This is a genomic window from Methylobacter marinus A45 (assembly GCF_000383855.1).
In the GTDB taxonomy this organism is placed as follows: Bacteria; Pseudomonadota; Gammaproteobacteria; order Methylococcales; family Methylomonadaceae; genus Methylobacter; species Methylobacter marinus.
The window spans coordinates 4,891,185-4,948,855 of sequence record NZ_KB912877.1 but is presented as its reverse complement, the minus strand read 5'-3'; the positions used below and the strand labels follow the sequence as shown (position 1 = coordinate 4,948,855).

Below are 57,671 nucleotides of genomic sequence, written 5' to 3'. Positions count from 1 at the left end.
TATCGCCGATAGGAAAGCCGCCGGCCAGTGCCCGGTAAAGGCTGATGCGAAAATCGATCAGCTGCTGCTGCGCGCTCAAGCGGCTGCGTTCCAGGCCTTGCTGGCTCAGCAGGGCCGATAATACGCGCAGGAAATCCATGGCGCCGTAACTGTAACGTAAACGGATTTGTTCGGTGGCCTTGCGTGAGAGCTCGACCTGATTGTCAAGACGTTCGATCAGCCGGTGTTGCTGCTGTTCCTGAATAAGCGCATCCTCCACTTCCTGAACCGACTGGAGCAGGGCGGTTGCGTAATCATCCAGGGCTTCGGCCGAGACGGCCCGGTTACGTTCAACTTCGGCGGTACGGCGTCCGCCGTCGATTAACGGCATGACCAGATTGCCGGCGATGGTCGCCATCCAGTTGTTAAACAGCGATTGCAGGTCCGGCGCGGAGGTGTTCACGCTCGCGGACAGGCTGAGTTTGGGGAAACGGTCGGCAATGGCCGAGGCAATGCGTTGGTCGGCCGCTTGCACGAGGAAATAGGCCCGGCGTACATCCGGCCGCCGCTGCATCAACGCGGCGCTTAAGCCGGTGTCGGGGATAGGCGGCAGCGCGGGAAAACTGTCCTGGGGAGGAATCTCGACCGTGCCGGGCGCTTTACCGATCAGTACCGCCAGGGCATTTTCCAGGACCTTGATGTTGGCGACGACGGTATGTCTGTCGCCGATCACGGATTCCAGCAGCTGGTTTTGCTGGAAGACATCGGCGGCTGTCGCCTGGCCGCTGCGAAACCGCGTGATGACGAGATCGGCATTGTCGCGGTTGATTTGTATTTGGCGCTCCAGCAGTCGGAGTTGATTGCGCTGTTCGATCAGGCGGTACCAGGTGCTGGCAATTTCGGCGGTCAGCGAAATCGCGATGCTGTCTACATCTTCCCGGGCGGCGTTGGCATCGAGCTCCGCGGCATGAATATTGGCGCGGATGCGGCCCCAAAGATCCAGTTCATAGCTGGCCGCCAGGCCGAAAAGATAGTTATTGGTGGATAGGCGTGTATCGGATCTTTCCGAAGCGCTGAATTCGCCGTTTAGCTGCGGAATGAGTTCGGCGCCGTTTATTTTTGCGATCGCTCTGAACTGTTCAAGGCGGTTGAAGACGGCCGACAGCGTGAAGTTTTCGCTCAGCGCCTGATCGATGAGCCGGTTCAGGGCGGCATCATTAAAAGCCAGCCACCACTTTTCGGGCAAGGGCGTTTGTCCGCTGGCTGAAAACGTGTCCGGCAGACTGACCGGCGCAGGCACGTCTTTGACTGCGACAGAGCAGGAAAGGGTTGTCATGACCAACAAGGATGCCAGCAATCTTGCAGGGCTGACGGAAGCGGCCGGTTTTCGTCCGCCTGGCATTTTTTCTTTTTGGATGGGGTGTTTTATCATTGATTAAGGTTTGTGCTTGTCAAACGCGGCCTTGTTGTTTTGGGCTCCGACTATAGCGGTAAATAGCTCAAACAATATGCAGCAATTGTGCAAACAATAAGGAAGTTTTAAACGCCGGTTCTTGCAGGCCGGTGATAACGGCAGTCATGCCTGTGGCCTGCGCTTGTTGGCGTCGCGAAGAGCGGCAATGCCTGCCAGCGAAAAACGCACGACATGGTCGGCAAATGCGTCTGCATCTTTCAAATCCATGACATAGCGGCGGTTTTCCTCGTTGAACCTGATATGCTTGACCGTTAACAGATGGAAGCATTGCCCGACGATACTGGCATGGCAAAACTGGATCTGTCTGGCGGTCGCATCAGGCCCTAATAATTCACCAATCAGCTCATTTAACGCCTGGCGTTCCGGATTGATTTCCTGCGCCATTATTTGTTGCAGCAGGCTGGTCTGTTGCGCCATTTCCCTGTGCACGATGGCAAAAAAATGCGAATCGGGATCGGCGATGCGCGCGATCAATGATTTGATGCGGCCGGCCAGGCGGACCTCGGCCGGCGTGTCGGCAGCAAGGCCGTCGTCGGACGGATGGGCTTTCAGGTCCTCCTGAAAGGCATGGCGCCAGGCTTCAAGATAGAGGTTTTCCTTGTCGTGGAAGTGATAATTGACCGAAGCGATATTGGTTTGGGCCTGCTCGCATATTTCCGCAATCGTGGCGTCCTGATAACCTTTCTCGGCAAAGATGCGGCTGGCCGCGACCAGCAGGCGCTGGCGCGTTTTTAACGGCTGTTTTACAGGATCGGGCATGAGAGAAAAGATAGATTTCTAATAACGATTTCAAATGGTCGTTTGAAATATACATGAAACCGGCGTTAAGTAAAAATTTAATGCTGAATATAAGTCACTGATGTTACGCATGAGTGGTTTCATCCCGTTTGCCGCGCCGAGCACCGCAGCTTTCGCCGAGAATAGCCCGAAGGGGCGCTTCAGGGATGAAGCGCGTTGCCAAAGGGACAGGAGTCCCTTTTGGCAACCCTCGGCGAAAGCGAGGAGCACAGGATGCAAGCGGCAACCGGGCGGCCTTTTCTTTGGTTACTTTCTTTTGGCCGCGCAAAAGAAAGTAACTCGCCTTCGGGTGCGATAAACCCGATTAAATAAAACCGTCGCGCTAGCGACACCTTAAATTAAATCGATCTAACTTCAACTGACTGTGTAACATCAGTAAGTCATTAAAAATTCAGCTAGGCTTATAGAGGTGAGGCCGGAGAGAATGGTTTAAGCGACAAGGGTAAACAGCCAGCCGTTCCGCAACACCGGTTATTAATCGTGCCATATGCAGTATAATTCGCCGGACTTTTATGGATGGGCTTCCGTTGTTGAATTTCGTCACGCAACATGCTGCCGGAACCGGTTTTTATCTTTATTGTTTTTTGATCAATTGAATTTATGTGTATCGATGGATTTGTTCTCGTTAAAGAGAGACTGGATGAAAGAGACTTTTTGAAAAGAAACAGGTTTCGCTGCTGTATGGATTCGACCACGTATCGGGGCAACTGATGGATGTCGCTTCCCTGATCGGCTTTCTGCTCGGCGTGGGCATTATCGTTGCCGCCATATCCACCAGCAGCGATATCATGTTATTTGTCGATCTGCCGTCTATACTGATTGTGATCGGCGGAACCTTTGGCACCTCATTGATGCGGATTCCCATTACGGATTTTTTTCGCTCGTTTCATGTGGTGGCGAAAGCTTTCTTTAATAAAAAAGAAAACCCTCTGGATTTAATTGAAGATGCGGTGCGCCTTTCCAATATAGCAAGAAAAAACGGCTTGCTGGCGTTGGAAGATGAAGATATTTCCAATGCTTTTTTGAAAAAGGGGATCAATTTATGTGTCGACGGCCACGATCCTGTTTTCGTCAGGAAGATGCTCGCTCAGGAAATCAATCAAATGATTGCCCGCAATGAAGTCGGCCAATACATGTGGAAAGGGGTTGCCGATCTGGCGCCGGCCATGGGCATGATCGGTACCTTGATCGGTTTGGTGCAGATGTTGGCCAATATGTCCGATCCGTCCAGCATCGGGCCCGCCATGGCGGTGGCGCTGTTAACGACGCTGTACGGTGCCATGATCGCCAACTGTTTCGCATTGCCTATCGTCGATAAACTGTCGACCGTACTGTTATATGAGAGAACCAACATGGAGCTGATTCTTGAAACCATTAATAGCATCCAGGAAGGCATGAATCCAAAAATACTGGAAGCGTTATTGATGTCGTATATTTCCGATAAAGACCGCAAAAAGGACGGAGAGTAATGCAACATGGCTGATCAACGTCGTTCCAAGTGTCGGCCTGGCGCACCGGCCTGGTTGGCGACATTTGCCGATCTTTGCACGTTGCTGCTGTGCTTTTTTGTATTGCTGCTTTCATCGGCTACCCAGGATATCAGGAAATTCAAGCAGATAGCCGGTTCCATGAAAAGCGCGTTTGGCGTGCAGAACGAAGTCTTCCAGACCGATACGCCCATGGGCACCAGCGTTATTGAGCAGAACTTTTCGCCGTCACTGGCGGACCCCGCCATGCTGGACGAAGCCAGACAGGCAATGCCCGAGCAAACGCTAACCCGGGATACTGATATTGAAGCGCTTAAAAAACAGGTTATGGCAGCCAAGCTGGCTGAAATTGAAGATGAAGCGGAAAGAATCAGGGAACTGTTGAAAGAGGAGATTCGCCAAGGTCTGGTATCGGTAGAAGCCAACGGCTTAAAAATCGTCATGCGGATTCAGGAAAAGGGCTCGTTTCCCTCCGGCAGCGCCGAGCTTCAGGGCGGATTTGCCGCCGTCATGGATAAAATCACCGCCGCCGCCGCGAAAGCAAACGGCCTGGTGCAGATTTCCGGGCATACCGATGATGTGCCGATTACCAACAGCAGCTACCGCTCCAATTGGGAATTGGCGTCATCGCGCGCGGTGACGGTGGCGCTGCACATGCTCCATAACAACGGTATCGACAAAGAGCGTGTGGTTGTACAAGGTTATGCGGATACTCAACCGTTGGTGCCCAATACATCCGAAGAAAACCGGGCCAGAAACAGACGCGTGGAAGTTGTCATCGTTGAGACGGACCCCACTTTGGACTTGGAACGAAAAAAGCTGGCTGGCGCCGATTCGTTAGTCGACACGGACAAAATAAATTAAAGGCTATCAAGGTAGGGGACATGACGGGTTCTAAAGAGAAACGGCGATTTTTTCGCATTGATGATGAAGTTGATCTGTTCTACAGGAAAATCGATCAACACGAGGCGGCGGGAGCGGGGCCGGCCGAAAATAATGTCTTGACGCATTACTCGCTGTCCGCTGCCCTGGAAATGCTGTCGCAGGAATCGACCGTGCTTTTGCGCCGGCTGGAAAAGAGCCAGCCTGACGTCGTCAATTATTTGAAATTGATCGATCGTAAAATTGGCCTGCTGGCGCAGGCCATCATCACGCAGGATAGCGCCTTTAGAGAAAAAAATGCGCGTAACGTAAACCTCAGCGCGGCCGGCCTGGCTTTTGAAAGTGAAGAAGCGCTTAAGCCCGGTGAGTTTCTGGAAATCAAAATGTGGCTGGTCTCCTGCATGGCCATGATCGTGACCTACGGCAAGGTGATTTACTGCAATGAACAGCCTGCCGCTGACGGCCGGTATCCCTATAGAATCGGCGTTGATTATATCGGCATGGAAGAGCAGGACCGAGAATTGTTGATCAAGCATGTGGTCAAAAGGCAATTGCAGCAGATCCGTGATAAAAAAGAAGCGGGTCATCAGTCATGACAAAGAGGTATCGAACATTTTGGCTTTTAACATAAATCAACGGTCGTTCGGGGGCTAGCGACGTGGTCATTTCCGAAACACAAAAAAAGCTCCTGGCTATTTTGGCAGACGGCCAATTTCATTCCGGAACCGAACTGGCCGACACCATGCGGCTCAGCCGGGCAGCGATATGGAAGCAATTGAACCATCTGGCCGAACTGGGCCTGCAACACTCAGCGGTCCGGGGCAGGGGCTATCGGCTGGATAAACCGCTTGAGCTGCTGGCTCATGCCGAAATCGAGGCAGTCCTGAGCGAGCGGGTCCGCGCCTTGATCTCATCGCTCGAGATCCATGACCGGATCCATTCCACGAACAGTTATCTGGTGGAACGCGCCCGGCAAGACGCGCGCTCGGGCGCGGTTTGCTTCGCGGAACATCAGAGCGCGGGCAAGGGCAGGCGCGGGCGGCAGTGGGTGTCGCCCTACGGCAGCAATATTTACCTGTCGATCCTATGGCGCTTTCAGCAGGGGCCGGCCGCTATCTCCGGCTTGAGCCTGGCTATCGGCGTCGCGGTCATGCGGGCTTTAAAACAGCATGATGTCGAGGATATCGGTCTGAAATGGCCTAATGACATCTACAGCCAGGGTAAAAAACTGGGCGGCATTCTGGTTGAGGTTTCAGGCGAAACCGATGGCCCGTGTTCGGCGGTGATCGGCCTGGGGCTGAATTTGTTCTTGCCGGAAGCCGAAACAGAAAATATTGATCAGGCATGGACCGATCTGAGCAAGGTGACCGGCCGCCACCGGTTATCCAGGAACAGGCTGGCCGGTTTGCTGCTGGAGCATCTGTTGCCGGTTATCGCGGATTTCGAAGGCGCCGGCATTCAAGCCTACGTCGATGAGTGGCGCGCTTATGACAGTCTGAAAGGCAAAGCGGCGACACTGTTTATCGGCACGCAGCCATTCGACGGTATTGTTGAAGGCATCAATGATGACGGCACGCTGTTGATCAAGCGGTCTGACGGCAGCCTTCAGGCGTTCGCTTCCGGGGAAGTCAGTTTTAGCGGTTCGTCGCAATGAATTTATTGATCGATATAGGCAATACCCGGCTGAAGTGGGGCGCGGCCGAAGACCATCGGCTCATTGCCGGGCAGCCGCTCGTTCACGATCAGGTGACGCAGCATGCGCTGGTCGAGCTCTGGCAGCATCTTGTTCCGCCGCGACATATCGCCGTCGCCTGTGTCAGTGCCGGGCATCTGTTCGAGCAGGTCCGGTCGGCGGCGCTTGAACTTTGGCCGGGCGTGGACGTCCGGTCCGTCAAATCCCAGGCGCAGGCATTCGGCGTGCGGAATGCCTATGCACAACCGGAGAAGCTCGGTGTTGACCGCTGGTTATCGCTGGTGGCGGCCCGGCACGATTATACGGGGCCTGCCTGCGTGATCGATTGCGGCACGGCAATAACCGTGGATGTGCTCGATGCCCGCGGCAGACATCAGGGCGGCCTGATCAGCCCCGGATTGCTGCTGATGAAAAAATCGCTCTCCCAGGGCACCGAACAACTTCAATTCAGTGAAGCTAACCATGCATTCGGATTGGCAACAGGGACCGAAGCCGCAATCCATAGCGGCACGTTGTCGGCTGCGGTCGGATTGATAGAGCATGTGGTGGCCGGGTTGCCGGAAAATGCGCGAGTGATTTTGACGGGCGGCGATGCCGAACTCATCGCCGAACAGCTGGTTTTCAAGCCCATCATCGATACCGATATCGTGTTGCGTGGGCTGTCCATCGTTTTGAAGGGTAGTGTGTGAAGATCTTATTGTTTTTAGTGGCGTTGGCCAATGTCGGTCTGTTCATGTGGGAATACAAACAGGGCGCTTTCGCTCCTTCGATTGTCAGCGCCGAGCAGCAAATTTCACCGGATCAGGAACGGATTCTATTGGTCAGCGAGCTGAAAGAGCCGCCTCGGCCCCAGGCAGCCGAACCAAAACCGGAGCCTGCGGCGGCGGCGCCGACGATAACCGCCGAGGCCGAGCCCGTATTGCCTGAAGGTTTGGAGCAGCATGACGATCGGTTGCCGGCGGCGGAGCCTGATTCGCCCGCCACGGAAAAGCCGCGGATCGAGCCGACTCCGTTGGCTGACATTGGCCCCGCGCTTCCGGCCGGGCAGAACAAAAAGGAACCAGCCGCCAATGCCCCTGCTCCGCTTGGAAAGGTGACTGCAAGCCAGCCCGCGCCTGAAGCCAAACCCGCTCAGTTAGCGATTGCGGCGGCCGAGAAACCCCGGAACAGCGACAAGGCAATAGAGCCGGTGAGTTGTTATGAAGTCGGTCCTTTCGTCAATGGTAATGCCTATCAGCTTTGGAAAAACGAGCTAAACGTGGCCAGGAAGGCGATTGAACCGTTAACCCGGGATGGCGAGGTGATCAATGATTACCTGGTTTATTACCCGGCGCCGGAAACCATGCAGGAGGCTGAGGCCAACGTGAAAATGCTCAGGGAAAAAGGTGTCCAGGATCTCTGGCTGTTTCGCAAGGGTGATGACAAGGGGCTGATTTCGTTAGGCATATTCAAAAATGAAAGCCGGGCCTCGATACTCAGGAGCCAGTTGCTTGCCAAGGGCATTCAGGTCGAAGTCAGGCCCCGATACATCATTAAGCCTCGAAAATATGCCCGGATTAAAGGCAACGGCAAGGTGTTGGAGCGCTTGAATGTCATGCGGCAAACTTACCCGGCCATTGCCGTCAGGCAAATGGAGCAATGCGAATGATCAGGTGTGTAGAGGTAATAAAGTTTGAATACTAAGTAATGAGCATGGAATAAATCAGAAAATTGTAGGTGCGAATTCATTCGCACTGCGCGGATACCCTCTAGGGCACAAGTACCCATAGGGCATAAATAAATCCGCGCTTACACCGGAAAATCCTCCGACTCCTTGAGGAAGTTATTTTATACCCATTCCTAAGCTGTTTTCAGATTGCTCAGGAAACTCGGCTGTATAAAACATGGGGCCAGAGAAATCTAAAGCTTTTGTGCTACTCATTGTGGATTTTGATGAAACCCACCACTGATTCCGGTCGAAAACCAATCAGGTTTCCCGATTTGAAAACAGCCATCAATTCCGATACGAATCCGGTTAGATATTGAACCGCCCGAGTTTGACCAATCAGAGGCATTCAAGAATTTCAAGGGAATAGCAGGTAAAAGTCAGAAAGCAGCCGTTCAACGTAGAAAGTAACCGCACTAATCGGCTTTTCGCGGAGGTCCTGTTGACTGCCGGGTTGGGCCTGGCTTGGCTGGACATTGCCGTATTTAGCCGACAAGAGAGCCATAGACACCAATAAAAACCCCAAGAACTGCCAGCAGTAGAAGTACCCAACTACCGTCTTGTTGATACTCGCGATACTTGAGCAGAACGGTAACAAATTCGGAAGAGACAAATGTATTTGGTGTGAGTAGCGCGTTGAAATGGCTATACCTGTTTTGCGCAACGAGCGCAGCGATTGCCATAGCAGCGCCACTCCACAATAAACTCATCTTCAGAGCGTCCCCTTCTAGCTTGAGGGTACATATAAATACCAGTAGAAGTGAAGAGATGGCGATAAGCAAGAAAAAAAACGGTTTGCCAAAGTGCACTTTTTACCTTCGGCTCGTGCTCGCTCATACCGTTTCCTTCTAGGCCCAACGCTTCGCATCGCCGGCAGCAAAAAGCACAGCGACGAGGAACGGGGAGCGCCGCTTTTTGCTGTCCGAGTGAATGCGATTGTTAGCCATAACCATCATTTGCCCCTATTTCGCCTTAGCTCTGAGTTGCAGAGCAACCTTGTCTCCTCTTTTCGCAGGGTGCCTTAACGCATGGCGGATAACCCATTTAACTTCCTTGGAGGCAATGCTGAGCCAGCTCTCACATAGTTCAAGGACTAAGTCGGGATGGTCTTTCGCGATATCCCCTAGACTATTTGCAACGCTGCGACGCACATAGATGCTTTGATCGTTTTTTAGCGATTCTAATATTGGGAGTATTGGAGAGGGATCTTCCACAAAAGCAGGAATTCGTGGAGCCCATGGAAGCCGGGGGCGAGACCCTTCGGAACAGAGGCGCCGAACATGAGGATCTGGATCGGAAATCCATTCTTCCAACCGTGACAGCGTACGCTCCTGATACATCATTAGAAATGGCCGAATGGAAAACTCGGACGTATAACGTTTTGTGAGTTCATACTGCGCCTTCATCGAGATATCGAAAGGGTCGTCGCCTCCGTTGTATTCCTTATCCAGGCCATATGTAGAAATAAAACAGCTATGAGGCTGATAAAACAATACCGCGAGACCAAGCCCTTCTGTTGCAGCATTCGGCGGGGTGAGCGAAGCGAGAATGACTTCAACAGCCTTTTCGTACTTTTCCGGCAAATGGTTTCGAAGCGCTCGGGCAATATGCGTGCCTCTCTCCATAAACTCCATGGAATCCAGGTTGTCCAATGCGCATTTTCGAAATTCATCCGCGCGGAATTCTGAATAAACATATGCGATATTGTTCGCTAAGCAGTCGACGGCCTCCAAACCCAATACATTTTTCAAGGGTACCCCTTTCTGTATTGATTGGGGTGCGTCAGGAATGCATAGCATGTGAGTTCTCCGTAATGGCTAACGTAGAGGTGAAGGGCGCGACGATAGGAGTGTCTCACTCGATCGCAATGTTATGCCTTGCCTAATAAGATTGCATATTCCAGGTGCCGCTTGGTACAGGCATGAATAGTGTGACAGTCCATTGAATATTTTGGTCGAGGTGCAACCAGGAATCGCTGACTTCAAGTACTCAGCCATCAGCGGTGGAGACCAGTTGTCCTCGGCACCGTGCCAAATATAAGTATTGACGGATATCTCAGTGAGCGTCGTTTTCCATGGCCGCACATAATGCCCAATATCTCTTGCGTAGCCTTGGACGTGGCCAATAAAGCAGGCCTTCAATACTTTAGTGATGCCAGCGCGAAATTCACGGTCGGCAGCCAATGCCTTATCTTCGCCAGCGGCGCTGGTGAACAACAAGTGAAATAAGGCATTGGGAGAAAGCCATGCGAGCAATCCTTGCCAGTAAGACAACAAAACGAACAAGGCAGGTACCACTTTTGCCAACTTAAAAACTTGCTTGCCAGCCATGGTTTCAAGATGATCGCCAGCCTCTAGCGGCGCAGCCGCAGAAACCAAATGCAAACTTCCGACCCCATTGGTCATGTAACGGAAGGTCTGTAGCGCAATAAATGCACCGATTGAAAATCCAACAACATCCACTTGTTTTCCGGAGGCTATTCTTGAAATTTCCGCAGCCAGAAGTTTGAAATACGCTTCCCCATTGATGGACGGATCGGCCGAAAACCGGTCTAAACAAATAAACGTCAGGCCGTGATTTTTTCCTTCCAGATCGAAAATGCTACATTCTTCCGGCGCTCCAGGCGCGCCATGAAAATAGACTACTATGTGTCCATTGTCGGAGCCGAACCGACTAAATTTCAAAGGTTTCTCCATCTTATGCATAACGTAATATATGACATCAGGCGTCCAATAACCCAATAATGCATTTGTCGTATAACTCCAGTTGTTTATTCTTAATCAATAATAGTTGGGGTCAGAGTAAATTTAAATCCTCTCTTTCCACCAATCGACAAGGCAGTCCGCTTTTTTGGTTGGCCGGTCAGTTTCTAGATTTGCGCTTTAAACCGTTCATTCCCTGATTATATGATTTAGGCACTTGTTTCTGCCCTTTTCCGGCGACTCCACAGCTTACGGCCGCCCCAGACAACAAGGGCAAGCACGATGACCCAGGGAATCAAAAAGGCAAGGCTAGTAATTGCAATAGAAATCCCTTTTGACAAATTGCGGCCAAAGTCTGAAATTGCGAAACCGATCGGCCTCCAGAAGCCTCGATGTTCAACCGAGTGGATATACACATTGAGGATTTCTGTCTCCACACGCTGAACAAGATGGGCATGCGTACCCCCACTGGCCTCAAGTTCGCTCTGGACTTGCGCCAGCTCTCGATTGACCTTGATGAGAGCATCGATATCATTGCCGGCGCGGCCACGAAGCGCTTCAAGCATTGATCGGTAGTCCTTGAGCATAGCCAGTTTCTTTTCGGCATCCGCAATTGGAGCTTCCAGGTCTTCAGCGGTGGTCGATTGATTCGTAACTTCGGCCTGTTTGCTTAGCGTAGCAACAATCTTCCTGATTCCGTTTGGCTTGGCGCGGAATTTCAGTGAAGCCGACGCTGCCCGTCCTGAGCTGACGCGAGACTCCAAAATGGTGCAAAGCTCGTCGGCAGCTCCACGACAGGCGGCCTGCGCCGCTTCGAAGGCCTCGGCAACCTTCTGTTCCTCCGTGTCTACCGACAGTGAGTGTTCATAAGCCAAAAACGAGGATGCTTTTCCCGCTGGTGCCTGCGTAATGGATGGGGCCAGTGCCATCGCTGTTGATTCTTCATTCTCGGCACACCCGGTTACAACCATCAGGATCAACAAGGGGAGCAATAGATGTTTCATGAGGTCTCCAAAGTGCTTAACGATTTGCGTAACCGGCGGCAGAACGCGGGGCTTAGGGTGGTTTTCCGGCGCCCGTGCTTGTTGACGCGATTGTTCGGTTTCATGGGCTTGGCACCATTGTTTTCAGGTAATGGTTGATATCGGCCGCCGCATCCTCGGCTTGCCCTCGGACATACTCATGCTCGTGCTTCAACGCTGCCGATACGATTGGAAGGACTCGCTCCAAGTCGAGCCTACGGCATGTACGAGCGAGATGTCCAAAACCGAGAATGGCGTTACCGCGTACATTGAAATGCGGATGATTCGAGAGGCCAATGCAGACCTCTTGCGCCCACTCACAATCAGGAGGGGCCAGAGATACCACGATAGGGACGTACAGCAACTCTTCCGGAATGCCATGCGCTATCACGGCCTCAACATCTTCAATTTCCCAGCCATCTATGAAAGGACCCATCCGCGAAACCGAACAAGTAATTTAAATAGTTTTTTGTATATCATCCCTGATTAACTCAACCTGGGCAATAAAACTCAATAGGTACGTCAAAACCTTAACCGTATATCTTCCTGTGTCGGATGATATACGGTTTCCTTTTATCTTTATGATGGCCTGTTCAGTTATCCAGCAATAAGCAGTTGGTCAGGCAAATGGGATAGAAGAGCGATTTGGGCCGACAGCTCCTTTTCGCCTCTCTCAAAAACCGACATTCACCACTTGGGGGCCATGGTATTGGAATTGATGGCCGGGTGGGCGTGAACCAGGCCACTCAGGGTGGATTGGCAACAGCTTGTCCGGTTTTGTCCATGCCAGCGGGGCAGGGCATGGCTTCATCCTTGGCGAATGTTCAAGCTTTATTATTCATTAAGGATAAGTCGAAAAATGACTTTCCTGAAGTTTGACAAGTAAAAACTGTGGGGGCGACTTTAGTCGCCAGGGGCGAATGAATTCGCCCCTGCATAACTTCTACACATTAGGTTGTAAAACCACCGGTTTGTTGGACGCATAACTCAGGCAGATATACAGGAAGAACTGGACGCCGAAAATCAGGTTGGCCATAAGTAAATGAATGGGTTGAGCCACCGGCGGCATGCCCAGTCTGTCCAGGGTGATGCCGGCGATGATGGCGGTCGCAATCAGTCCGATCAGCGCGAAACCGGTGCGCATCAGGATGCTGTTTCTGTCGACTGACCGGTAAATTTTCCAGACCAGCCAGAGGTTGGTAAATAAAATGATCGATGAAAATGACCGATGAACATAGAAAATGATCGGAAAGTCCTCGCGCCAGTATTGGCGGTCGATATAGGCGTGTTCATGCATGATGAAGTCCACCGTTTCGCGCACCTGGGTGCCCATGGCGACTTGTATCAAAGTCATGGCCATGGCCGCGATCAAGACTGTCTTGAATTTGTCGGGCAGTCCGTGCGTGTCAATCCGGCCGATAAAATCGCGTTGCGACCGGGCAATCGTATAAATAAGCAAGGCCACTATAAACAAAGCCAGCAGCATATGCAGCGTGATCATGATGGGCTTCAGATTGCTGGCGACCACGGTCGAACCCAGCCAGCCCTGGAAGCCGACCAGGAAAAAAGCGCTTAACGATAAATAAAAGACGGTCTTGTCGGTTTTCAGGTAAATGCGCGATGACCAGGCGGTCAGGAAGATCAGGAATCCAATCGTCACACCGACCAGCCGGTTGGTGTATTCGGTCCAGGTTTTTACCGGGTTGAATTGCGTGTTTTCATAGCCGCGTTCGGCATAGATTTCATGGTAATTGGCCGGCAGCTGGGATTCGTCGGTAGGCGGCACCCATTGCCCGAAGCAGGTCGGCCAGTCGGGGCACCCCATGCCCGCGCCGGAGGCTCTTACGATGCCGCCCACGAGAATGACAAAGTAGACGGCGAAAATGGTTAAGGTGCCCAGGCGGCGGAAACGTAAGGCGGCTTGTGTATTCATCATGGTTCTATCAGGGTACAGCTGTTTATGAAAGCATGCTCTTTGCTAATTCAATTTCATCTGAAATGCTTTCAATTTCCAGCATTTCAGCATCGGTTGCAAGACCGAGCTTGCCGAAAGCGGGAACCGTAGAGTAATCAATCCGGCATGCCGGATGATCGGTTCCCGTGATGCTCTGTAGGAAAGCGACCTGCACGATATCGACATAATCCGCTTTAGGGCCTGAATCGTATTGAAAGTTGACATACTCCGAGGCTACAGGTTTTAAATCGTGCGGAAAATTCCAGCTTTCCATGATCATTTTGCCGACGGCAGGATGGGCCTTTTCCAGCAGTTTTTCCAGCAGTGTCGGGCTTTCCCTAAATTGGGGGATGTTCTCGACCAGCATCAGGATAGGCAGTTTGCCGATTTGATGTATCAAGCCCGCCAGCATCGCCTCATCGGCATTGAGATGCGGCGCGAATATCGTCAGCGCCCGACTGATGGACGAGACGTTGACACTTTCCTCCCAGGTCTTGCGGAAATGATGTTCCAGAACCTGGGTCGTCGGGCAAAACATCTGCTGCATGACCAGGCTGGTCACCAATGTCCGTATGGTTAAATTACCCAGCCGGGCGACAGCCATCTGGATATTGTTGATTTCAACGGCGCCGCGATAGAGAGGGCTGTTGGCGACGCGGATCAGGCGTGCGGAAAGTGCCGCGTCGGTGACTATCATATCGGCCAGCTCCCGAGCTGATGCGTCTCCTTGGGAAACCGCATCTCTGACTTTTAAAGCAATCTCGGGCAATGTAGGCAAAACCAGACGGTTGGCATCAAGTTCCTCCTGAACATAATCGAGGAAACCTTGAACAGTAGAAAATTGCATGCGTGGTGAACCTTTATTAAAGGGATGAATTATAGCGTTAATAATGTAACTTTGTCCTGATCGCGGTTTTTTAACGCAAGGCGATAATCATTCGTGTCAGACACCTGCAGCACGATGAGCATTTTACAAACATTTTGCCAAGATTGCGCCATGAGAACCGTGCCGATGCTTTGCTCCGTACCGGTACTGTTATCGATGATGGCGGTATTGGCTTCGGGCGCGGCTGATGAGGCGCATTCGGCCAGAAACATTTCCCGCTTGGTTTTACCCAGATAATGCGTTCGGGCCACGATTTCCTGGCCGGTATAGCAGCCCTTGTTAAAACTGATGCCGCCCAATTTATCAAGATTGAGCATTTGCGGAATGAATTCTTCCGAGGTTTCGGGAGTCAGCCATGGCAAGCCTGACAGGATGTCGAGATAACGCCATTGAGCCGAATCCTGAGGCTGAAAACCTTGAGTGCCGACCCGGGTCCGCCAAAGCGCCTGGGCCGTTTCCGGTTCCGAAATCACCAGGCAGCGGTTTTGTTTGGTTGAAAGATTGATAAAGACCGCATCTTGCTGGACGGTGGCGAATAACGGTTCCGGCAAGGCGGGTCCGCTTGTCTGTCCGGCAGGATAGCCGAGGCCGATCAGGCATAATTCATTCGAGCTGTCGGTCAACTGTACGTCGGATCGCAGAACATACATCCGCAACCGTTTTTTAACCGGTTCCAGTAGCGTCGCCGGTAAAATCAACAGGAACGCGTCGGCTTTTTTAACCAGCAAAAAAGTCGTAATGACCCGGCCTTTCGGATTGCAAAAGGCGCCTAGACTGCTTTGGGTTTCGCTGATATCGCTGATATTGCAGGTGATCTGTCCCTGCAGGAATTTGGCCGCATCCTTTCCGGTAACGGTCAGCACCGCCAGGTCGGAGACGGCAAAAATTTGTTTGTCGCTGTCGGACGATATAGAGGGAAAAACAATGTCGCCATCATTGTTGAATGCCGCCTGTTCGGCGCTTAAAAAGGTTTTCCAGTTCGGGTTCATAAATACGATCAATTAAGGGTTTGAGGGCGGGCGCCGATTATAGCGCGGTTTAGACAAAGACAATAAATCAGCCGGTTCAACAGGCTGTCACGATTGAAATAGGTATTATTTTGTATTGGCTTAGCGAGCGATGACAAGGTATTATCAACCCTCACTATGGCTTAATTGTGACGTGTTATGGACCAACAGAAAAGTAACAGACCTCTTTCACCTCATCTGCAAGTTTACAAGTTGCCTTTAAATGCAGTTGCCTCCATCGCTCACCGCATTACCGGGGTCATATTGTCGATAGGGCTACTGCTGTTTGCCGGCAGTCTGCTGGCCCTCGCTTCAGGGGCTGAGGCCTATGCCGTGATGCAGAATATCCTTCACCATGCCCTGGGCACTTTAGTGCTATGGCTTTTCATTTTTGCCTTGTTCTTTCATTTATGCCACGGCGTCCGCCATCTGATCTGGGATGCGGGCAGCGGGTTCGAGCGGGAGCACATGGACAGGAATATCTATATCGAGTTGATCGCGGCGGTCATACTGACTGTTATCAGTTTTTTCTTAATTTAACCTGGAGGTGTTATGGAGTACCGCACACCGATTGCCAAGGCCCGCGGCCTCGGGTCCGCAAAAACGGGAACCGTTCATTGGTGGATGCAGAGAGTCACGGCTGTCGCTCTTATTCCTTTGTCGCTATGGTGGCTGGCGTTTATCGGCCAGTTACTGAGATCACCTCATGCACAGACGGTGGAGTGGCTGTCCGAGCCTTTAAACGGCGTGCTCATGGTCGCCTGGATTATCGCCGTTTTTTATCATGCCGGCCTGGGATTGCAAGTAGTCATAGAAGATTACGTGCATACCGAATGGCTGAAGATTGTTTCCGTATGGGTCGTCAAACTGGCATTTTTTCTTCTGGCGCTGGCCGCTGTCTTGGCAATCCTTGCAATAAGGGGAATGGTATAAAGCATGTCGAATAATTATAAAATGATTGAGCATCGCTACGACACCCTGGTCGTCGGCGCTGGGGGTGCCGGTTTGCGCGCCACGCTGGGCATGGCTGAGAAGGGCTTGAAGACGGCCTGCATCAGCAAGGTTTTCCCGACCCGCAGCCACACCGTCGCCGCGCAGGGCGGCATCAGCGCGGCCCTGGGCAATATGGGCGAGGACGACTGGCGCTGGCATATGTACGATACCGTCAAAGGCTCCGACTGGCTCGGCGATCAGGATGCCATCGAATACATGTGCCGCGAGGCCATTCCGGCCATCCTGGAATTGGAGCATTACGGCGTGCCGTTTTCAAGAACGCCGGACGGCAGAATTTACCAGCGCGCCTTCGGCGGCATGACCACGCATTTCGGCGAAGGCACGGCCCAGCGCACATGCGCCGCCGCCGACCTGACCGGGCACGCCATCCTGCATACCCTGTATCAGCAATCGCTCAAGCATCAGGCCGAGTTTTTTGTCGAATATATCGCTCTCGATCTGATCATGGAAGACGGCGTCTGCAAAGGCGTGCTGGCCTGGAACCTGGAAGACGGCAACCTGCATCTGTTCCGGGCGCATATGACCGTGCTGGCCACGGGCGGCTATGGGCGCTGCTTTTTCTCCTGCACGTCCGCCCATACCGTGACCGGCGACGGCAGCGCGATGGTGCTGCGGGCCGGTCTGCCGCTGCAGGACATGGAGTTCGTGCAGTTTCACCCGACCGGCATTTACGGCGCGGGCTGTCTGATCACCGAAGGCGTTAGAGGCGAGGGCGGCTATCTGACCAATTCGGAAGGCGAGCGGTTTATGGAGCGTTATGCGCCCAATGCCAAGGATCTGGCCTCCCGCGATGTCGTCAGCCGTGCCATTACCCTGGAAATCAGGGAAGGACGGGGCGTAGGCAAGGACCGAGACCATGCTTATCTGCATCTCGAACATCTGGATCCGGCCATCATCAAGGAACGCCTGCCCGGCATATCCGAAACGGCCCGGATTTTTGCCGGTGTCGACGTCACCAAAGAACCGATTCCGATTTTGCCGACCGTACATTACAACATGGGCGGCATTCCGACTAATTACAAGGCCGAGGTGATCACCAAGAACGGCGATGATGCCGAAGCCGTGGTGCCGGGATTGATGGCGGTCGGCGAGGCGGCCTGCGTGTCGGTGCACGGTGCTAACAGGCTGGGTTCGAATTCATTGCTCGATCTGATCGTTTTCGGTCGCTCGGCAGCCATCCGCTGCGCCGAATTGATCGAGCCGGGAACGCCGCACGTCCCCTTGAAACAGGGCGCCTGCGATCAGGCGATCGCGCGCTTCGACCGAATCCGGCACGGTAAAGGCACGTTAAAAACGGCCGATGTGCGTTTAAATATGCAGAAAACCATGCAGGCGCATGCCTCGGTTTTCAGAACCGGTCCCGTGCTTAATGAAGGCATTGAAAAACTAAAGCAAGTCAGCGATTCGTTTGGCGATATCATGGTCAAGGATCAATCCTTGATCTGGAATACGGATCTGGTGGAAACACTGGAACTGGACAATCTGCTAAGTCTGGCGATGGTGACGATAATCGGCGCGGCGAACAGAACGGAAAGCCGAGGCGGGCACGCCCGGGAAGATTATCCCGAGCGCGATGACCAAAACTGGTTGAAGCATTCGCTGCTCTGGCTGGATAAAGGCCGGATTAAAATCGATTACCGGCCCGTGCATCTGTATACCTTGACGGATGAAGTTGAAGCCATTCCACCTAAAAAGAGGGTTTACTAATGGTCGAATTTGCCTTGCCTAAAAATTCAGTGCTTAAGAAAGGCAACTTTTTTTCAGCGCCCGAGCACGCCAGGCACATCAAACAATTTCAGGTTTACCGATGGGATCCCGAATCGGGGGAAAACCCCAGGATCGATACCTATGAAATCGATCTCGATGATTGCGGCCCCATGGTGCTCGATGCGATTATCAAGATCAAAAACGACATCGACAGCACCTTGACCTTCAGGCGTTCGTGCCGGGAAGGCATCTGCGGCTCGTGCGCGATGAACATCAACGGCAAGAATACGCTGGCCTGTATTAATGCCATTGAAGATTATCCGGGCACGATAAAAATTTTCCCGCTGCCCCATCTGGAGGTGATAAAGGATCTGGTCGGCGATATGAGTCATTTTTTTGCTCAATATGCCTCGATCAAACCATGGATCGAAACGCAAACGCCCGCGCCGGCCGACATGGAGCGGTTGCAGAGCAAAGAGGACCGCCAAAAACTCGATGGCTATTATGAATGCATTCTGTGTGCCTGCTGCTCAACCAGTTGCCCGAGTTACTGGTGGAACAGCGACCGCTTTCTCGGGCCGGCGGTTTTACTGCAGGCCTACCGCTGGCTGGCGGATAGTCGCGATGAAAACGCGGGGGAACGACTGGATGATCTGGAAGATCCCTTTAAGCTGTATCGCTGCCATACCATCATGAATTGTACCGATACCTGTCCTAAAAACCTGAACCCTGCCAAAGCGATCGCTGAAATTAAAAAAATGCTGTTAATCCGTCAACAAGGCTGATGATTCATCGGGAAAAACTGAAATGGCTCTGCCGGCGCGGAACACTAGAGCTGGATATCATGCTCGGGCGCTATCTGGACCGCGTCTATTTAACGGCGGGACAGGATGAACAAACGCTGTTTCAGGCATTGCTGAATTACAGCGATGCGGAGCTGTTAACGTTTCTGGTGGGCGAACAATTGCCTGAGGCAAAAGGAATGGCCACGCTTGTCAAAAAAATACGAGCCCTCTCTGCTACTGACGCTTAAGCATTCCGGGCGTTTAAAACGAGTGCTGATATCCATGCACGTGCTTGCGATGGGCGCCTGTCTGGCCAATGCCTTGCCGCCAGTCATCAAGGTCAGTTTGTTGACCGGCATTTGCCTGCATCTGTGGGTTGCCGTCAAGCGTTTGACTGACACGCGGCCGACAATCAAATTCACTGAGGCAGCGGGCTGGGAAATCTCGGAGGGCCAGGACTTCGAACCGGTCCGGATTTTAAATTCAACGGTGATTACCCTGTACGCGATATTTCTGCATGTCACAAGGCAGGATCAAGGCAAAAAGACTATTATTGTTTTAAGTGATGCTTTATTAGAAGATGATTATCGGCGTCTTATCGTGAAGTTGAGAACCACCGTCATAACAAGGTGAAAATATGACAGTTGCGGATGAAATTAATCTGAAGGTTTCAAGAATAAAAAATCTTCCCACACTTTCGGTTGACGGCATTAAAATCCTGCAGGCGGTCAACGATCCCGATATCAGTATTGATGAGCTTGCAACCGTGCTTTCGACTTCGCCGGTGCTTGTCGGCCGGCTGATAGGGTTGGCCAATTCAGCTTATTTCGGCCATGCGGGCAAGGTCAACGATCTCAAATTTGCAATTATACGCGTCCTCGGGTTTAATCTGGTTAAATGCCTTACGGTTGGTGTGGTTTTGAATCTGGAATTGAACACCCAGAAATGCAGTCAGTTTGACAGTGAGCGTTTCTGGATGGATGCCTTGTTGACCGCGATATTGGCTCAGCAATTCAGTCAGCTGAGTTCCGATGAGATCTGACGCCCTCCACGGCCTATACAGCCGGCTTATTGCTTAATATCGGGCTGATTACCGCGGTTTATATGTGGCCTGAAGAGTTAAACCAGGTTTTACTGAGTGCCAATACAAACGGCAGTTCGGTCTCCCGGGAAATGCTGGCCGCCATGGGGGAGCATCAGTATGAGCTCGGAAGCGTGCTGCTGGCTCATTGGCATTTGCCGCGCATCTATTCGGTTACTTTAAGGGAGTTTAAAAACACCGACTACACCGGGAGTGAAAGGCGAATGATCGACTTATTGGCGGTATGTTTCGCGACAGCCAAGAAAATGCTGTCCGGCCAACAGGACGAATTGCCTTTATTCGTCAAGCGGCTCGAAGCGTTCGGGGTTTCCGCGGCCCGGGCGCAATCGGTTATTGATGATCTTCTCGCGGCAAAAAACAATATTTATACAGCAGCGCTAGCAATCGCAGGAAAATAATAAATGAGACAAGCCCAGGGGCAATTCAGTGTATCGGATGTGATTATTGATTTATTGAACTCGTTATCCGCCATCAGGGGGCTTTCAGAATTAAACAGTCAGGCCGCTAGCGAAAAAGAACTCATTTTCAAAGCGTTATCCATCCTGATCTGTAACCAGGACATGGAGCGTTGCTCGTTTTTCATTCTCGATGAAGAACAATGCCTGGTGAACCTGACCGGCATCAGCAGCAAGGAATATTCCGGCGCGGAAAGAACGGCACGAGCGCCGTTAAAATTCAAAATGGGCCAGGGTATCATCGGCCAGGCGGCGAAAACCGGCGAATTGCAACAATGCATGAATTGCAAGGAAGATAAGCGATTTTTTCAGCAGGCCGAAGACGTGTCGCCGGGATCCGTCATCAGCGGGCCTATTTTTGCCGCCGGTGAATTGGTAGGGGTCCTGAACATCTCCCATCCCGAAGTCAATTATTTCTCGGAATGGCATATCCGGCTTCTGCATATTTATAAGAACATGATGGGTGAACTGATTGCCAACTATCGGTTACTGCAACGCATGGAGGAACAGATTGCTGTCCGGACCCGGCATCTGGAAAGGGCTCTGGAAGATGTCAGGTTGCTAAAGGAACACCATGAAAACATGTCCATGCGCGATGAATTGACCGGGCTATACAACCGCCGCTATTTTTACGCGCAAATCGAAACGGCGCTGGCCCGCTCAAGGAGCCAGCGTCAGGCGCTTTGCCTGATGGTTTTGGATCTCGATCATTTCAAGGAAATTAATGATGTTTACGGCCATGGGTTTGGCGATACTGTTCTGAAAGATGTTTCGCGGGCCATCAAAGAGGAAATTCGTGAGTCGGATATTCTGGCGCGTTTCGGTGGTGAGGAATTTGTCATGGTATTTACCAATATGAATGACAGCAAAGGTCAATTGTTCGCCGAGCGGATCAGGAAAAAAATCGAATCGCTGCGTTGTCTGTGCAAGCAGCAGCCAGTGCGGATAACCGCCAGCATCGGGCTCTATTGCCTGGCCGAAGAGCACCTGAACCAAGACGACCTGAATATCGACCTGTTAATCCATTACGCGGACAAAGCCCTGTATGCCGCGAAAGCGGCCGGTAGAAACAGAATAGTGCTGTTTACCGAAGCAGGACAGGGCAATAAATAGTTTTTTGGATTAAAGCGATAAATTGTATAATTGTCCGTTTGTTTCAGCTTGAACCTCTCGCTGTACTCCTTCTTGTATCAAATTCTATTTAAGAGAACCCTATGGCATTGTATTGCGGAATCGTTGGTTTGCCCAATGTTGGAAAATCAACCCTGTTTAACGCATTAACCCGGGCGAAGATCGCCGCCGAAAATTATCCATTCTGTACGATCGATCCTAACGTGGGCGTTGTTCCCGTACCCGACAATAGAATGGAAAAGCTGGCGGAAATTGTAAAACCCGAGCGCACGCTGCCTACGACCATCGAATTTGTGGATATCGCGGGCCTGGTTGCGGGCGCATCGAAAGGCGAGGGCTTGGGCAACCAGTTCCTGGGCAATATACGTGAAACCGACGCAATAGCTCATGTTGTGCGCTGTTTTCATGATGAAAACGTCGTCCACGTGGCCGGCAAGATCGATCCCGTTTCAGACATAGAAGTCATTAACACGGAATTGGCGCTGGCTGATATGGCCACGATAGAACGGGCGTTACAGCGCGTATCGAAAGCCGCCAAATCAGGCAACAAGGAAGAACAGGCGAAAAAACAAGTGCTGGAAAAAGTCGCGACGCATCTGGACACCGGTGAGCCCGTGCGGGCCATGGGATTAAGCGATGATGAAAAAGCGCTGATAAAAGACTTGTGCTTGCTGACGATCAAGCCCACCATGTACATCGCCAATGTCCAGGATGACGGCTTCGAGGACAATCCCCTGCTGGACAGGGTCAGGGAGTTTGCCGATAAGGAAGGAGCTGTGGTCGTACCGATTTGCGCCGCGATAGAGGCGGAAATCGCCCAGCTGGATGATGACGAAAAGAAAGAATTCCTCGATGATCTGGGTCTGGAAGAGCCGGGGTTGAACCGTGTCGTCAGGGCCGGCTACGCATTGCTGAATCTGTCCACCTATTTTACCGCCGGCGTAAAGGAAGTCCGGGCCTGGACCATTCCGACGGGCGCGACCGCGCCTCAGGCCGCCGGCGTCATCCATTCGGATTTCGAAAGAGGCTTTATTCGCGCCGAAGTGATTGCCTACGAGGACTTCATCGCCCATAAAGGCGAACAGGGCGCCAAGGATGCCGGAAAATGGCGTCTTGAAGGCAAGGACTACATTGTTAAGGATGGCGATGTGATCCATTTCAGATTCAACGTTTGACAAAACCTGAGCGGGTATTTAAAATGCCCGTTCTTTGTAAAGACCTGTCCGAAGGCGATGTAGCTCAGCCGGTTAGAGCGTGGGATTCATAACCCCAAGGTCGGTGGTTCGATCCCACCCATCGCCACCATTATCCTCGGTGATAATTTTATTGTCGTAACATCCTTGGGATGTCATCGACTTATGCAACTAAAGACCTGTCCGAAGGCGATGTAGCTCAGCCGGTTAGAGCGTGGGATTCATAACCCCAAGGTCGGTGGTTCGATCCCACCCATCGCCACCATTCAAATCCTGATGCAAGTCACCCGGTTTCTGCCGTTGTTTTTTGATTGATATAGCGCCTTGTCGGCACAATCGATCAATCCGCCGGCATCGATGCCAGGGCCAGGAATTGCCGTCGCGGTGCCAAGACTCACCGTCACAACATCGGCAATACTGGACCGTTGATGCGGTATCCTTTGCCGCATGACCGCATTGCGCAATCTTTCACCGACGATTTCAGCCCCCGCCGGGGCAGTCATGGGGAGCACGCAAATGAATTCTTCACCGCCGTATCGCGCAACAAAATCCACCGGACGGGACAGTGTTTCCTGGAACACTTGGGCAACTTGCTTTAAGCAGCAGTCGCCAAGGATGTGACCATAATGGTCGTTATAGTCCTTGAAATAATCGATATCGATTAATACGACGCTGAGAAAATTCTTCGCGCGCATCATGTTCCGCCATTCCTGATACAGAAACTCATTAAGCCGGCGCCGGTTGGCCAGGCCCGTTAATTCATCCGTTGTTGACAGACGTTCAAGCAGATCCTTGCAACGTTTAAGCTCAATCTGATTCTTTATTCTCAGCTTAATGATTTCGACATTGGTGTTCTTGCTGATCGTATCGGCGCCGCCCAGCATCAGAGACCTGGCTTCGCTTTCCTCGGTCATCAAGGCCGTCATGAATATAATCGGGATGGCTTGCGTATCAGGATCGCTTTTTAAAAGGTTGCAGGTTTGATAACCGTTGAATTCCGGGATATTGATATCAAGCAATATCAGATCCGGTTGCTCAAATTTGGCAATCTCATACCCTGATTGTCCATTAAGCGCAGTGAAGATCTTAAACTCAGGTTCCAATGAGGCCCGCAATAGATCGATGCTGACTGAACTATCGTCAATGATTAAAATACGCTCAATTTTTGTGTCGATATCGAAATTAGCGTCCGTCCCACAGTACCTTGAATTTTGCATTTGATATTCCGAGTAAAAATTACCAAAAGTTTCTTCCTGGCAAATGACCTTTGCATTTTGCTGGATAGGTCACCAGGCTCTTCCAAATATTGCCTTTTCATTAGCGTATATAGCTAATTGTGTGCCAGTTGGCAAAATTCCGCGTGCATAGGGGTTAAGGAAATGGGGTTTAAATGGTATATGGAGCTTGTTGATAATAATATTAAAAATTATAAGTTTAAATAATAAGTAAGATTTTTTCCTGCTTTCCTGAAAAACAGTCTATTCTTTATAAAAACATAAAAATATTTATACAAGGGACGGGGTGGCTGAATCTCAACGCATATTGCTAAGCTGGATAGGGAAAACCGACCTCAATGCCGCCGAAAATATCGAGGCGGCGGGCATTGGGCCTATTGCGCAGGCTGTCTTACAGCGATCCTTCGATCAGATTTATCTTTTCAGCAGCTATCCCGACAATGAAGCCCGTGGCTTTATCGATTGGCTCGGGCAACATACCGGCAGCGCGATTCAGTACCACCCCGTTGTACTGTCGAGCCCCACGCATTTTGGCGAGATCTACCAGGCGGTATCGCACTGCATTGAAAACATTCCGGCGTATCAGGATGCGAAACTGACATTTCATCTGAGTCCCGGCACGCCGGCAATGGCGGCCGTCTGGATCATTCTGGCAAAAACCCGCTTTGCCGCGGAACTGATCGAATCCTCGAAAGAGAACGGCGTCAAAACCGCCACGGTACCCTTTGAGCTCTCGGCCGAGTATATCCCCGATCTTTACAAGCGTGCCGATGCCGATATCGCCCGGCTGAGCGCCGGTTTGCCGGATGAGGCGCCGGCGTTCTCGGCGATCGTCCATCAAAGCGACGTGATGAAGCGGGTCGTCGCCAAAGCCCACCGTGTAGCGCCCCGATCCGTGCCGGTCCTGATCGAAGGCGACAGCGGCACCGGCAAGGAACTGCTGGCGCGCGCCATTCACAACACCAGCCCCAGGCGGGACAAGCCTTTCATCGCCGTCAATTGCGGCGCCATCTCGCCGGAACTGGTCGAGTCCGAATTTTTCGGCCACGAGAAAGGCGCTTTCACCGGCGCGGCCGGCAGCAGACACGGCCATTTTGAAACCGCCGACAACGGCACGCTGTTTCTCGATGAAATCGGCGAATTGCCGCTGGCCATGCAGGTCAAGCTGCTGCGGGTATTGCAGGAAGGCGAGGTGGTCAGGGTCGGCGCCAGCAGACCGGTAAAACTCAACGTGCGCATCATCGCGGCAACTCACCGCGTACTGATCGATGACGTGGCGGCGGGGCGCTTCCGGGAAGACCTGTTTTACCGACTGGCCGTCGCCATCATCAAATTGCCCGCTCTGAAAGACCGGGCCGGGGATCTGAATCTACTGATCGATTCCTTGCTGGACAGGATCAACAAGGAGAGCGTCGCGGAGCCGGCCTGGGTCAATAAGAAACTTTCTGTTTCCGCAAGAAACGTTCTGCTCAATCACGACTGGCCTGGTAATATACGCGAACTGGCCAACACCCTGACCCGGGCCGTACTCTGGTCCGAGGCGGAGATCATCGGCCAGCAGGACATCCAGGACGCGCTGCTGAAAAGGCGGCAGACCGACGCAGCGGCGGAAACCATCCTGCATCAGCCCATCGAAGAAGGCTTTGATTTACAGGCGGTTATCTCCCAAGTCGCCGAACACTATCTGCACCGTGCGCTCAAGCTGACCGGCAACAACAAAACCAGGGCTGCGGAACTGCTCAAGTTCAGCAACTACCAGACGCTCAACAACTGGATAAAAAAATACGATATAAAACTGTAATTGGCACGCTTTTCGCTAAATGCAGCTCATGGACAAAATCATCATGCAATCACTGAACTTCGAATTTATCAGGCCGCACCGGCCCGAACTGGCCGATCTGGGCGGCCTGGCCGAATACCATCTGTATGTCGATCCCGGCAGCAGCCTGGTGAAACTGCGCACGCTGGCCGAGCAGGTCGTCAAAACCATTCATCAACTGGAGCACCTGCCGAAACTGCACCGTCCGCAGTTGATCGACCTGATCAACGATGCGGCCTTTCAGGAAGTCGCCAGCAAACCGCTGATAACCAATCTCAACTACCTGCGCATCCAGGGCAATGGCCCGGCCCACGGCGAATCCGGCGATTTGCGCACGGCGATGATCGCCCTGGGCGTCGCGCAACAGGTGACGGCCTATCTGGCCTTGCGCTATTACGCCGTCGACAGGGACGAGATCCCGACCTTTCAGGAGCCGCCCGATATCAACAAACAAACGGCGGCGCTGCAACGCGACAGCCAGCATTACAAAAAGATCGCCCAGCAAAAAACCGAAGAACTGGAACGCTTGTTGGAGGAAATCGAACAGCTTCGGGCCGGCGCCAAACTACAGGAGGCCACGGCCGAAGAGCGCCAGGCTTCGGCCGCCAGCAGCCGGCAGGTCAGCGATGCGCTGGCCTGGAGCGAAGCCAAGACCCGCGCACTGATGATCGATGCGCTGCTGGCCAAAGCCGGCTGGGACATCGGCAACAGGAACCAGGTGACCCTGGAATGGGAGGTTCAACATCAACCGACCGCCAGCGGCTTGGGCAAGGCCGACTATGTGCTCTGGGGCGACGACGGCAAGCCGCTGGCCGTGATCGAGGCCAAGAAAGCCTCCGAGAAGTTGAGCCTGGGCCGCGAGCAGGCCCGCATCTATGCCGACGGACTGGAAAAAACCCATGGCCAGCGCCCGGTCATTTTCTACACCAACGGCTACGAAATCGGCCTGTGGGACGACAGGCAATACAACAGCGCGCGCACCGTTTACGGCTTCTACAGCAAGGAAAGCCTGCAATACCTGCTGTACCAGCGCTTTCACCGGCAGCCGGAACCGGAAAAATTCAACCCCGACGCCGCCATCGCCGGCCGCCCGTATCAGATAGAAGCCATCAAGGCCGTCGCCGAACGCTTTCAGAACCAGCGCCGCAAAGCCCTGCTCGTGCAGGCCACCGGCACCGGCAAGACGCGCGTGGCGATAGCGCTCGCGGAACTGCTGCTCAGGACCGGCTGGGCCAAGCGCATCCTGTTCCTGTGCGACCGCAACGAACTGCGCAAGCAGGCCGCCGACGCCTTCAAAACCTACCTGCCTTCCGAGCCGCGCTGCATCATCGGCGAAACCAAAGCCGTCGATGCCAACGCCCGCGTTTACGTGTCCACCTATCCGGCCATGATGAACCGGTTCGAGCAGTTCGACATCGGCTTTTTCGACCTGATCATCGCCGACGAATCGCACCGCTCCATCTACAACAAATACCGCGACCTGTTCATCTACTTCGACGCCCTGCAGATCGGCCTGACCGCCACGCCGGTCAAATTCATCAGCCGCAACACCTACGCGCTGTTCGAATGCGAGAACCAGGACCCGACCTTCCAGTTCAGCCTGGAGCAGGCGATCAACAACGTGCCGCCCTATCTGGTGCCGTTCAAGGTCAAGGACCTGACCACCCACTTCCTGCGCGAAGGCATCAAATGGGCCAGCCTGAGCGAAGACCAGCGCGAACAGCTCCAGGAGCAGGACGATGAGGCCGAAGCCTTCGACTACCAGGGCAAGGACATCGGCAAGGCCGTGTTCAATAAGGACACCGACCGCGTGATCCTGCAAAACCTGATGACCAACGGCATCAAGGACGATACCGGCTCGCTGGTCGGCAAGACCATCCTGTTCGCCCGCAGCCAGAAGCATGCCGAGGCCCTGCAGGAAACCTTCGCCGAACTGTACCCGCAATACGGCGATGCGGTCTGTAAGGTCATCCACAACAAAATACCGCTCGCGGAAGCGCTGATCGACGAATTCAAGCAGGGCAAGAGCAACTTCCGCATCGCCATCTCCGTCGACATGCTCGACACCGGCGTCGACGTGCCGGAAGTCGTGAATCTGGTGTTCGCCAAGCCGGTGAAATCCTGGGTCAAATTCTGGCAGATGATCGGCCGCGGCACCCGGCTGTGCGAAAACCTGTTCGGTCCCGGCAAGGACAAGCAGGCATTCCTGATTTTCGACCACTACAGCAACTTCAAGTATTTTGAAGAAGAATACGAAGAAGCCGAAATCAGCGAGAGCAAATCGGTGCTGCAGCACCTGTTCGAAGCCCGGCTGCAACTGTGCGACACCGCCGTCGCCAACAACCACCGGGACGGCTTCGATACCGCCATAGCCTTGCTCAGGCAGGACATCAACGATCTGCCGCAAAACAGCGTTCAGGTCCGCAGCGAACTCAAAACCATCCACCAGCTGCTGCAGCCCGGCGTGCTGGAAGCGTTCACGCCGGCGACCCGGCAGCTGCTGCGCAAAACCATCGCGCCGCTGATGGGCAACCGCCGGCTCAGCGACAGCGACGCCGTCAAGTTCGACCGCCTGGCCGCCGAGCTGCAGGACTGCTTCGTCAAAAAAGCCAGCTGTTTTCAGGACCGGCAGCTGGAACTGCTGGCCCGCGTGGACCGGCTCGCCATCACCATCAAAGCCGTGCGCGACAAGGACGACCTCATCAAGGCCATAAAAAAGCAAGGCTGGTGGGACAGCGCCGACTTCAACGCCCTGGAAAACCTGCGCCTGGAACTGCGCGGACTCATGAAATACCAGCAGGGCATCAACGAGCCGGGCGGGGGCGTCAAGCAAATCGACGTGATCGAACAGCGGGACGGCATCTACAGCGTCGACATCAAGCCCAATCTGACCGGCACCGAAGCTATCGCCTATAAATTCAAACTCAAGGTCATCCTGCAAGACCTGCTGGAAAGCAGCACCACCCTGCAGCAAATCCACAAAGGCCAGCCGGTCACCGATGCCGAACTGCAGCAGCTGACATCCCTGGTGCTGACCCAGAACCCCGGCGTCGATCTGGCGACCTTGCAGGCATTCTTCCCGGACACGGCCGGCAACCTGCATCTGGCCATCCGCGCGCTGATCGGCCTGGACCCGGAAAAAGTCGAGCAGAACTTCACCGCATTTCTGCACCAGCACGCGCAATTGACCGCCTTGCAGGTCCGGTTCCTGAACCTGCTGAAAAGCTACATCGCGCAGAACGGCTTCATCACCGTCGAGAAACTTTACGACGCCCCGTTTTCCAACCTGCATTCGGAAGGCATCGACGGCATCTTCAAAATCGAACAGGCCGATGAACTGTTCGCCTTGTTGAAGCCGTTTATGCTGCAGCAGCAAACGGAGCGGAATGTATAATGGACAGAATTTACGCAGCCGCAGACACGCATTTCATCGTTCCCACGCTCCGGCGTGGGAATGCCGCTGGCACCGCTCCAGCGGTGCGTGACGCCGTAGCGTCAACGGCTGGGTTCCCACGCCGGAGCGTGGGAACCATAAAAAAAGCGCCATCAACACGACTCAGATTACAAAACCACAGGCTGCACAGAGACATAAATTAGATATTTTTATCTCTGCCCGCTCTGTGTCAACCATATAAAAAATCAGGAACTCATGATAACCGGACAACTACGCAACCAAATCGACCAACTCTGGGAAAAATTCTGGACCGGCGGCATTACCAACCCCTTGACCGTCATCGAACAAATCTCCTTCCTGATGTTCGCGCGCCTGCTCGACATCCAGGAAACCAACAACGAACGCGTGGCCGCGCGCAGCAACAGGCCGTTCAAACGCCTGTTTCCGGAAGACCCGGACGGGCAGTTGCTGCGCTGGCAGAACTTCCGCCATCTGGCCGGCAAAGACATGCTCAAGCATGTCAAAACCAACGTCTTTCCGCATTTTGCCAAGGTCACGCTGGCCGATACCGATTTCGGCGAATACATGCGCGACGCCGACATGGAAATCAAAAGCGAATCCCTGCTGGTCGCGGCCGTGGAAATGATCGAAAAACTGCCGCTGACGGCCGGAGACACCAAGGGCGACCTGTACGAATACCTGCTGTCCAAGCTGACCACCGCCGGCATCAACGGCCAGTTCCGCACGCCGCGCCACATCATCGACCTGATGGTCGCCATGATCGACCTCAGGCCCGACGAAACCCTCTGCGATCCGGCCTGCGGCACCGCCGGCTTCCTGGCGCGCGGCATGGAATACCTGAATCGCACCCATACCTCGGCCGAGGCGCTGTATCAGGACGAAGAAGGCCATGACGTCTATGTCGGCGACCTGCTGGAGCCGTACCGCGACCATATCCGGCGCAACATGTTCTGGGGCTTTGATTTCGACACCACCATGCTCAGGCTGTCCAGCATGAACATGCTGCTGCACGGCGTCAGCCACGCCAACATCCATTATCAGGACAGCCTGAACAAGAACATCAACGAACACTGGCCGCGGCAGGAACAGAATTATTTCGATGTCGTGCTCGCCAATCCGCCGTTCAAGGGCAGCCTGGACGAGACCAGCACCCACCCGGAAATCCTGCGCATCGTCAAAACCAAGAAAACCGAGCTGCTGTTCATCGCCCATATTCTCCGGATGCTCAAACTCGGCGGCCGCAGCGCCACCATCGTGCCGGACGGCGTGCTGTTCGGCTCGTCCAAGGCCCACCAGACGCTGCGCCGGCACCTGCTCGACGACAACCAGCTCGAAGGTATCGTCAGCCTGCCCAGCGGCGTGTTCAAGCCCTATGCGGGCGTGTCCACGGGCATCCTGATCTTCACCAAGGGCGGCCGGACCGAGCAGGTCTGGTTTTACGACGTCAAGGCCGACGGCTACTCGCTGGACGACAAGCGCAACCCGGTTGCCGCCAACGACCTGCCGGACGTATTGCAGCAATGGCGGCAGCGGGAAAGCGCCGGCTCAAGCGACCGCACGGCCGCCTGCTTCGCCGTGCCGGCGGACGAAATCCGCGCCAACAAATACGATCTGTCGATCAACCGCTACAAGGAAGTGGTGCATGAGGAAGCGCAGTATGAGCCGCCGAAGGAGATTCTGAAGCGGTTGATGGCGTTGGAGGATGAGATTCAGCGGGAGTTGAAGGAGTTGGAGGGGATGCTTTGATTAAGCTTGGATGTAACGATTCCATACCAAATAGCTGGAAATGGTATAAAGCTCAGGATTGCATGGATGTCAGAGATGGTACACATGATTCTCCAAAGTATGTTATTGAAGGTTATCCATTAGTTACTTCCAAGAACTTAGTTAGTGGGCAAATCGATTTTTCTACTTGTAACTTAATTTCTAAAGAAGATCATGATGCTATTTCAAAACGTTCTGCAGTTGATGATGGAGATATTTTATATGCAATGATTGGGACTATAGGTAATCCCGTAATTGTTGAAAAATCTTGTGATTTTTCTATAAAAAACGTGGCGTTGTTTAAGTTTAACAATGAGAAAGTATTTAATAGATATATTTATCATTTTTTAAACAGTCCCTTGGCTGAACGGCAATTTAATAGCAATTCACGTGGTGGAACTCAAAAATTTGTATCTTTGAGTAATATTAGAGATTTACAAATCCCCCTCCCACCCCTAGCCGAACAAAAACGCATCGCCGCCATCCTCGACAAAGCCGACAGCCTGCGCCGCAAACGCCAGCAAGCCATCCAGCTCGCCGACCAATTCCTCCGCGCCGTGTTTCTGGATATGTTCGGCGATCCGGTGACGAATCCGAAGGGGTGGCAAATAAGTACCTTTGGAGAAATATTTGATGTAAGAGATGGAACACATGATTCGCCAAAGTATTTACATACAGGATATCCATTAATTACATCAAAAAATATAAAAAATGGTATGTTGGATTTAAGAGATGTCAATTATATTTCCCAAGCTGACTATGATTCTATAAATAAACGATCAAAGGTGGATGTTGGTGATGTTTTAATGCCAATGATTGGAACAATTGGAAATCCAGTTATAGTCAATTTTGAACCGAACTTCGCAATTAAAAATGTAGCTTTAATCAAAACCAACAATTCAAAAATACCACCCGAAATAGTAAAGATGCTTTTGGATGGTCCATTGCTGAAGCATGCAATTACTTCTCTTGGACGAGGGGGGACTCAAAAATTTTTAAGCCTTGGAGATATTCGGCAATTGAAATGTTTTATTCCTGATACCGAAGTGATTGATAAATTTCTGCTTATAAACAATAAGACTCAAAAGTTAGTTGGCAAATATCTTGTTCATAACAAATCTAATATTTTTGAATCACTCAGCCAAAAAGCCTTCGCCGGTGAACTTTAGTCGAGCTGAATAAGGAATAAAACCCCGAGCCGGACGGGGCATGTTGCCCCGTCCGAAATGTTTGGCACTGGTTGAATGCGGCCACTAATGGCCGTATGGCGGGTGAATCGTATGGCCGTATGGCGGATAAATCGTAGGGTGGATTTGCCTTGGCAATCCACCAACAAACGGCGCCTTGAAGCCGTCATGTTCCGCAATGTTACCGGCCTGCTGGAAATGGCGGTTTGCTGCGCGAAACCACCCTACGCGTTACGGGTTGTAGTCGAGTATCTGAATAAGGAATAAAACCACTAAAACCACAGAGAGCACAGAGGACACAGAGGTTTGGAGAAAAATGAATCCTCTGTGCACTCTGTGGTTGAAAAAAACTAATCATCGTCTTTAAAATCCTTCGCATGGCCGTATGGCGGATGAATCGTAGGGTGGATTTGCCTTGGCAATCCACCAACAAACGGAGCCTTGAAACCGTCATGTTCCGCAATGTTACCGGCCTGCTTGAAATGGCGGTTTGCTGCGCGAAACCGCCCTACGCGTTACGGGTTGTAGTCGAGTATCTGAATAAGGAATAAAACCACTAAAACCACAGAGAGCACAGAGGACACAGAGGTTTGGAGAAAAATGAATCCTCTGTGCACTCTGTGGTTGAAAAAAACTAATCATCGTCTTTAAAATCCTTCGCAGTGAACCCGCGAATTAACCATCGTAACCAGGAAAAAACCATGCAAGCCTATTATGAAATAGAGCCAAAAAACCTTCGCCGGTGAACTGTAATGTCCGTGCCACAAAGCCAAGAACATTTATCCAGCCTGCTACGCGAACTGTGCAAACTACCCAAAGAAACCGAATGGGTCGAGTTCAAGCATAGTAATGACGATCCACAGATGATCGGCGAATATATTTCCGCACTCGCTAATTCGGCGGCTTTGCTAGGCAAACAGTCAGCCTATATCGTTTGGGGCATAGCCGATGAAGATCACGCGCTTCTGGGCACAAACTTCAAGCCTTCAACAGCTCGTCATAAACAGCAGGAACTGGAAAACTGGCTGTTGCAAAAGGTTACACCGAAAATTCATTTCCAATTTCTGGAATTTGAAATAGAGGATAAACCATTTGTTATTCTGGAAATCGCCGCAGCGAACCATACGCCCGTGCAGTTTGACGGGACTGAGTATATACGCATCGGTTCCTATAAGAAAAAGCTTCGAGACCATTCTGCCAAGGAGCGTGAACTGTGGCGTACGTTTGACCGGGTGCCGTTTGAACAGCAAAGAGCGGCGGAAAACCAAAACAGCGAGCAGGTTTTAAAGCGGCTGGATTACCCGAGTTATTTTGATTTGACCAATTTACCTTTACCGGATAATCGCACAGGAATTTTAGATGCCTTAGAGGCTGACCGTTTGATCGTTAAAACTGATAACGGACATTGGCATATTTCCAATTTAGGCGCAGTATTGTTTGCCAAACAATTAAACGATTTTCCTCATTTGGCACGCAAAGCAGTGCGCGTGATTTTGTATAAAGGCAGCAGCCGTGTTGAAACTATCCGCGAGATTGGTGGCAATAAGGGTTATGCCTCGGGCTTTGAAAGATTAATTGGTTTTATAAACAATTTACTGCCAGAAAACGAGGTAATTGGTCAGGCGTTACGCAAATCGGTTCCGATGTTTCCCGAGCTTGCCATTCGCGAATTGGTCGCGAATGCGATTATTCATCAGGACTTTACGCTTTCAGGCACCGGCCCAATGATCGAGATATTTTCTGATCGCATGGAAATTACTAACCCAGGCATCCCGCTGGTGGATACGCAACGTTTCCTTGACAGTCCGCCTCGCAGCCGGAATGAAGGTCTGGCGTCGTTTCTGCGTCGTATCGGCATCTGCGAAGAGCGTGGTAGCGGCATCGACAAAGTCGTTTTCCAGACTGAGGTTTACCAGCTTCCCGCACCCGCTTTTGAAGTCACTCAGGAACATACCCGTGCGGTACTTTTTGGTCATAAAGAATTTAAAGATATGGACAAAGAAGATCGTATCCGCGCTTGTTATCAGCATTGTTGCCTCAAATATGTTAACCGTGAGCCGATGAATAACACTTCACTCAGGGAGCGTTTAGGTGTTGAAGTGAAAAACAGCGCTATGGTCAGTCGGATTATTAAACAAGCCGTAGAGGCTGCAATTATTCGCCCTTATGATCCTGATGCCGGAACCAAAGCCATGCGGTATATCCCATTCTGGGCTTAACAATTTGCTTGATTGTTGCTTGACTGAGATGCGTTCATGAAACAGATAGATATATATAATTATTTGATAATTATAAAGAATTTAGAAAAATATTTGCTTGACCGTTGCTTGACTGGAAGTGGCGTTATTACACAAATTTGAACCTCGAGCCGGACGGGGCATGTTGCCCCGTCCGAAATGTTTGGCACTGGTTGAATGCGGCCACTAAGCACAGACATCGAAGAAACGTTAGGGACGGGGTTACAAACCCCGTCCCGCTTGGTTTCAGTAATTCGCGATGCGGCTCATACAAATCAAAGGGGCTGCCTGTATCGTGCGGATGCATTGTAGGGGCGGACCTACGTGTCCGCCCTGTTTCGGGTGCATAACGGGTTATCGGAGAACCGTTGGCCAAAGGTGAACCGTTGAGCAAGGGCGAACACACAGGTTCGCCCCTACGTGTCTGTTCATTTTATGGTATCAGGGCGTCAATCCGTAGGAATTGCCAGATTAAAACGCCTGGGAATCAAGGATGGCCGTATGGCGGCTGAATCGTAGGGTGGATTTGCCTTGGCAATCCACCAACAAACGGAGCCTTGAAACCGTCATGTTCCGCAATGTTACCGGCCTGCTTGAAATGGCGGTTTGCTGCGCGAAACCGCCCTACGCGTTACGGGTTTGTAATTCGACAGTTTGTAACCATTAAATTCGAGGTAAGAAAGATGCTAAAAAGTTACGAAGCATTCTATGACAACGGTAAATTGAAATGGCTGGGTATTCCGCCGCATATTAAAAAAGCCAAAGTGATCGTCGTGGTCGAAGAGGAAGAATTTGAAGCCGCGCATGATCAATCAATCAAACAACTAAAGGGCATGGCCCCTAAACCCGCGCATGCAGTCAGCTTGGAAGATATGGATAAAGCCATTCAAGATGAAGGGGCAAAACGTTGATCGGGCTGGATACCAATGTCATCATCCGTTATATCGTTCAGGATGACGAACAACAAGCCAAATTGGCAACGGATTTGATCGAAGGCCAATGTTCCAGCGAAAATCCGGTGTTTATTAACGAAATTACGCTGTGCGAAATCGTATGGGTGCTTAAGCGCGCTTATGGTTACGAAAAAACAGTGATTATAAACATTTTAAGACAATTGCTGGTCAGTCGGGAAATCACTATTTCATCGCATTCTGAAGCATGGGCGGCATTTCATGATTATGAAAACGGCAATGCCGATTTTTCGGATTGCTTTATCGCTCAGCTAAACAAACAAAGAGGTTGTCCGTTTACGTATTCGTTCGATAAGAAAGCCTGCCAGCACGGTCTTTTTAAATTGTTGTCCTGAAAGGTTGTAAGTACCGAACAACAAAAACAGCCACCATGAATAAAACCGAACTTCCCGATAATTACCCCCAATGGCTGGCAGGGCTGAAGAGGCAAATCGCCTCGGCCCAGCAGCGTGCCGCTTTAGCCGTCAACCAGGAGTTGATCCGGCTGTACTGGCAGCTCGGCATCGACATTTTACAGCGCCAGGCCGAGCAGGGCTGGGGCAGCAAGGTGATCGAACGGCTGGCTGAGGACTTGCAGCAGGCTTTCCCGGATTTAAAAGGATTTTCGGCGCGGAATATCAAGTACATGCGCGCTTTCGCGGAAGCCTGGCCGATAACCGCGGCATCACCCTCAATTGTGCAACAGCCTGTTGCACAAATTCCCTGGGGCCATAATCTGGTGTTGCTGACCAAGCTGAAAACGCCGGAGCAGCGCCTGTGGTATGCCCGTAAAACGATAACGCATGGCTGGTCGCGCAATGTGCTGGTGCATCAGATTGAAAGCGGCCTGATGCAGCGCGAGGGCCAGGCGGTCAGCAATTTCTGCCAAAACCTGCCCGATGCGCAATCCGAACTGGCTCAGGCGATGCTGAAAGACCCTTATGTCTTCTATTTTTTTGAGCATAGGAGCAGAAGCGCGCGAGCGCGACATAGAACAGGCGCTGACGCAGCATATCACTCAGTTCCTGCTGGAGCTGGGGGCCGGCTTCGCTTATGTCGGCAGACAGGTCGAGCTGAACGTGGGCGGCGATGATTTTTATCTGGATTTATTGTTCTACCACCTGAAGTTGCGCTGCTATGTCGTCGTGGAGCTCAAAACCGGCGATTTCAAGCCGGAGCATACAGGGCAATTGAGTTTCTATTTAAGTGCGGTAGACGCCCGGATCAAAAGCGAACAGGACGCCCCCAGCATCGGTTTGCTGTTATGCAAGACCCGCAACAAGCTGGTCGCGGAATACGCTCTGCGCGACAACAACAAGCCGATCGGCGTCGCACAATACCAGCTGGCCCAGGCGCTGCCCGCCGACCTGGAAAATCAGTTGCCAAGTATTGAGCAGATCGAGCGCGAACTGGAAAAAGAGGCTTGAAACATTGGTTTTATAATCGTTTGAAAATACAAAAAGTATTCCACCGGCTGTTTATTGATGAAGTTTAGTTAAATTCAGGACAAAAGGACCGATTAATGGACAATTTAGCTTTGAGCGCTCTGCAGTTGGATTCCAGGCTCGATCACTGTACGGTTTATCAGTATCGGATTGTTTATCACAAGTTTGATGAAACCGAGGCAAGCGAAAAGCTGGCCCGGAAAGCAGCTTATGAATTATTGAAGGTTAACAATTTTGCATTGCTGACCAATCTGGGCAATAACGGCATTCTTTCCCTAAAGCCGTTATCGCAGCTCTCAGTCGATTCGCCTCACTTACAGGCAAGCCTGAAAGCGGACGGACAGCTGGAACTCGATTGTTGCAATGAGCAGCATCAGGAAGCCTTGCAAAGACTGATCAATCAGGATATTAATAAAGCCGCCTGGAACCTGAAACAGGCCAGCGAAGGCAAACTGGATTGTAGAAAAGCAACCGGCGGCCCCTTATTCACGGCCGAAGCAGGCGCTAAACAGCAATAACAGCAATAACAGAGCGACGGTTCAAAGCAACCTTGAATTAGCACAGATCATCATCCTGCGGTATCGCATCATCTCTCCATTCAAGAAAAAAACAGCTGCCTCCCAGGCAGTTGGCCAGGATGGCAATCAGATGGCTAGGGTCTAACATGAGAGCTCTATCACATTTATTTGCATCCAATTTGACGCAGAGCTTAATTTCCTTATAGTTTCCGGCCTTAAATTTTCCTTAAATTTATCTTAAAAAGACAAAGTCATCAAAAAGACGGCGTTTAAAATTGCTTGTCCAAAAAAGTGAAGACTTCACAGATATGGATAGTGTTTTGCGCCTTTATTGGCAATCATTCAGCAAGAGCAAGAAATTTAAAATTGAGTTTATGTCCGGAAAATAGTCATTGCCAGTGAACTGCCAGGCAAGGTCAGCGTTTTAAAGTCTGCGTAGCAGGTAAGCTAACGAACTGCCGTTCTTGATCACGTTGATGTGAATGAAGATGCGAGCTAGTTCTTAATACATTTTTAGCAAAGTATAAGGAAGAAGATTCGTGGAAAGGTTTATCCGTAGTCTAGTTCAGAGCTGTACCCTAACATTCGTGTTGTTCTGTTTCGCTGCTCCGGTTCAGAGTGCTCTTTCCACGGAAGTTCAGAAAGGACTATCCTGGCTGGAAACCCAGGTACAGGCCAATGGCACCCTCGCCAATGAACCAGCTTCACCGGCTACGCCCCTGCAAAACCGCGCTGAAGCGCTGTTTACCCTTAAGCTACTGGCAACCGTCCCGGCTTCATTGACTGATACCGTCTTAGCGAACGGGGAGGACAGTACCGAATACCTTGCACGGCGCGCTATCGCCGCGACCATGACGGGGCAAAATGCGGATGCCGTTATCGCACTGCTCGAAGCCAGACAGAATGCCGATGGCGGTTTCGCGGGCATTCCCGGCCATGAAAGCGCCGTGCTTGATACAGCCATGACGTTGTTGGCATTCAAGTCAGCCGGCTACACATCCTCCACCACAATCACCAACGCACTTGGATTTCTCGACCAATCCGCCAATCCCGACGGCGGTTTCGGCCTGTCCGCAAAGAACGGCAGCAGTCTTTATGTCACCAGTTACGCCCTGCAGGCACTGCAAGCGTATAGCCAGTCCTATGCCCTATCCCAACCCATCGCACGCGCCAGACAATGGCTGTTGTCGATGCAGCAATCGGGCGCTTATGCCGATACCCTGGACAATGCCATGGCTGTACTGGCCCTGGCCGATATCACACCCGACGCCGGCAGCTACAGCGGCGCCGTTAGCGCGCTCGCCGCGAGTCAGCAGGCTGACGGCAGCTGGCACAGCGATCCTTATCTGACCTCGCTGGCATTGCGGGCCTTGTTCAAGGCGTCTCAAGGCCCAGCCGTACCGACGGCCGGACAGATTGCCGGCACGGTAATCGATGCCGCCCTACAGACAGGGCTGGGCGATGTCCAGATTCAACTGCTGGAAGCCCCTGCGCTGACGAGCGTCAGCAGTCCGGATGGTAAATTCACTCTCGACAATGTCATGCCCGGCACTTACACCGTACAGATCGGCAAAGCCGGCTACGGCATGGTCAATGTCGGCAATGTCACCGTTAGCGCAGGCAGCCTGTACAATCTGGGCACTATTGCGCTATCGCCGGCGGCCAACACCGCCACGCTCAGCGGTCGAATCAGCGATGACACCGGCGCGCCTGTCGTCGGCGCAGCCATTGTCGTTACTGTAAACGGTACCGACACGACAGCTACCTCGAACGCCGCCGGCGATTACCAATTGACTGGCTTGCCGCTGGGATCGGCGGCAATAACCGTGAGCAAGTCCGGTTACGATACGGCAACCGCCAATGTGCAGTTGACCGCGGGTGCGTTGTTTACTTTCTCGCCCAGCCTGTATCCTGCCAATACGACGCCGACAACGGTAGAACTGCGGGTCAGAGTCCTGGATACTGCCAATTATCCCATCGCCGGCGCAAAATTGACCGTCGGGAGCCAGACCGCTGCCAGCGATGCCGACGGCAGGCTGATTTTGACCGGCCTAAGCGCGGGAGTCTTCTCGGCGACGCTCGATGCATCCGGCTTCACAGACGTCACGCTGAACGGCGCCTTGATCGCCGGCGTAAATAATATCGGCGATGTTCATCTGGCCGAACTCGCCACGACCTCAACCTTGTCCGGACAGGTCACGGACACCGCCAGCCAAAAGCCTATCGGCGGCGCCGTCGTACTGATGCAAGGCTCCAGCATTCAATCCGTGACCGATACTGACGGGCATTACGCGCTGTCCGGCCTGAGCGACACTGAGGTAACGCTTTATGTTTCCGCGCCCGGCTACTTCGGCCGCAACGTCAATGCAACGCTGAGCCAAGCCGGCCATTACCGGCTGGACATTGCGCTGGATAAAGCGGTCTCCACCGACATCAGCATTTCCTCGGTGACCACCAATGCTTCGGATTATGAGCCTTACAGCGAGGTCGAAGCGGTTGCGACGCTGTCCAGCACGATGTCTCAGGATGTGGATGTCACCGTGCGCGCCCTGGTGCTCGACCCGACTGGCAATATCGTGCAGGAAATCCAGGCCAGACCTGGCCTCGGGGCCGTCAATCCGCCCGATCTACCGATCACCGTGCCTGCCAACGGCGAAACGGCTGTGCCGATTGACTGGCAGGTCCTGTCGGCACAGCCCGGCACTTATACGCTGGTCGTGCGTGCCAGCGACCTGTCCGGCAAGATACTGGTCGAAAACAGCGCCGCCGTCACGGTGCTTGCGGCGACGCGAATCGGCGGCGGCATTACGCTGGACCCGCCCATCGCCCAGGCGAGCGGCGAGCAGCCGGTTCACATCACTGCCGACATAGTCAATGCCGGCAACCAGACCATTAAAGCCGGTACCGTGCAGGTCGCTGTGACGCTGGAGAATCCGGACACCAGCGGACAGGCCGTGCAGAAAACCAGCCTGAAAACGTTCCTGGAAGGCGCTCCTTTGAGCGAGCCGCGTGGAGGCGCGTTCGACGCGGCGGGCAATCTTTATGTCGCGAACGCTTCCGAGCGCAAGATCATGAAAATAGCGCCCGACGGACAGGCGGCTTTGTTCGCCGCCATTTCCACGACCACTTCCCCAGGCAAGCTTCAGGCTCTCGCATTCGACAAGACCGGCAATTTGCTGGTGCTGTCCAGCCAGAACCGTATCGTCAAAATCGCGCCGGATGAAACCCAGACCGTGATCAATACCGGACTGAACGCGCAATACGGCATTGACGTGGATGATGCGGGCAATATTTATGTGACCGGCGATAATGCCGATGGCCGGGCGCTGCTGCGCATCGATTCTTTCGGCAACCCGAGCGTGCTGGTGGCGAACGGATTGAAAACGCCGAACGGTGCGGTATTCGACAAGACCGGCACGCTCTATGTGACCAACTACGGCGATAATTCCATCGTCAAAATCGCTGCCGGCGGCAAGATCAGTCCGTTCGTGACCGGCCTGAACCGGCCTCAGGGCATCACCATGGATACGCTGGGCAACTTCTATGTCGCTAACAGCGGCGCCAATAACGTGCTGAAAATAACCCCTACCGGTGAAGTATCTGAATATGCCAGCGGCTTTGCCAATCCGTATGAATTGCGTTTCGATGCATCGGGCAATCTGTTCGTTACCAATAGCGGCGACCATACGGTAGCCAAAGTCGACAGCAGCAGAACCGTCAGCCTTTTTGCAAAGGGTATCGCGAACAAACCCCAAGGTATGGCCTACGATGCCGCCGGCAATCTCTACATTGGCAATGCCGCGGACAACACCGTTACACGGCTCGATGCCAGCGACAATGTCAGCGTGATCGGCACGGGCTTTAATAACCCGCGCGGCCTGGCGGTTTCCGATTCGGGCGATGTTTTTGTCGCCAATTATTCGGCCGGTTCGATCAGCAAAATCAGCGGCGGCATCAAATCGACGCTGGTTTCCGGTTTGAAGAATCCGTACGGAGTGGCGCTGGATTCCGCCAATAACCTGTATGTCTCGGAAAACCAGGCCAACCGGATTTCGCGCATCGATACCGACTCCGGGCAGAAACAGGTCTTTGCCGAGACACTGCTCAATGGTCCCGTGCGGATACGTACCGATGCCGCCGGGGATCAATACCTGCTGAACAAGAAATTCATTGCCCGACTGGACGGCGCCAACGGCGGCAGCATTGTTGTGGCAGGACTCAGCAACGCCACCGATTTCGCGATTGCTCCCGATGGCGGTTTTTATGTCATAGATGGCAACACCTCTCTCAAGGAAATCGATGCCGATGGCGTGCTGACAGCCACGACTGCCATCACCTCTTCTTCCGGAGGAATAGCCGTGGACGCGGCAGGCAATATCTATCTGACCGAAAACTCCAATAAACGCATCATCAGGATCGCCCCTGACGCGTCAAGTTCAGTGTTTGCGAATCTTCCCGGCTATCCACGGGAATTAGTCCCCGATGGCAATGGCGGATTCTTTGCGCGCCTGTCGTCGAGCGCGATCGTCAAGGTCGATGCATCCGGGGCAACCACAGGCTTTATCAGCGTCAGCGGCGCTACGGGTATGGCCGTGGACGCTGCCGGCAAACTTTATGTTTCGGCCGGTTCCAGCAACAGCGTCAAGGTCTTCGATACCTCGGGCAACTTGCTGAATACCATTACCGGTCCGCAGAATCCATCCGGCATAGCGCTGACCGCATCGGGACAACTGCTGGTCGTGGAGGCTACTAGTTTGAGGGTTTCCACCTATAACGAACAGGGAGCCTTCGAAACCTCGGTTTACGGATTCTCAAAACCCAAGGACTTGACCTGGACGGGTTCCGAATTGATTTTTTCGGATTCGAACAATCGTGTTTTCTCGCTGGTTTCAGGCCAAGCCCCCCGGCTCGTCGGTTCAGCCTCGGCGGACTATCTGGCGTGGCACAACGGCGCCTTATACCTGTCGTCAGGCGACAAGCTGTCGACAATGGCAGTGGATGGCGCTGTCAGCACTTTTTATGCCAATACCGGAAGCACGTCCTTATCCGGCATTGCGGTCCGACCCGACGGCGCGATCAGTATCGCCTCGCGCGATGATGGCCGGGTCATGACGCTCGATGCCGGCGCCCGCGTCATCGCCAACTACCCCGGCCTGCGCTCCCCGCAAGGCTTGATGATCGATAGCGGCGGCAACGTGTATGTCAGCAATCCCGGACTTAATAATGTGTTGCGTATCAGTCCTGATGGCAAACAGTCCGAGATATTCTCAACGGGCACCAAGTTTCGTAATCTGGTGTCGGACAGTTTCGGCCAGATCTACGCCACCGGCGGGAATTCGGTATACAGGCTGAGCTCCACAGGGACGAGCAGCAAAGTGGCCTCCGGCGGCAGCACGACCAATGGCATCGCCTTGCTGGGGCAGGATATCTATGTGACTGACGGCGGCGCAAGCGCGGTTCGCGTGGTTAACGGAACTCAACTGGACACCTACGCCTCTGGCCTGGGTAGCGGATACGGTGTGCGCGTCGGACCGGATGGCGGCGTTTACGTCGCGGTTGAAAGCGATGGTACGGTCATGCGCTATGCTGACGAAAAACTGGCGCTTTATGCGGCCGGATTGAGTTCTCCCAGATCCCTTGCCTTCGATACGACAGGCCATCTTTACGCGGGCGGAAAATCGGGCGTCATTACCCATATCGACGGTTCGGGGCAAAATACTGACCTCAGCGTAAGTGCGTCGCTTACCGGCAAGAACATTGACGGCCTGACTGTTGATGCCTCGAATACGCTTCATGCCACTATAGGCGCTAAAAATGCCATTTATAAAATCATCATGCCCGCTGCGCCGGCTGATACGCCGCCCGGCACTGTGGTGTACACGGCGGTTGCCGATGTGCCTGAACTGGCGGTTGACGGCGCCGCGATTCCGCTGGATTTCGGCCATTGGACACCGGCCTTCGGCGGCGATTTCAGCGTCAGGATCACACCCCTGCAGTCTGCCGTCGATGGCGCACTGGCCAGTTCGATTCATGTGGGGCCGCATGCCTATGGAACCATCACTGCCGACAAGTCGGAACTGGTGCCGGGACAGAACTCTGTAGCGTTGCAGGTCAACATCAAGGGCGCCGATTTCACTTCGCTCGCGAAAGTGGATACAGCCAACCTGAAGGAAGCGTTTTCGACCGGCGGTATTTTCCCCAAAGCCATGCCGGTGGATCGTTCCGGGAACGCTTACCTGCCGGTCAGCGGCGTCATCAAACGAATCGCTCCGGATGGCCAGATATCGGATTTTGTAGTCTTGCCCGGAATAGCCGGCGGCACGGCCATGGCCATCGATGCCAGGGAAAATCTCTATGTCTACACCAGCAAGTCAAAGGAGTTGATGCGTATCGCCCAGGATGGTGCTTACGAATCTTTCGCATCGCTCTCCGCGGCCCCGCTCAGCATGGCAGTGGACAGCCGGGATAACGTGCTGGTTCTGACCAGTAACGGCGTCCTGCGCTTTGCCCAGAACGGAAGCCGGGAATTTCTGGGCAGTGCCGCCGTCACCCGGGCCTACGCATTGACCATAGACGGGCACGATAATATCTATGTCCAGAATAAGAGCAATATCATCACCAAGATTGCGCCTGACGGCAGCGTTTCCACGCTGCTTGCGCCCGACCCGGTAACCGGGCAGCCGAACTTCGAATATGAAGGCATCAATATCGCCGGCGACTGCGCCGACAACGTTTTCCTGACACCGTTAAACTGGAAAGAAGTCGGGCAGTCCGGCGAGGAACACGTGCTGGTTCATATGATCGGCAAGACCGGCCTGGCCTCTCCGATACTGGACGGGAAAACTGTCAAGCCGGCTATCACGGATATGGATTTCGTGTCCTACGACCGTTTCTCCGGCAACCTGTTCATCTGGACGGATAGAGGCTATAAGGTCTACAAACTGCCCGTCACCTGCGGCGCTATCGGCGTCGACTTGCATATCGTGCTGCCGCCGGGACAGTCGGCCAGCGGTTTCAACATCGCGCCGACCTCGCAAATCATACAGCCCGACGGCTCCATCGACTATGTATGGAACCTGAAGGATGTGACCGCTTTCGGCCAGGATGTGCGCTTCGATACCCTGCTGGACGGCGTGGCTTTGGGTGACGTGCGGCCGATGGCGAAGGATGCCTTCCTGCTGTTCAAGAACACCTTCGTGCCCGGCGATATCCGCGTGCCGCTGGAAATACCCAAGCTCGCCGCGAACAACCTCGTGGCTCTGGCTGTCGCTACCGGCAAGCCCGAGTATCCGGCCTTAACCGATGTCGACATCACGACCGACCTGATCAATCCCAACAATACCGCCGTGCACGGTCTGTTGGAGCTGGATATTCTCGATGCGCAGGGTGTTTTGGTGAAGACTGTGCTGGCGCAGGATACCGTCATCCATCCCGACGTCCCGGTTTCGGTAAGCCCGATGCCGGCCTTTAATACCGGCGATACGATAGCCGGCACCTACACCGTGCATGCGGTGCTGGAAAATGCCGAAAGCGCCGTGCTGGCACAGGCATCGACTTCGTTCCGCATCGTCGCAGGCAACGACGGCGATCCTGCGCTCGATGCGTCAGTCAGTGTGGACCGGCTTGAGTACAATCCGTTCGATTCCGTCAACATCAGCGCACGGGTCCGTAACCTGGCCTCCAACTTGCTGTTTGACAACCTGACCGTGCAGGAAACGGTCAAGGATGCCGGCGGCAATAGTATGTACACCGGTAGCCAGCAGATTCCACAACTGCTCGGCGGAGCCCTGCGTGATCTGACATTTATCTATTCGCAGAACAATGCCGCGCCGGGTGTTTATACGCTGGAACAGACCGTGAGCGATGCGATGGGAACGGTGTTGAGCAGCAAAACCACCAGTTTCACCGTCAGCTCCACCGGCTTGACGGGCAGCGGCCTCAAAGGCCAGGTCAGTATTGCGTCCGAAGAAGTGCTGGCGGGCAGCAATGTCATGATCTCGGCCAAAGTTCAGAACCTGGGCAATGCCGATGTGACCGCGCTGCCGCTCACTTTATCCATCGTTGATCCTGCCACGGAAACCGTGCTTGCCGCCTGGCCCTACAGCGCCGACATTGTCCAGGGCGACAGCTTCAATACCGCTGTCTCCTGGACGGCTGCTGCGACCGGGAAAACGACCTACGTGATCGTGCTCACGGCCACGCCGGGCGGCAAGACGCTGCCGCTCGCTCAAAGCAGCTTTACCGTCGTGGATGCCATCAAGCTCGATGTCAAACAGCAGCTTTTATCCCAAAACCGTGTCTTGGTGCTGCTGTCCTGCCCGTACGGCGACGGCAGCGATCATGAACACAAGGACGGTAAAACGCGTCATGATGAACATGATCGCGAGCATGGCAAGAAACATCACGATGACCACGAACACGAAGACGGTAAAGAACGTCATGATCACCATGATCACGGCAACTGCATTGATGACCGATCAGCATTCATCGACGGCCTGCTCACTCAGCTTAACCTGCCGCATCTGATTACTGTCACGGCCGAGGACTTCCGCACTGCCTTCCGCAGCGGCCATTACAACACCTTCTGGCTGTCCGGCGGCATCGACAAGCTGCATGACCCTCTGGCCGAAGAAATTCGCGAGGCCGTCAACCGGGGCGACAGCCTGCTGATTGACGGCATGCACGATGAGCGCAATAAACTGCTGGATGAAGTCGTCGGCGTGCAATACCGCGGCAAGCTCGCGCCGGTGAATCAGCCTGTCGAGTTCACCGGCCCGTTGTTCGCCGCGGACCCTGTCGCCGCGCGCGGCCGACCTCTCAAGCTTGAGCTTGGCGACGGTACGCTCCAGGCCCGCTTCCCGGATCACCTTGACTGTGATGACTGCGATAACCGGAAGCACCACGGTCCAAAGACTGTGAATCCCGCCATCGTCAGTCACCGCTATGGCCAGGGCCGCAGCATGATCATGGCTTTTGATCTGGTCGAAACGCTGATGCAGGAACCCTCGCTGTCCGACGTCTGGCGCGCCATTATCGAGACCACCTTCGATGAGCTGCTGCCGGAATTGCCCGATACCTACACCAGCGGCGCGCTGGTGGTCACCAGAACCACGGTCGCCAACCTGGGCCATGCAGTCGGTCTGCAGGTCATCGATACCCTGCCCGCGGATGCCAGAGTGATCACGACCGAACCGGCCGCGCCGATCGACAGCACAGGCACTCAGGCCACCTGGGATTTCAGTCTCGGCATCGAGCAAAGCCAGGACCTGACCCTGTCCTGGTGGCTGTCCGGCCTCACTGGCAGTTATACCCTCGACACCCTGGTCAGCACGACTCAGGGCGGGCAGGCCATCCCCTACGGCAACTACCCGCTGACGCTGACGGTCGCCTCGGCGCTGGATCAGATGGTGACTGACGAACTCATCGCCCAGCTCAAAGCGCTGGCCTTCAGCAGCAATAAAGACAGGCAGGCCAGGAACAAGGCGCTCAAGTCCTTGCAGGACGCACTGGCCCACACCTCGTCAGGCGATTACGACGGCGCCATCGACAGCCTGATGGATGCCGTAAACCGGCTTAACGCCATCAAAAGTCAGGACACCCGTGCCTACCGGCTGGGACTGGACCGCTGGCTGCAAGGGCTTGAACAGCAATGGCGGCCAGCGCCGGCGCCCCATAAGCCCCATTAAAAAGCTGGCCGGGCTGGATGGCTGACCATCAGCCCGGCCGGTTCAAGCGGTGTCCTGATACGACCGTTGAAGCGCAGTACCCGATAGCGAATTTTATTGACCATTGTTTAATATCCCGTTCCGGAGAATGGGATAGTTTTTACATTATTTTGCCAGAGGCTCGGATGTCTATTTTGTTTAAACCCGCTAACCTACGCCTGTCTCAATCCCAGGGAAAGCAACTCGTAACGTCTTCGTTAATTCACAGTCTGCGCGGCTTCCCCGCCTTCATGCGCAGCATAGCCACTCTGGTGCTGGTCACCTTCACGCTCATGATCCTGCAGCCGACCATTGCGGCCGCGCAGGCGACAAAACACGCCAAGCCAGCATCCCCGCCCGACAACAGTGCAGAAACTCGTCTGTCCAGGACCCTGCAACGGATAGAAGACAAGCTGGCCAGAACGGAAGAGAAACTGCAAAAACACCGGGACGCCAGCGCGGAGCGCCATGAGCTCAGGCAGCTGCGGCAAACGTTGAGAAAACTCGATGTCACAGCTCGGGAAGATTTTGCACAGGTCGAGCGCCACATCCATGATCATCACTTGCCCCCGATCATCCTGGAACGCCATCAGGCCATGGTCGACCACTACCAGCAGGAACTGCAAAGCCTGACCGATGAACTGGAAGGTATCGAAACTAGCGGCGACGACAACAGCCGGCTAGCCCATACCAAAAAAGCCAGAGACCGCTTGAAAGCACAACAGAACAAGCGCAGCCAGCAGCCGTTCGACCCCAATCAACTGCCTAATGCCAGCCTGAAACCGCAACCCGACCATAAACCCAAAGAAAACAAGGCCGACTTTATCCAGGCCGGACTGACCGAAACCCCGGCCATTCAGCTGGCCGCGCTGGGCGACTTCACCTTCGACAAACTGGCCGAAGCCGGCAACCCGGCCTATCTGGCCGAAACGACCGAAATCGTCCTGACTCAGGCCATCAAGGACAAAGCGGCCGAACTCAATCACGATCCGGTCAAGATTTACCACTGGGTCAGAAATCATATCGAATGGCAGCCGACTTGGGGCGCGATCCAGAACGCCGAGCTGACCCTGTCCGCGCAACGAGGCAACGCCATGGACATCGCCAGCCTGACCATCGCCCTGCTGCGCGCCTCGAAAATCCCGGCCCGCTATGTGCACGGCACGATCGACGTGCCGGCCGTCGACTTCAAGAACTGGGCCGGCGGCTTTACCGACATTATGGCCGCGGCCGATTATGCCTCCTCCGGCGGCATCCCGATCACGACCGTCGTCAGCGGCGGCCAGATCAGCAAGATCCGTCTGGAGCATATATGGGTGGAAGCCGCGATTGATTTTCTGCCCTCGCGCGGCGCCAGAAATCTCGATGCCGACAGTTGGGTCGTCATGGATCCCAGCTACAAGCAATACGACTACAAGAAAGGCCTGGATGCGGTCGCCATCAGCGGCATCGATCCCGAGCAGATGGCGCAAAGCTTCATCGCTAGCGGCACCACTAACGAAAGCGAAGGCTGGGCCACGGGCTTTGACGCCAGCATTCTGCAAAATGCCCAGACCGAGGCGCAGCAAAAGCTGGAAGCCTATATCCAGAATAACCTGACCGATCCGACGGTCGGCGACGTCATCGGCGGCCGTCAGACCATCGTCCAGGAATACCCGATGCTTCCGTCCAGCCTGCCCAACAAGATCGTCGTGACCGGCAGCCGCTACGACAAGCTGCCCGGCCAACTGCAGCAGAAAATCACCTGGGCGTTCGGCAAGGACATTCTGGGCGATCTGATCGATCCGGTCAGCTTCCCGTTCGCAAAGGTCAACAACCAGAAAATCACGCTGTCGTTCAGGCCGGCCACCGAAGCCGACGAGCAGGCGTTGCAATCCCTGCTGCCCGAAGGCGAGATCACCGACCTCAGCCAGCTGCCGAGCACGATTCCCAGCTATCTGGTCAACGTCGTGCCGGAACTGGCCGTCAACGGCCAAATCATCAAGACCGGCGGCACTATGAAGCTGGGAGAGGAACTGCCTTTCATCACGGCCCTGAGCTTTGCCGGCCGCGGGCAGATCAACAATCCCCGAACCTATAACGTCATCGCCGGCTCCTACCTGGCCGTCAACGCCTATGCCGGCAGCGTCTCGCCGGCCCATCTGCAGGCGGTGAAAACCCAACTGGAGCAGACTAAAACCGTGCTGGAAAGCACCGACCAGGCCCAGATCGGCGCCCTGACGCGCGAAGACCTGCTGGGCGATATGTTTCACGCCGGCGGGCTCGGTTATTATGCCCAGCTGACCGCCCTGAGTTATCTGATGGGCCTGCAGAGCGGCGGCCACCAGACCCTGGCGGCCGGCATCGGCACCTTCGGCTATGAGCCGAACGTCAACTACCTGTTCGGCTTCCCGAAAAGCATCAAGCCCGGCGGCGTGGCTTTCGACATTCCGCTGGTCAGGATCAATGCGGTCGATGACGGCAATGCCGACCGGCTGAAGCAGTTCACCCTGCAAACCGGCATTCTCAGCTCGGCCCTGGAGCATGCCGTGCCGGAGCAACTGTTCGTCAACGAACAGAACCCCGGCGAGGCAATTTCAGCGGTTAGAGCCTTGCAGAAAGCCAACGCTGCTGGTCAGAAGATTTATCACATCACGCAGGCCAATAAGGCGACTATACTTGCCAATATTCACCATCACCCCGATACGATGGCCGAGATTAAAAACGCGCTCAATGCCGGCAAGGAGGTCATTACTCATACCGATGCGGTCTCGGTGCCGGGCTGGTCGGGGGCGGGCTATATCATTACCGATCCGGTGACGGGGGATGGGGCTTATAAGATTAGTGGAGGAGGGAATGGGGGTATCTTAATTTTAGTTAGCTCAGCAATTCTTCTTTTTGTTTCATTATCACCAGCTCTTACAGCCCTTTTAGTAAATCCAGTTTTATTAGTTCTATTGCTTTATTTTTCTATCCTAGGTATAGGAAAAGGATTATCGCTTATTTTTGGAGACGAGCGTTATTATTCCGCGTCAAAGTGGACTGCAAGTATTATACTCGGAGGATACACGGGCATAATTATTGGTGAATTCATAGCTGAAGCAGCAGCGGCTAACTTTGTTGCATCACTAATTGCCGGAGTGATTACGTTGTTTGTTGACAGCCTTGGTTAAAATTGTATGAAAATTTTATTACTGTTTGTCGTTGGAACCTCTATTGGGGGTGTTTTATGTTGGATTGGATATACCATTGATGATAAGTTTAATAGTTGTTTGAACATTTATAGTTCAATATACGCGGTGAATATAATATTTTTATTTAAAAAATGGAGACACAAGAACGATTAGGAGGAATTAAAGGGGAGAGATTTATTTTTACCCCAAAATAATTCTCTCCCCCTGTTGGATTGTTCAGTTCCCCTTTAACAGTTGTTTATAATTTTGGCCTTCCTCATAAAGGCTATTACAGCAAACGAATAATTGATATAAAACGAAGCATACACACTGTAGGTTCTCCTAGTAATGAAGACAGCAAAAAATTTCTGTTACAGACCGGCCTCATGCATTCCTATTTGGAAGGTTCAATTCTTGAACAAGTGATTCGAAACTGGCAGAGTACGGGATTGTCATCAGCACAAGTATTAATTGATGCCAACCAACAAAAGATTCCGATATATCACTTAACAAACGTAAACTCCGCGCAATTATTACCGCAGCTAATTAACTTGGATTCCGCTGTATTGGCTGATGTGCGGGCAGCGCTGAATGCAGGGCTAGAAGTCATTATTCCCAAGCAGCAGCCCAGTAAGGCAGTTGGAGCTTCAGGTATGGGATATATTATTTCAGATCCGGAAACAGGAGCAGGGTCATACCGTATTTCGGGAGGGCTGGATGGAGGCGAGGGCGAGGCGCCTTGTGCTGAACCTCAGCCCGAGCCTCTGGTTAATGCAGTACATGACATTGTATTAACAGCAGTGTTACTTGCTATCCTTGTCTTCATCTTTGTGGAATCAGGAGGAGTCGCGGCACCTGTAATTCCTGAGTTAATGGCAGCTTTGGGTTTAACGGCATTAACCTTTCCTGCAACTGCCGGAGAGTTTTGCACTCCAATAGCGATTGGTTATCATGCTGGAGGAGATGATTTTCATAATGATAGTTGTGCAGACTTATCTCCACCAAATCAATTTCCTGGTAGCGATATTTGCGTATCAGATGGGACAGGTTCAAGGAAATTTGATGCGATTACTGGAAGTATACTATGGGAAGCCAAAACTGATAGTCTTGATAATTGGGAGCCTAGCAAAAGAGATTTTTTTGCTATCTTGTCAGTTCTTGGGAAATGGAAAGCCACAGCAGAAAATGAGTCGCCCATTGCAAGAAACTGTAGATTTGGTTATTACTTTGTTGTTGGTGATGCGGATTTAGCGACGGCTGCAAGAGCTGATACTAGCTTATCGGCTCTTGTTGATCAGTTTAAAGTAGATACTCCGCTTTGCTTGCAACCCTGGACAGGAAAATATCCCAAGAGGTGAAAAATGTCGCAAGTATTCGGGGTACGTCATGATTTAGTGCGTATTATTGCTCCGCCATTAAAGAGTGCGGGACAAATTGAAGAAGTGTATAGGAAATTGGAAGAGTTATTTCCTGAAATTTCCCAAGGAGGAATTGCATATCCTATAGGTGAAAACACCTTAAGTGTTAGTGATAGGTCAATTTATATTAAGAATAATCTAGATAAAAAAGGGATCTCTCTTGGTGATAAACACTTAAATTTGTATTTTACCTGCAGTAATATTTCATATCCTTTAGGTACTACTGGCGTTAATTATTGTCGAATAACTCTAGGAATTAAAAGGGGAGCCATTTCTATTTCTAATCTTATTTGGCTCAAAATGATTTCGGATATTTGCGAAAAATTTGATGCCTATTGGGGGATTTCTGCAATGGGTGACGATTATTATCAATTGTGTGAAGTGCTTCAAAGAGATAGGTTTTTTAAAGAAGAGAACAACTTTATTACGGATAAAGAGAGTGCCGAACGAATTCGAGAACTTCTCGGCAAATATAACGAACTTAGCAAATTACCGAATTTAGATTTGTCAGGCCATGCTTATAGGGTTCATGATTTGCGCATTGTGCCAGAATTAGGATGGATAAATTATTGGAATCAAAGTATCTGCGAATACAATGGAATTTGTGACATTCCTTCAATAGCTGGGTGTGAAACCCAAGGGTTCAAAACTAATTCAGCAGCCTGTGTTTGGTCTTTAACTACTGAACCTTGGGAAATTAGAAAAATAACACATAGGAAATGTATAGTAGAAGCTTACAAGTCATTTCCTAAAGTGGGCCTTAGGCTCTATTGATATTTGATCAAAGGGGTCAGACTCTGAGGTATCCCCGCAAATTATCCCGCCTCCAACTTCTCGAAATAGCCGACTAACAGCGCCTGTGCCAATTCTAAATAATCGGGCGGTAATTCAAACACGACATAGGCAGGCGATGCGTCCGAGAAAAATCACCGAATAGGGAGACTTTGGGCCACTGTTAACCTTGATGTGCCGTTCGACCTCGGAGCCTTTTAGGTTGATGCCGACAATCCACAACGCGAAGACAATCAGCGCGGCGATCAGCAACAAGTTTGCCCGGCGCTCGGCTTGAATTCGGCTTTCGTCGGCCAAATCCAGGCCGTAATACGTGGCTTTGGTGTCGCGGAAGCTTTCTTCGATTTGCATGCGACTGCGATAGTGGTCCACGACCCGCACCGGTGGATAAGCCTCCAGGGACGGCGACACCACCAGCAGCCACGGCTCTTTTTCGCGTGCCGCCTGTTTGCGGCTGTAGTGAGATTTGGCGGGCCGTTTGCGCAACGTCAGGTGTTTCCGACCTTTCGGCGGCCGAAAAAAGTCACCAACTGTCCTGCCAGGGAGTTGCCCTTCACCCAATGGTTCACGCCCAATAGCTTCGGTTTGCGGGTGGCCTTGGCGTATAACGATTTTGCAGGTAGCCACGCCTCGGGATGATCGGCGAAGGCGACAAAATCCCGGTTGCGTATCCGCCCCAGCCAATGCCAGCCCAGGCGCTCCACGGCGCGGAAGAACGGCGTGCGGAAACCGGAGTCGGCCACGATAATGGGCGTGACATGCGCCGCCACCAGTTGCCGCAAGCGCTCCAGAAATTGCTGCTGCACCTGCCGATTGCCCAGCTTGGCGTGCGGATGGACTTCTTCGTACAAGGTGGGCGACCGCCCGCCCACCGGCAGCGAAGCGCGCAGCAGTTGCCGGCTCTGATCGTCGGTAGTCAAGGGCGACAAGTCGAACAGTATCAGCGGCATCGGCAGCGCCTGCAACAGCCACTGGGTCATTGCCTCGTAGAAGGCGATGCGCTCACCGCTCAGATGCGGATTGCCGATCAAGCGGTCCATGCGTTTGATTTTATGTTTCAGATGCCCCCGATCCCGGCAGCGCTCGGCCGAGGGCCGTAATCGAGACTTTCGCACCGCTTAAGCCCGCTTTGACGGCAGCCATGACGGCCTTGAAACGGCTCGCGTGAACCTCGGGAAGGTTGGGTTTTAGGAGTGAATGGAGGACTTGAACGATCATGAGAGTCTCCCGATCAGACTGGAAGAAATCCCATTCTAGCACCCTCGAGACCTTTACGGTACCTAAAAGAGAGGCATAGTGGCTTGTTTTAAAAGATAAATTTGTGGGGATGCTTCGGAGTCTGACTCCTTTGATTTGTGCCGTCGTCGCCGGTGCGGGTGTAGATTTTGCTGAGTCTGTTGGCTATGACCATCCTTTAATGATGTAACTATTTTATAGAGTCGATGGCATCAAGACCATGACATCCGGTTGGCAGTTCAGCTAAACTCATTCTCATTTTGATTCTTCCGGCAAAGTCATTTCTCTGTGACCCAAAACGCGTCAACCTTGCTTAAAACCACCCCCATAGGTGTCTTTGATTCCGGCATCGGCGGCGTTTCGGTGCTGAAGCACATCCGCCAGTTGCTGCCACATGAAGATCTGATCTACTCAGCGGATTCCAGGCATGCGCCCTTCGGCAACAAATCCCCTGAATTCATTCGCGAGCGTTCGCATGCGCTTACCCGTTTCCTGATTGGGCAGGGTACCAAAGCAATTGTAGTGGCCTGCAATACAGCGACAGCCGGCGCAATTACTAGCTTGCGCGAGCATTTCTCGCTGCCCATCATCGGCATGGAGCCGGCCGTGAAACCGGCGGCAGCCGCAAGCAAATCCGGCGTGATTGGCGTGCTGGCAACCATAGGCACGCTGAAAAGCTCCCAGTTTGTAGCACTGCTGGAAAGTTACGGCAGGAACGTGCAGGTGGTGACGCAAGCCTGTCATGGACTTGTGGAGTGTGTGGAGCGCGGCGAATTCGATAGTGATGCCACCAGGGCATTGATCGCCCGGTACCTGCAGCCGCTATTGGCTGCCGGAGCCGATACCATCGTGCTGGGCTGTACGCATTATCCGTTCTTGCGGCAGGCCATTGTCCGGCAGTTGCCGCCTGCAATCACCTTGATCGATACGGGCGAGGCGGTGGCGAGACAGGTGCAAAAGCGCTTGCAGGAAGCCGGACTGCTGAATGATGCTGCAAGGGAGCCGAAAAACAGTTTCTGGATCAACCGGGCGACGGATGCGGAATTCGAGCAGACCTTGAAAGTCATCGCGATGCTTTGGGATTCAATGCAGTGGGATGGGGGTGGCGGGAAAAGCGATTTTTACCGCTTGCCGGAAAGTCAGGAAAACGCCGGTTTGAGTATTTGATGGGCGGGCGCGGCTAGTGATGAGCCACCACTTCACCGACTTTCATAATCAAAGGGGGCAGACTCGATTGATTTTGATGGGTTTCCCGCGCAGCATCAAGCCTGGCGGCGTGGGGTCATCAATGGGGTCAAGTTCTGGTTGCGGCTGGGCAATGTCGCAAATTCTAGCGGCTGGGATCCCGTCCCGGTAATTATTGGCCAGCAGCTGATGTAGGGTATCATCCATCCTATGCAGAAATTCCGAACCTTAAACTTAAGGTTTCAATCACGTTTGGATCTCCCGGCAATCCAATAAGAGCCAAATCATTAATATGCCCAACTCCCTCTCACATGTCATAGGCTTCGACGACGCTCCGTTCTCTCGCGCACATAAAGGCGATGTGCTGCTGGTGGGTGCGGTTTACGCCGGTCTGCGGCTGGAAGCGGTGTTGAGCGGCAAGGTCAGGCGCGATGGGGTCAACGCCACGCGGACCCTCATCAAGCTGATCAGCGGCTCGCGATTTGCCGGTCACTTGCAGCTGGTGATGCTGCAGGGCATCGCCTTTGCCGGTTTTAACGTGGTCGATCTGCCGCTGTTGCACGAGACGCTCGGCCTGCCGGTGCTGGTGGTCATGCGCAGGCGTCCCGATATGCAGACGATCAGGCAAACCCTGCTGAACCATGTGCCAGGCGGCCAGCGCAAATGGCGGCTGATCGAACGGGCAGGGCCGGTGGAGCCGGTGCGACGGGTTTTTGTGCAACGGCAGGGCCTGACCCTGGCCGATGCCGACCGGACGTTGCGGCGGCTTGCGGTCAACAGCCATATCCCGGAACCGTTGCGGACGGCTCATATCATAGCCGGGGGCATCGCCTTGGGCGAAAGCCGGCACCGGCCGTGATTGGCGGACATCCTCATCCCCTTGACTATTCAATTGCGGAATTTGGAATGATGGGAAGAAGCCAGTCCGGCGCTATACGATCGGCCCCTGTTTTCCGGTTGCGCCGCCAGAGCAATCGCCGTCCGCTGGCTTTGGGTAAACGATAACAGCGGCTGGCAGTCTTTAAGCAAGGTCTCGACGATGGTGCTTGATGCGGCAGGCTGGGCAAGACGCAGAGCATTGATTTTCATGCGCTTCAATCTGTTTGAATCCTCCAGTAGCCGTGCCAGTTTGAAAGGTAGCGTGGTCAAGTCATTGCACTTAATGGCAATGCCTTCTTCCAATAGGTGATCGCTATTTCTTTCTTCTTGCCCGGGGATGGGGGAAACCACACACATGGGCAAGCCGCAGGCGATGGCTTCGGCGGTGGTCATGCCGCCGGGTTTGCCGATGAAAATATCCGCCATTTTCATCAGTTTGTGCATCTCGTCGGTATAGCCTAGCACTTTGAATCGGGTGCTTTGATGCCCGACTATCCGCAGGATGCGCTGCTTCAGTCCATCGTTGCGCCCGCAGACAACCACCGTCTGCACGTTGCTGTTCATGCCGAGCATGCGTTCTACCACCAATTCCATGGGACCTATGCCAAAAGCTCCTGCCGACAGCAGCAGAACCGGCTGTTCAGGGTTCAGCCCGGCTCGCAGCCGCTCTTCCTTGCGGTTGATTGGATGCTGAAACACAGGATCTATGGGGATGCCCGATACCGTGATTCGATCGCCGGGTATCCCGAGCATTTCAAGATGGACTCTGGTTTCATCGATAGCGACAAAATAGCGATGGGATGAGCCCGATAACCATTTGGCATGAAGATCGAAATCCGTTATCACAGTCGAGAGATGAGCCTGCAGTTGTCGGGTCGCCATCAGGTGCGAAATAATGTTGGCAGGCATGAAATGGGTGCAGACGGCGATGTGAGGGGAGAAGTCCCGGATAAAGCGCACGAGTGGCCTGGTATTCAGCCGGTCTAGCGTCTGCCGTATTCGGTTTGTGCGCCAGGGGTCGTCGCTGGTTTTATACCACCAGCCGAGGAAATCCGGCGCGGATCTCACCAGCGATGTGTAAATACCGGAATGAATATCCTGGAACAGCTTGTTAGTGTATTGCAGTGCATCAAGGTTGATAATCTCCGCAACCCGGCCGTCAGCGGCAAAGGATTTCTCCAAAGCTTCAGCCGCTTTGATGTGGCCTGTTCCTATACCCGCCGACATAATCAACACTCTTTTTTTCATTAATAGTTAACGAACCTGTCTGAGTTGTCTGAAACCGGGATAAAACCGCCTTACGGCCGTGTCAGTTGCCGGATTCCAGATGTTTATAGTCAGTGAGTATTGGCCATGATCGAGCATCAGGGTGCCGCAACTCATTCATACTGAATAGGAAGCTTTTTGCATCATCCGTTGCCGATATCGTATCCGTCGCTTTGACTTAAATTGCAGGAGCGTGAATGTTATGGCTCCCGCAACTGACTTGTCTTTCCGTCCATCCCCGGCGTTGCCTACAGGGTGTAGGTAAGGGGCGGAAGCTTTGCGCAACAGTTGCACAGCTTGCCATGCGCCTGTTTGCGCGTCTTGCAAATGAACAGAAATCCTGCCTCGATCGCGGGTCTTGTTTCATTCCCGTTCCTTAGCGTTGTATTTCATGCTGACTTCGGAGCGATAGCCACAAACACTTTACTCAGACGCGGATTCAATCCGGTTTGTTCCAGGCCTTGAGGTCAGCGGCCTGCCCGGAGCCGTCGGG

Annotated in this window: 46 protein-coding genes and 2 tRNA genes (1 of these 48 only partly in view); 35 read left to right on the top strand and 13 right to left on the bottom strand. The window is 53.1% G+C overall.

Annotated features, from left to right (window positions below):
• Together METMA_RS25525 and METMA_RS0123360 are read right to left on the bottom strand one after the other, a co-directional pair.
• Positions 1–1,315, bottom strand: partial view of an efflux transporter outer membrane subunit gene (locus tag METMA_RS25525; protein WP_020161552.1) — the 5' portion only. The gene continues 47 nt to the left of window position 1, outside the view; only the first 1,315 of its 1,362 coding nucleotides appear in the window; its start codon is at positions 1,313–1,315; the stop codon falls past the left edge of the window.
• A gap of 240 nt (positions 1,316–1,555) precedes the next feature.
• Complete coding sequence (locus tag METMA_RS0123360) at positions 1,556–2,212, bottom strand: CerR family C-terminal domain-containing protein (protein ID WP_020161550.1); 657 nt, start codon at positions 2,210–2,212, stop codon at positions 1,556–1,558.
• Between the two features lie 749 nt (positions 2,213–2,961).
• Here METMA_RS0123360 and METMA_RS0123350 point away from each other — a divergent pair.
• The 6 genes from METMA_RS0123350 to METMA_RS26045 all read left to right on the top strand — a co-directional run bounded on the left by METMA_RS0123350 (position 2,962) and on the right by METMA_RS26045 (position 7,961).
• Positions 2,962–3,720: a MotA/TolQ/ExbB proton channel family protein gene (locus tag METMA_RS0123350; protein ID WP_020161549.1), complete on the top strand. Its 759-nt coding sequence runs from the start codon at positions 2,962–2,964 to the stop codon at positions 3,718–3,720.
• 6 nt (positions 3,721–3,726) lie between these two features.
• Complete coding sequence (locus METMA_RS0123345) at positions 3,727–4,602, top strand: MotB family protein (protein ID WP_051114381.1); 876 nt, start codon at positions 3,727–3,729, stop codon at positions 4,600–4,602.
• A gap of 20 nt (positions 4,603–4,622) precedes the next feature.
• Positions 4,623–5,216 carry a PilZ domain-containing protein gene (locus METMA_RS0123340; protein ID WP_020161547.1) on the top strand — a complete coding sequence of 198 codons (594 nt, stop codon included), beginning with the start codon at positions 4,623–4,625 and terminating at the stop codon, positions 5,214–5,216.
• A gap of 62 nt (positions 5,217–5,278) precedes the next feature.
• A complete protein-coding gene (gene birA, locus METMA_RS0123335; RefSeq protein WP_020161546.1) occupies positions 5,279–6,274 on the top strand; it encodes a bifunctional biotin--[acetyl-CoA-carboxylase] ligase/biotin operon repressor BirA in 996 nt (331 codons plus the stop codon).
• On the top strand, positions 6,271–7,002 hold the full coding sequence (locus METMA_RS0123330) for a type III pantothenate kinase (RefSeq protein ID WP_020161545.1): 732 nt from the start codon (positions 6,271–6,273) through the stop codon (positions 7,000–7,002). Before birA ends, METMA_RS0123330 begins: the two co-directional genes overlap by 4 nt.
• Positions 6,999–7,961 (top strand): hypothetical protein, encoded by a 963-nt coding sequence (locus METMA_RS26045; protein WP_020161544.1) that lies wholly within the window; start codon positions 6,999–7,001, stop codon positions 7,959–7,961. The genes METMA_RS0123330 and METMA_RS26045 overlap by 4 nt, the downstream gene beginning before the upstream one ends.
• Before the next feature lie 542 nt (positions 7,962–8,503).
• Here the strand turns inward: METMA_RS26045 and METMA_RS25515 are convergent.
• From METMA_RS25515 to ygfZ, 7 genes are all read right to left on the bottom strand, one after another.
• Positions 8,504–8,728, bottom strand: a complete 225-nt coding sequence (locus METMA_RS25515; protein ID WP_156830611.1) for a hypothetical protein — start codon at positions 8,726–8,728, stop codon at positions 8,504–8,506.
• 252 nt (positions 8,729–8,980) lie between these two features.
• Positions 8,981–9,769, bottom strand: coding sequence for a DNA alkylation repair protein (locus tag METMA_RS0123315; protein ID WP_198014599.1), 789 nt, complete (start codon positions 9,767–9,769; stop codon positions 8,981–8,983).
• Positions 9,770–9,835: 66 nt separating this feature from the next.
• Positions 9,836–10,702, bottom strand: a complete 867-nt coding sequence (locus tag METMA_RS0123310) for an alpha/beta fold hydrolase (protein ID WP_156830610.1) — start codon at positions 10,700–10,702, stop codon at positions 9,836–9,838.
• Between the two features lie 227 nt (positions 10,703–10,929).
• Positions 10,930–11,724 carry a DUF4349 domain-containing protein gene (locus tag METMA_RS0123305; RefSeq protein WP_020161540.1) on the bottom strand — a complete coding sequence of 265 codons (795 nt, stop codon included), beginning with the start codon at positions 11,722–11,724 and terminating at the stop codon, positions 10,930–10,932.
• Between the two features lie 961 nt (positions 11,725–12,685).
• Positions 12,686–13,678, bottom strand: a complete 993-nt coding sequence (locus METMA_RS25510; RefSeq protein WP_020161538.1) for a COX15/CtaA family protein — start codon at positions 13,676–13,678, stop codon at positions 12,686–12,688.
• A 22-nt stretch (positions 13,679–13,700) separates the two neighbouring features.
• Positions 13,701–14,543, bottom strand: a complete 843-nt coding sequence (locus METMA_RS0123290) for an HDOD domain-containing protein (RefSeq protein WP_020161537.1) — start codon at positions 14,541–14,543, stop codon at positions 13,701–13,703.
• A gap of 29 nt (positions 14,544–14,572) precedes the next feature.
• Complete coding sequence (gene ygfZ / locus METMA_RS0123285; RefSeq protein ID WP_020161536.1) at positions 14,573–15,571, bottom strand: CAF17-like 4Fe-4S cluster assembly/insertion protein YgfZ; 999 nt, start codon at positions 15,569–15,571, stop codon at positions 14,573–14,575.
• A 177-nt stretch (positions 15,572–15,748) separates the two neighbouring features.
• On the opposite strand from ygfZ, the gene sdhC reads away from it, so the two are divergent.
• The 12 genes from sdhC (at position 15,749) to METMA_RS0123225 (ending at position 23,241) form a co-directional block, all read left to right on the top strand.
• The gene (gene sdhC / locus METMA_RS0123280) at positions 15,749–16,129 is read left to right on the top strand and encodes a succinate dehydrogenase, cytochrome b556 subunit (RefSeq protein ID WP_020161535.1); all 381 of its coding nucleotides are present in this window, start codon (positions 15,749–15,751) and stop codon (positions 16,127–16,129) included.
• Positions 16,130–16,141: 12 nt separating this feature from the next.
• Entirely contained in the window at positions 16,142–16,522 is a 381-nt protein-coding gene (sdhD, locus tag METMA_RS0123275) for a succinate dehydrogenase, hydrophobic membrane anchor protein (RefSeq protein ID WP_020161534.1), read from the top strand.
• Positions 16,523–16,525: 3 nt separating this feature from the next.
• Complete coding sequence (sdhA, locus tag METMA_RS0123270; protein ID WP_020161533.1) at positions 16,526–18,310, top strand: succinate dehydrogenase flavoprotein subunit; 1,785 nt, start codon at positions 16,526–16,528, stop codon at positions 18,308–18,310.
• On the top strand, positions 18,310–19,095 hold the full coding sequence (locus METMA_RS0123265) for a succinate dehydrogenase iron-sulfur subunit (protein WP_020161532.1): 786 nt from the start codon (positions 18,310–18,312) through the stop codon (positions 19,093–19,095). The genes sdhA and METMA_RS0123265 overlap by 1 nt, the downstream gene beginning before the upstream one ends.
• Entirely contained in the window at positions 19,095–19,343 is a 249-nt protein-coding gene (locus tag METMA_RS0123260) for an FAD assembly factor SdhE (protein ID WP_020161531.1), read from the top strand. The genes METMA_RS0123265 and METMA_RS0123260 overlap by 1 nt, the downstream gene beginning before the upstream one ends.
• Entirely contained in the window at positions 19,303–19,728 is a 426-nt protein-coding gene (locus tag METMA_RS0123255; protein WP_036250730.1) for a protein YgfX, read from the top strand. Before METMA_RS0123260 ends, METMA_RS0123255 begins: the two co-directional genes overlap by 41 nt.
• 4 nt (positions 19,729–19,732) lie before the next feature.
• Complete coding sequence (locus METMA_RS28110; RefSeq protein WP_020161529.1) at positions 19,733–20,137, top strand: HDOD domain-containing protein; 405 nt, start codon at positions 19,733–19,735, stop codon at positions 20,135–20,137.
• A complete protein-coding gene (locus METMA_RS28105) occupies positions 20,134–20,595 on the top strand; it encodes an HDOD domain-containing protein (protein ID WP_084254176.1) in 462 nt (153 codons plus the stop codon). The genes METMA_RS28110 and METMA_RS28105 overlap by 4 nt, the downstream gene beginning before the upstream one ends.
• Positions 20,596–20,598: 3 nt before the next feature.
• Positions 20,599–21,765: a sensor domain-containing diguanylate cyclase gene (locus METMA_RS0123240; protein ID WP_020161527.1), complete on the top strand. Its 1,167-nt coding sequence runs from the start codon at positions 20,599–20,601 to the stop codon at positions 21,763–21,765.
• A 101-nt stretch (positions 21,766–21,866) separates the two neighbouring features.
• The gene (gene ychF / locus METMA_RS0123235; protein ID WP_027147565.1) at positions 21,867–22,958 is read left to right on the top strand and encodes a redox-regulated ATPase YchF; all 1,092 of its coding nucleotides are present in this window, start codon (positions 21,867–21,869) and stop codon (positions 22,956–22,958) included.
• 53 nt (positions 22,959–23,011) lie between these two features.
• A tRNA-Met gene (locus tag METMA_RS0123230) sits at positions 23,012–23,088 on the top strand.
• 76 nt (positions 23,089–23,164) lie between these two features.
• Positions 23,165–23,241: transfer RNA gene (locus METMA_RS0123225), tRNA-Met, on the top strand.
• A 1-nt stretch (position 23,242) separates the two neighbouring features.
• On the opposite strand, the gene METMA_RS0123220 is transcribed toward METMA_RS0123225, so the two are convergent.
• A complete protein-coding gene (locus METMA_RS0123220) occupies positions 23,243–24,193 on the bottom strand; it encodes a GGDEF domain-containing response regulator (RefSeq protein WP_020161525.1) in 951 nt (316 codons plus the stop codon).
• 304 nt (positions 24,194–24,497) lie between these two features.
• On the opposite strand from METMA_RS0123220, the gene METMA_RS0123215 reads away from it, so the two are divergent.
• From METMA_RS0123215 to METMA_RS0123135, 15 genes are all read left to right on the top strand, one after another.
• Positions 24,498–26,012, top strand: coding sequence for a sigma-54 interaction domain-containing protein (locus tag METMA_RS0123215; RefSeq protein ID WP_156830609.1), 1,515 nt, complete (start codon positions 24,498–24,500; stop codon positions 26,010–26,012).
• A gap of 43 nt (positions 26,013–26,055) precedes the next feature.
• A complete protein-coding gene (locus METMA_RS0123210) occupies positions 26,056–29,424 on the top strand; it encodes a type I restriction endonuclease subunit R (protein WP_027147563.1) in 3,369 nt (1,122 codons plus the stop codon).
• A gap of 255 nt (positions 29,425–29,679) precedes the next feature.
• Positions 29,680–31,191 (top strand): type I restriction-modification system subunit M, encoded by a 1,512-nt coding sequence (locus tag METMA_RS0123205; protein WP_020161522.1) that lies wholly within the window; start codon positions 29,680–29,682, stop codon positions 31,189–31,191.
• 62 nt (positions 31,192–31,253) lie between these two features.
• The gene (locus tag METMA_RS26760; protein WP_156830607.1) at positions 31,254–32,378 is read left to right on the top strand and encodes a restriction endonuclease subunit S; all 1,125 of its coding nucleotides are present in this window, start codon (positions 31,254–31,256) and stop codon (positions 32,376–32,378) included.
• Between the two features lie 144 nt (positions 32,379–32,522).
• Positions 32,523–32,663, top strand: a complete 141-nt coding sequence (locus tag METMA_RS27640; RefSeq protein ID WP_198014733.1) for a hypothetical protein — start codon at positions 32,523–32,525, stop codon at positions 32,661–32,663.
• A gap of 485 nt (positions 32,664–33,148) precedes the next feature.
• Positions 33,149–34,615 (top strand): ATP-binding protein, encoded by a 1,467-nt coding sequence (locus METMA_RS0123185; RefSeq protein WP_020161517.1) that lies wholly within the window; start codon positions 33,149–33,151, stop codon positions 34,613–34,615.
• A gap of 701 nt (positions 34,616–35,316) precedes the next feature.
• Positions 35,317–35,544, top strand: a complete 228-nt coding sequence (locus METMA_RS25500; RefSeq protein WP_027147562.1) for a hypothetical protein — start codon at positions 35,317–35,319, stop codon at positions 35,542–35,544.
• On the top strand, positions 35,541–35,939 hold the full coding sequence (locus tag METMA_RS0123175) for a PIN domain-containing protein (protein WP_020161515.1): 399 nt from the start codon (positions 35,541–35,543) through the stop codon (positions 35,937–35,939). Before METMA_RS25500 ends, METMA_RS0123175 begins: the two co-directional genes overlap by 4 nt.
• A gap of 35 nt (positions 35,940–35,974) precedes the next feature.
• On the top strand, positions 35,975–36,676 hold the full coding sequence (locus tag METMA_RS25495) for a DUF1016 N-terminal domain-containing protein (RefSeq protein WP_232216420.1): 702 nt from the start codon (positions 35,975–35,977) through the stop codon (positions 36,674–36,676).
• Entirely contained in the window at positions 36,573–37,010 is a 438-nt protein-coding gene (locus METMA_RS27935) for a PDDEXK nuclease domain-containing protein (protein ID WP_232216458.1), read from the top strand. The genes METMA_RS25495 and METMA_RS27935 overlap by 104 nt, the downstream gene beginning before the upstream one ends.
• 95 nt (positions 37,011–37,105) lie before the next feature.
• Positions 37,106–37,546: a hypothetical protein gene (locus METMA_RS0123165; RefSeq protein ID WP_020161513.1), complete on the top strand. Its 441-nt coding sequence runs from the start codon at positions 37,106–37,108 to the stop codon at positions 37,544–37,546.
• Between the two features lie 587 nt (positions 37,547–38,133).
• Positions 38,134–47,232, top strand: coding sequence for a carboxypeptidase regulatory-like domain-containing protein (locus METMA_RS0123160; RefSeq protein WP_020161512.1), 9,099 nt, complete (start codon positions 38,134–38,136; stop codon positions 47,230–47,232).
• Positions 47,233–47,396: 164 nt separating this feature from the next.
• Complete coding sequence (locus METMA_RS25490; RefSeq protein WP_198014597.1) at positions 47,397–50,402, top strand: transglutaminase-like domain-containing protein; 3,006 nt, start codon at positions 47,397–47,399, stop codon at positions 50,400–50,402.
• Positions 50,403–50,635: 233 nt separating this feature from the next.
• Positions 50,636–51,760 (top strand): DUF6310 domain-containing protein, encoded by a 1,125-nt coding sequence (locus METMA_RS27310; RefSeq protein WP_156830605.1) that lies wholly within the window; start codon positions 50,636–50,638, stop codon positions 51,758–51,760.
• 3 nt (positions 51,761–51,763) lie between these two features.
• Positions 51,764–52,594 carry a DUF5953 family protein gene (locus METMA_RS0123135; RefSeq protein ID WP_020161507.1) on the top strand — a complete coding sequence of 277 codons (831 nt, stop codon included), beginning with the start codon at positions 51,764–51,766 and terminating at the stop codon, positions 52,592–52,594.
• Between the two features lie 114 nt (positions 52,595–52,708).
• On the opposite strand, the gene METMA_RS27635 is transcribed toward METMA_RS0123135, so the two are convergent.
• Both METMA_RS27635 and METMA_RS27630 read right to left on the bottom strand, forming a co-directional pair.
• A complete protein-coding gene (locus tag METMA_RS27635; RefSeq protein ID WP_020161506.1) occupies positions 52,709–53,098 on the bottom strand; it encodes a transposase in 390 nt (129 codons plus the stop codon).
• Positions 53,099–53,100: 2 nt separating this feature from the next.
• The gene (locus METMA_RS27630; RefSeq protein WP_198014595.1) at positions 53,101–53,727 is read right to left on the bottom strand and encodes a transposase; all 627 of its coding nucleotides are present in this window, start codon (positions 53,725–53,727) and stop codon (positions 53,101–53,103) included.
• Between the two features lie 430 nt (positions 53,728–54,157).
• On the opposite strand from METMA_RS27630, the gene murI reads away from it, so the two are divergent.
• The gene (murI, locus tag METMA_RS0123120) at positions 54,158–55,015 is read left to right on the top strand and encodes a glutamate racemase (protein WP_198014593.1); all 858 of its coding nucleotides are present in this window, start codon (positions 54,158–54,160) and stop codon (positions 55,013–55,015) included.
• 310 nt (positions 55,016–55,325) lie between these two features.
• A complete protein-coding gene (locus METMA_RS0123115; protein ID WP_027147561.1) occupies positions 55,326–55,892 on the top strand; it encodes an endonuclease dU in 567 nt (188 codons plus the stop codon).
• 29 nt (positions 55,893–55,921) lie between these two features.
• Here METMA_RS0123115 and METMA_RS25480 read toward each other — a convergent pair whose 3' ends face one another.
• Positions 55,922–57,139: an MGDG synthase family glycosyltransferase gene (locus tag METMA_RS25480; protein WP_232216419.1), complete on the bottom strand. Its 1,218-nt coding sequence runs from the start codon at positions 57,137–57,139 to the stop codon at positions 55,922–55,924.
• Positions 57,140–57,671 lie beyond the last annotated feature (532 nt).

Coding starts and splice junctions, on each gene's coding strand:
- METMA_RS0123360 (WP_020161550.1), bottom strand. CDS start 2,212: ATGCCCGATCCTGTAAAACAGCCGTTAAAAACGCGCCAGCGCCTGCTG.
- METMA_RS0123350 (WP_020161549.1), top strand. CDS start 2,962: ATGGATGTCGCTTCCCTGATCGGCTTTCTGCTCGGCGTGGGCATTATC.
- METMA_RS0123345 (WP_051114381.1), top strand. CDS start 3,727: ATGGCTGATCAACGTCGTTCCAAGTGTCGGCCTGGCGCACCGGCCTGG.
- METMA_RS0123340 (WP_020161547.1), top strand. CDS start 4,623: ATGACGGGTTCTAAAGAGAAACGGCGATTTTTTCGCATTGATGATGAA.
- METMA_RS0123330 (WP_020161545.1), top strand. CDS start 6,271: ATGAATTTATTGATCGATATAGGCAATACCCGGCTGAAGTGGGGCGCG.
- METMA_RS25515 (WP_156830611.1), bottom strand. CDS start 8,728: ATGAGTTTATTGTGGAGTGGCGCTGCTATGGCAATCGCTGCGCTCGTT.
- METMA_RS0123305 (WP_020161540.1), bottom strand. CDS start 11,724: ATGAAACATCTATTGCTCCCCTTGTTGATCCTGATGGTTGTAACCGGG.
- METMA_RS25510 (WP_020161538.1), bottom strand. CDS start 13,678: ATGATGAATACACAAGCCGCCTTACGTTTCCGCCGCCTGGGCACCTTA.
- METMA_RS0123290 (WP_020161537.1), bottom strand. CDS start 14,543: ATGCAATTTTCTACTGTTCAAGGTTTCCTCGATTATGTTCAGGAGGAA.
- ygfZ (WP_020161536.1), bottom strand. CDS start 15,571: ATGAACCCGAACTGGAAAACCTTTTTAAGCGCCGAACAGGCGGCATTC.
- sdhC (WP_020161535.1), top strand. CDS start 15,749: ATGGACCAACAGAAAAGTAACAGACCTCTTTCACCTCATCTGCAAGTT.
- sdhD (WP_020161534.1), top strand. CDS start 16,142: ATGGAGTACCGCACACCGATTGCCAAGGCCCGCGGCCTCGGGTCCGCA.
- sdhA (WP_020161533.1), top strand. CDS start 16,526: ATGTCGAATAATTATAAAATGATTGAGCATCGCTACGACACCCTGGTC.
- METMA_RS0123265 (WP_020161532.1), top strand. CDS start 18,310: ATGGTCGAATTTGCCTTGCCTAAAAATTCAGTGCTTAAGAAAGGCAAC.
- METMA_RS0123260 (WP_020161531.1), top strand. CDS start 19,095: ATGATTCATCGGGAAAAACTGAAATGGCTCTGCCGGCGCGGAACACTA.
- METMA_RS28110 (WP_020161529.1), top strand. CDS start 19,733: ATGACAGTTGCGGATGAAATTAATCTGAAGGTTTCAAGAATAAAAAAT.
- METMA_RS0123240 (WP_020161527.1), top strand. CDS start 20,599: ATGAGACAAGCCCAGGGGCAATTCAGTGTATCGGATGTGATTATTGAT.
- ychF (WP_027147565.1), top strand. CDS start 21,867: ATGGCATTGTATTGCGGAATCGTTGGTTTGCCCAATGTTGGAAAATCA.
- METMA_RS0123220 (WP_020161525.1), bottom strand. CDS start 24,193: ATGCAAAATTCAAGGTACTGTGGGACGGACGCTAATTTCGATATCGAC.
- METMA_RS0123210 (WP_027147563.1), top strand. CDS start 26,056: ATGCAATCACTGAACTTCGAATTTATCAGGCCGCACCGGCCCGAACTG.
- METMA_RS0123205 (WP_020161522.1), top strand. CDS start 29,680: ATGATAACCGGACAACTACGCAACCAAATCGACCAACTCTGGGAAAAA.
- METMA_RS26760 (WP_156830607.1), top strand. CDS start 31,254: ATGGATGTCAGAGATGGTACACATGATTCTCCAAAGTATGTTATTGAA.
- METMA_RS0123185 (WP_020161517.1), top strand. CDS start 33,149: ATGTCCGTGCCACAAAGCCAAGAACATTTATCCAGCCTGCTACGCGAA.
- METMA_RS25500 (WP_027147562.1), top strand. CDS start 35,317: ATGCTAAAAAGTTACGAAGCATTCTATGACAACGGTAAATTGAAATGG.
- METMA_RS25495 (WP_232216420.1), top strand. CDS start 35,975: ATGAATAAAACCGAACTTCCCGATAATTACCCCCAATGGCTGGCAGGG.
- METMA_RS0123165 (WP_020161513.1), top strand. CDS start 37,106: ATGGACAATTTAGCTTTGAGCGCTCTGCAGTTGGATTCCAGGCTCGAT.
- METMA_RS25490 (WP_198014597.1), top strand. CDS start 47,397: ATGTCTATTTTGTTTAAACCCGCTAACCTACGCCTGTCTCAATCCCAG.
- METMA_RS0123135 (WP_020161507.1), top strand. CDS start 51,764: ATGTCGCAAGTATTCGGGGTACGTCATGATTTAGTGCGTATTATTGCT.
- METMA_RS0123115 (WP_027147561.1), top strand. CDS start 55,326: ATGCCCAACTCCCTCTCACATGTCATAGGCTTCGACGACGCTCCGTTC.
- METMA_RS25480 (WP_232216419.1), bottom strand. CDS start 57,139: ATGTCGGCGGGTATAGGAACAGGCCACATCAAAGCGGCTGAAGCTTTG.